The organism is Shewanella marinintestina (assembly GCF_023283845.1).
Classification (GTDB): Bacteria; Pseudomonadota; Gammaproteobacteria; order Enterobacterales; family Shewanellaceae; genus Shewanella; species Shewanella marinintestina.
In genome coordinates this window covers 1-57,671 of sequence record NZ_JAKILC010000001.1, presented here as the reverse complement: position 1 = coordinate 57,671, position 57,671 = coordinate 1, and the positions used below count along the sequence as shown (strand labels likewise).

The window sequence follows — 57,671 nt, the reverse complement described above, 5'->3', positions numbered from 1 at the left end:
CAACTACTGCGCCCAAGCGGTGAATGCCAATATGATCCGTGTTAGCCATGTTGAACAAGCGTTGGCGAACAAAGAAAAGCGTATTTGCCGTGCTAAAGACGACTTTATGCAAAGCTTCGTTAACGGTACAACCTTAATGAGTACCGCTGGCACCACAGTTGGCCAGGTTAACGCGCTCTCTGTTATGTCGACAACAGATTATCAATTTGGCGCACCAAGTCGGATCACTGCCACAACCGCATTTGGCGAAGGCCGCGTATTTGATATTGAACGTAATGTCGAGCTTAGTGGTAGCATTCACTCTAAAGGTGTGATGATCCTAACCGCTTATATTGCATCTATTTTGGGTAAAACGGATAAGATCCCATTGTCTACTCACCTCACCTTTGAGCAATCTTATGGTGGTGTGGACGGTGATAGCGCCACGATGGCAGAACTTTGTGCCATGCTGTCGTCATTTGCCAATGTCGGTTTAAGACAAGATATTGCGATTACCGGCTCAATGAATCAATTTGGTGAAGCGCAACCAATTGGTGGCGTTAACGAGAAAATCGAAGGCTTCTTTGATGTGTGTAAAATCAAAGGTCGTAAAGATACTCAAGGCGTCATCATTCCGCAATCAAACGTACATAACTTAATGTTACGTCAAGATATTGTGGAAGCGGTTGAAAAAGGAAAGTTCCATATCTGGGCCATTAGCCATGTAGATCAAGCAATCGAACTGCTTACCGACACTAAAGTGGGTAATGTTAATGCTAAGGGGCAATACCCTAAAACCAGTATTCTTGGTTTGGCATATGCAAGGCTCAATAGTTTACGAAAGCAAGACAGTAAAGACTAGCGCTTTGATTACGTGTTAACGCATTAAACAAAAAGGCCGAACATGTGTTCGGCCTTTCTAATATGTGTTGTTTGCTTAATTAAGCGAAAACATCTTGTAGTGGTGGTACTACTTGCTTCTTACGGCTTAATACACCATCTAACCAAACTTTGTTGTTTTCTGACTTGCAGTTATAAGCAGATTCAACTTTTGCCAGGTCGTCACTGACGATTAGCATTTCTGAACCTTCTTTCATGATATCAGTCAGTAACAATAGTACGCTGTGACGGTTGCCTTCGGCTTTAAGTGCTGCGATATCAGCTTCTAGTTCAGCTTTAATATCGTCAAACACTGATAAATCGATAACTTCTAGCTGACCGATCCCGACAAGGTTACCGTTCATGTTGAAGTCTTTAAAGTCACGCATAACAAGATCACGTGCTGGTGTACCTTCAACTGCAGATTTTACTTTGAACATATCCATGCCCAACTCTTTGAAATCTGTAACGCCAGCGATTTTAGCTAGTGCTTCTACACACTTAATGTCAGCGGTAGTGCAAGTTGGTGACTTGAAGATAACCGTGTCGCTTAAAATAGCGCAAAGCATAATGCCTGCGATATTTTTTGGGATCTCAACATTGTAGAAATCGTACATCATCTTAATGACGGTGTTACTACAACCTACTGGGCGGATCCAGCACTCGAGTGGTGTTGAAGTTGTTAAGTCACCCAGTTTATGGTGATCAACAATACCAACAATCGTCGCTTCAGCGATGTCATCCGGTGCTTGAGTTAGCTCTGAGTGGTCAACGATATACACTTCTTCGCCAGCATAGCTAAGCTTAAGCTCAGGTGCGTCAAAACCAAATTTTTCTAGAATGAAAGCCGTTTCTGGTGAAATATCACCTAAACGCGTAGCAACTGACTCTTCACCGATCTGGTTTTTTAGGTGTGCAAGTGCGATAGCACCACAAATTGAATCTGAATCTGGGATTTTGTGGCCCACAACATAAACTGGCATAGTAAAGCTCTCCTTTAATTTGCGCCGATTTTATCAAAGTTTTAGCTGATGCGGAAATACCAAAACGTCTAAGATATCGCGCTAAGGCAATAAATTTAGCCTTATATGACTAAGTGGCAGCCGTTTCTTAGCCAGAAACCTAAAAAAGTGTATTACAGCACTGACTATTTAGACAGATTTGCTAAAAGTTGGTTCTGCAAAATATGTCCACCAGCTATAGCCGTAACTGGTAACGTTAAATCACAGAACGGCTAATTTTTGGCTTAAAAAAGGCGATAAATACCGACTTAAGTACCACTTGAACGGTTTTTATAGTATAAGCTTGCCTAAATTTATGTTTATCTACACTGAGCACCATAGCGATGTCTGACAAATTCTTTTTTAAAGGCCGTAAAACGCCAAAGCCTAAGCACGAAAGCTATGGTTACAATACAAAGCGTGAAATAAAAGTGGGCACGACTGAAAACCCGCTTCAACTTGTTGTGCAAACAGCAGAAAGAGAAGCTGAAGTGAACCAGTTACTTGCTGATAACCAGCTGGTGGGCGTGATTACTGTTGATGCTGACCAAGCTGAAAACATCGTGTTACTTGAAGGTTTATTAAATAAGCCTCAAACCACTCGATTTGAAAAAACACCAAACCGTAACGACCCATGTGTTTGCGGAAGCGGTAACAAATATAAGAAGTGCTGCGGATAACTTATTGTTTTAACGCAAAATTTATCAGCCCTAACTGAGTCATCGAAGTTAGGGCTTTTTTATTTGGGCGCCTTTAACAATGGTTGCCCTTTTACGTTTAAGGTCGTTTAGGCTGAAGTAATCAGTTCAAAACCTACAGATTGGCCAGCTTTAGGCTTGTGCAGCGATTGATCCCCCCTTTAATATTACTATTACCAGAATATTACTTATTACCAGAATACGACCTATTAGCAGTTTCGATATATTGCCCGAACATCGCAACACATCCATATAGGCTTAACTGCCCTACCGTATTCTAAACTAACCCAATGTTTTGCTTATGTGCTACGAAGCCCGATGAGTCGTTTTAGCTGTTCAGTTCAATCAAAAACAACCATTAGCAAGCATTACTTTACGCTTTAAGGTAAACAAATAAGACAAAATGAGCAGAAATAATATTAACTACGCCTAATTCATAGCAATCATTGGCAGCAGAATTCGCAGAATTGCTAATTTTTTACATAAATGTAAATAACCGTTAAAAGCGTAGTTTTGAACATGGGCTAGTTTGAAACTTAAATAAATCTTAATAAAATAATTACATATCAACAGCATAGGGAGTGCTGCTCAATTGGCGCACCGACTTTGTGAAGATAAAACTTAAAACGTAATCGAGGTAATACGCGTTTTTCGTCACACACGTTTACATAATCTGCCTGTCACAACTCACCAATTCAATTAACATACAATCAAAATTCTAATTAGATTTGCTCATATTATCTTTAGCAAGCAGTAAAAGATTGTGTATAGAGTGGAGTGCTTCAACAAGAGGACGTGTTTGTGGCTACAAAAAAACAGATCATTTTACCTATAGTCGTTATCGCCGTTGGCGTAGCTGGGTTTATTGGCATGTCAGCAATGAAAAAACCACCAGAAGAGAAAGAAGAATTGGATACTACCCCACTTGTTTCAGTTCAAGCGGTAGAGATCCATCCAATGAGCTTTGCTGTTAGCTCCTACGGTGTTGTCAGTGCCAAATATGAAACAGAACTGGTATCACAAGTAAACGGTGAAATTGTTTATTTATCAGAAGCCTTTGTCAAAGGTGGATTTGTTAAAAAAGGCGATGTTTTAGCTAAAATCGATCCAAGTGATTATGAAGCTGCGCTAATCGATGCCAAAGCTAACATGGCTTCAGCCAGAGCAACCTTAGTGCAAGAAAAAGCATTTGGTAAAGTTGCTGAGGAAGAATGGAAACGTATTGAAAATGGCGTTCCAACAGAACTCAGTTTACGTAAGCCACAGCTGGCGCAAGAAGTTGCCAAGCTTAACTCTTCAGAAGCTGGGCTTAAACGCGCTAATCGTAATTTAGAAAGAACCATTATCAAAGCACCATATGATGCACTCATTGAAGCGCGCAATATCGGCTTAGGATCATACGTGAGTATGGGGACTCCCCTTGGAAAAGTATTAAGTACTGCTCACGCCGAAATACGCTTACCAATCGCCGATAAAGAGCTGCAGTTTTTAGATAGTAAAGGCAAAGGCGCCGAGGTTGTATTAACCGGTGAATTTGCAGGGCAAATGCAGCAATGGCCTGCAACAATCGTGAGAAGTGAAGGCGTTATTGATAATCGTAGCCGAATGACTTATTTAGTGGCTGAAGTTGTTGACCCTTACGGTCTTAAAACGAATAGCAAGGGCTCAAATGGTAGTGAGTTGCGTTATGGCACTTATGTCACCGCAAGTATTGACGGTAGCCATGCAGGACAAGTCGCTGAACTACCAAGGCATCTAGTCATAAATAACCAAGTCGCTATCTTAGATCATGAAGGTAAGCTTAGGTATAAAGACATTACTATTATGCGCCAAATAGGTTCAAAAGTGATTGTGTCTGCTGGCCTTGAAGAAGGCGCGAATGTGATCACTTCTGCGCTTGATTATCCTATTGAAGGCATGCAGCTCGCTTTGCCGCAAGAAGCAACGCTCGATGATGATACGAAAGAGCCGCAAGCCACGCAATTAGCGATGGAAGAGAAGGACTAATTCATGATCGATACTAATAAAGGCATTATCGCTTGGTTTGCCCGTAACAGTGTTGCAGCAAACTTACTGATGATTATCATCTTGTTAGGTGGTCTTCTCACCGCTAATACGATCCGTAAACAGTTTTTCCCCGCAGTTGAAATTAACTGGTTAGAGTTCAATGCGGTCTATCCTGGTGCAGCGCCGCAAGAAGTAGAAGAAGGGATCACGATTAAGATTGAGGAAGCACTTGAAAGTGTTCAAGGTCTTAAACGCGTTATCACTTACTCTAACCGTAATATGTCGTCGGGTTATTTTAGAATTGAAGATTCATACGACCCTCAGGTAGTGCTTGAGGAAGTAAAATCTGAAATTGACTCTATTTCCAGTTTCCCTGATGGGATGGAGCGCCCTAAGGTTGAGCGGATTAAGATCCGTCAAGAAGTGATGTATATGAGTCTTTATGGCGATTTATCCCAGCGCCAACTTAAAGATCTTGGCGAAAAAATTCATGATGAATTGCTACAACTTCCAAAAGTAAACATCACAGATTTTTACGGCGGTCTCGGTTATGAAATCGCTATAGAAGTCAGTAAAGATAGATTACGTGAATTTGGATTAGGGTTTAACGATGTCGCTGAAGCTGTGCGAGGCTATTCGCGCAATATGTCTGCTGGACAAATTCGCGCTGAAAACGGCTACATTAATCTTCGAGTACAAAACCAAGCTTATGTCGGTTATGAGTTTGAAAGCTTACCACTTATTACTCTTGAAGATGGTACTACGCTATTACTGGGTGATGTAGCAACTGTTATCGATGGTTTTGAAGAAGGCATTCAATACTCAAAGTTTAACGGGAAAAACTCAGTTACTTTCTTTATTGGTGCAGCTAACGATCAAAGCCTGACAGATGTTGCTGATGTCGTTAAAGGATACATTGCAGAAAAACAAAAAGTGTTACCACAAGGCGTTAAGTTAGAGCCTTGGGTGGATATGACTTATTACCTTGAGGGTCGCTTAGATCTCATGTTAGACAGCATGAAAAGCGGCGCGGTATTAGTCTTCATATTGTTAGCTCTGTTTTTACGTGTTCGTCTAGCGTTTTGGGTAATGATGGGCTTGCCTGTGTGTTTCCTCGGTACCCTGCTATTCATGCCGCTAGGAATGATAGATGTCACGATCAACGTGATTAGTCTTTTTGCCTTTATCTTAGTGCTGGGTATTGTGGTCGATGATGCCATTGTGATGGGAGAAAGTGCTCACGCAGAATGCGAAGAAAAAGGCCAGACGTTAGATAATGTTATTCGCGGTGTTAAGCGTGTTGCGATGCCTGCAACTTTTGGTGTTCTCACTACCATTGCGGCATTTTTACCGATAACCATGGATGACGGCCCTTCTTCAGCATTTGGCCAAGCCATCGGGTTTGTGGTTATTCTTTGTCTTATCTTCTCATTGATTGAGTCTAAGCTTATCTTGCCGGCTCACTTGGCGAGAATGAAGCAAAAGACCATAGTTAAACCTGGCTCTAAGAATCCTTTAGATTGGCTAAGAAACATCGTTAACTTCTTGCAGGATAAAGTCGATAGCGGTTTAAAGATTTTAATCATTAAGTATTATCGTCCGTCGTTAGAAGTTGCAGTTAAGTATCGCTACACGGTTATTATGGTGTTCATTAGCTTGATTATGGTGTGCGCAGGCCTATATGCCGGTGGTTTAGTGCGCTTTATTGGTCAGCCTAAGATCCCACACGATTTCCCTCGGATCTCATTTGAAATGAACATTGATGCGTCTGAGCGTTCTACCTTGTCGGCAGCTTTGGCCATTGAGAAAGCGCTTAAACAAGTCGATAAGCAAATTGAAGCTGAGTACGGCCAGAATATGATTTCAGATCTTCAGGTTGAGCTTCGCGGTCGAACGGCTGCAGAGATCAGAACAAAACTCGTTGACCCTGAAGTTCGTCCTATCGATACTTTTGCCGTTGCCGAGCTTTGGCGTCAAAACATGCCGTCTATCCCTGGAATGAAGTCTTTCACTATTCAAGACAACTTGTTTGGTGGTGGCCGTGATGACGGTGATATTAGCTTTAGGTTAGAAGGTAAAGATGACGCTCAGCTAGTTGCAGCTGCAAAAGAGTTAAAGGCTAAGTTAAATACCCTAAAAGGTGTTGGCGATGTCAATGATAGTCGTCAATCGAGTGCTAAAGAGATCCAGTTTGAACTAAAACCCCTAGCCCATAGCTTAGGATTAACCCTTGCCAATATCGCTCGTCAGGTGGGTAATAGTTTTTACGGTCTTGAAGCCCAGCGTATTTTGCGCAACGGTGAAGAGATTAAAGTGATGCTGCGTTACCCTGAGGAGCAACGTAACTCCATTGCTCAAGTTTCAGATGTGATGATTAAAACTCCACAAGGCGCTGAAATCCCATTGTCTGAAGTTGCCGCTATTGTGGTGACTGATGGAGTGAATAGTATTCGCCGCGAAAATGGTAACCGTACGATTAATGTGTGGGGCTCGGTTGATGCTGACCAAGCAGAGCCATTTAAACTAGCGAAAGATATTCGCGATAACTTCCTACCTGAGTTATTAGCTAAGTATCCTCGCGTAAAAAGTGAGGTGTCAGGCAATATTCAAGAGCAGCTTGATAGCGCAGATACCCAATTAAGAGACTTCTTAATCTCTATGTTGGTGATCTACAGCCTACTCGCTATTCCACTTAAATCCTATTCACAGCCGATTATGATTATGGCTGTGATCCCATTTGGTGTGATTGGCTCAGTGCTTGGGCATATGTTACTTGGTTTGGACTTAAGTGCCCTTTCGGTGTTTGGTATTATCGCAGCAGCGGGTGTAGTGGTGAATGACTCTTTGGTGATGGTAGATTACATCAATAAATCCAGAGAATCCGGTGTGGCCATGAAGTTGTCGGTACTTGAAGCCGGTTGTCGACGCTTTAGAGCAATCTTACTGACTTCACTAACAACCTTTATTGGCTTAGTGCCGATAATGACGGAAACCAGTATGCAAGCGCAGATGGTGATCCCTATGGCAGTGTCTTTAGCCTTTGGTGTTTTGTTTGCGACTGTAGTGACGTTAGTGTTAATCCCTTGCTTGTACATTATGATTGAAGACATTAAACGCATGATAGGCAGCAAGTCGCGGGTTGAAGAGCCAATAAGCGAACCAGCAACAGTCAGTTAAACAATGGTTCTTACTGAATTGAAAGCCCGGGCTAAGTGCTCGGGCTTTTTTGTTTTGAAAGTATGTATTTTGAAAATGTGAGTTTGAAGCTCAACCTGATAATTTCCCGAAAAGTATTAATAAGCACATGGAAAGGCAATTCGAGGCTGAATCAGCTTTATATAGGTAAAGTTTTGATTAGCATTTAAAGAAAATTGAGTTACTTTTAGCAGAACTCTTTAGGAAATACATAAAGTGCTATGAATCTAGAACACTTAAAATTGTTTGTACGTTTAGCCTCAACCCACAATATTAGTCTTGCGGGGCAAGAGCTAGGGCTTTCGCCAGCGGTTGCAAGTGTACATATTAATAAGTTAGAAGAAAGTCTAGGTGTACGCCTTTTGCACCGTACCACGCGTAAAGTGTCATTAACTGAAGAAGGTGAATCCTTCCTGCCCCATGCACTTGAAGTGCTCGCAACAGCTGAAGCAGCTAGAGCAGCTGTTGGCGCCGGCTTTTCATCACCAAGTGGCACACTGAGAGTCACAGCCCCCGCTTCGTTCGGCCGATTGCATATGGTGGGTGCGATGAAAAGTTTTATGCAGCAATATCCAGATTTGACAGTAGATTTACGCTTTTCAGATACCATTATTGATTTAGTTGATGGCGGTTTTGATGTCGCCATCCGCATTGCTGAACTGAAAGACTCATCGTTAATTGCGCGTAAACTTGCATCTGACAGACGCGTTGTATGCGCCTCGCCAGCTTATATAAAAGAGCACGGCGCCCCGGCTACGCCACAAGAACTTAGCAATCATCAATGTATTAACTTAATGAACTTAGATACCTGGAGTTTTGAAACAGATAAAGGACCTTTTAGTATCAAGACTAAAGGATGTTTTAGAACAGATAATGGTGATGCAATGCGTGATGCGACCATAGACGGTTTGGGTCTATCGGTTAACTCTATTTGGAGTGTGTACCAACAACTGGTAAGCGGTGAATTAGTTGAAGTATTGACAGATTATCCGTTTGCTTCAAACGCCTCTATTTGGGCTATTTACCCAAGTTCTCGCTTAATCGCGCCTAAAGTAAGAGCGTTTATCGACTTCTTTAACCAATACTATGGCCAGCCAGCTTATTGGGAAACAGCGTTAAAAGCTGCCAAGCCGTCGAAATAGAAATAAACATCGAAATAGAAATAAAAATAAACACCAAAATAGACATTTTGGGTCGGCCCAGTGAGCAAACCTTAAGGCTAGCTCTAATTGTCCGCTAACAGGTAACTGCTTAACGCATTTTATTGGTAGCGGACGGTTTATTTATAAGGCTTTTAATCTAAGATTAACAATGGCTAACCTTGTTTGTCGCCAATTGCATTACCAAGAGAAAGTCTGAATGACTCTATCTTCTGCTTGCGATCTAACATCAATGGCTGAGTTTACCTTAGCTAAGAAGCCTGCTTGGCAATCAGGTAATGCGCCTTTTAGTGACACAATATTATTGCCATGGTCACCCCAATAGAAAGTATTAAAATCGAGATGATTGAGTAAGTATTGCTCTTCTTGCAAAATTTGTAGTTCAGTCGGCATGATAAACTCTCCACGCTTAACTTCTTGTTCTAGCACTGTTCCTGGTTGAATGGCTAATGCCATAGGGGCTATCTCATCAGGCTGCATTTGGTTTAACAGATCGGTAGTGGCAGCTATATGCTCATGAGAACGCTCTTTACCACCTAAGCCAAAGATAAAAGATAGCAGGGTTTGTATTCCCGCTTCTTTAGCCATTTGCATGCCTTTTATGGCTTGCTCTGGGCTCATATTCTTTTTGATTTTATTAAGTACCTGACGGTCACCTGACTCTAGACCCGAATATGTCATGGTTAATCCAGCATCTTTTAGTTCTTTAAGTTCGGCTACCGACTTACGTCTAAAGTCATTTAAGCCGCTATACATTGAAACTTTACTGCATTCAGGGAAGGTGCTTCGCAGTTTATCAAATACCTTTAATAGGTAATCAGTTCGTGCCGCCATTACATTGCCATCAATCAGAAATATAGAGTCTACATGTGAATAGTAATGCCTTAATCGTTCTATATCGTTAAATACATCTTCTAACTCTCTAACTTTAAAACGCTTATCATCAAACATACTGCAAAACGTGCAGGTATTAGCGCTGCAGCCTAGGGTGATTTGTATAAGTATGCTTTTCGCCTCTGCCCAAGGGCGATACACTTTTCCTTGGTAATTCATTTTTCAATCTCTCGTTTGTAAATTAAGACACGCTACGACCTTATGGCGCTGCGTCTGCTCTATTGCTCTGTTGATGAATCAACTTCTGCAAACTGAGAATGTTAGTCTAACCACTTCTATAAAATTGATAATGTCCGTTAATAGATAATCATTTTATGCTTATTATTGATAATTGTTTTGCCGGTGAGTTGGGTTTGGAATAACTCGTCGTGGCAATAAAAAGGCCTGCAAACATGCAGGCCTTTTTAGCGAGTATTTAGTTATGAGGCTATTGAATGATTATCAGCTCATTCATAGTTTTGATAACCATCTTTGCAACAGCTTCAAGCTTAGTCGGGTTTCGGCCGTGAATAATTAGACTGTAGTCCTGCTCTGCCAGCAATTTTACGGTTTCTAAGCCAATGCCATCCGTTGCGCCTGTCACGAGTATTGTCTTTTGCATCTTATAAACCTTGGTTATTGGCGATTGATTTGCAATGACAATAATAGCTTTTGTTTTAGCTTTCTAGCGCTTAGGTTAACGAATGAGTTTATAGAAATATTTGATAATAGACTTGAATTGAAGGTTTCTAAAGGTAATTTGAGTGCACTTTTAGAATCGTATTGTTTATTTCGCGCCAAGATAAGTCAGGTAAACAACAGCTACCCTTAGCGTTTTCGCTAACTTTCAAATTAAGAAAGGTAGAGATTTGAATCCTACATAGATAAGGCATAAACCACGAGCTTATGGATACGTTATTAACCGATTAGCATGTAGATACGAAAAAGCCCCTAACATTTCTGCTAAGGGCTTATTCTAAATTTGCCGGAGAGATGGCTAACTTTAACTAATAGGAACCCTCGGGTTCAGTCACTAAACTCTAGATAGCAAAAATCCCGCTATCTAGCGATAACGGGATTTTTTAAATGTGGCGGAGAGATAGGGATTTGAACCCTAGATGGGCTATAAACCCATGCCGGTTTTCAAGACCGGTGCATTCGACCACTCTGCCATCTCTCCGAACGCCGCGAATAATATAGCGCTCTTATAATCTTGTAAAGTGATAATTAAAAAATATTATCACTTTACTGTTATAGAAGACCTACTTGATTATTTCTCGTCCTGATTGATTGCGATACGTGCAGGATCTGGCATTACAATCTCTTCACTCACTTCATTCCAGTTCTTGTAGTTACGTAGTTTAAAGCCGATAAACACGATGAAAGAACAGATCATGATCCCCCAACCAATCGCGACTTCACCACTTGTGGCCCACATAGCAACTAAACTTGAAGCACCAAACGATAAGCTGATCTGAAGGAAGTTCTGTAGACCAGCAGCTTTTGCCGCGTTGTCAGGAAATTCCTGTAATGCACCGTTAACAACAATCGGATAAATACCACCGCTACATGCTGCTAAAACAGAAAATATAGCCAGTAACGGGTAAATAGACAGACCCTGAAGTAAAATAGTCACAACAGCAATAGACATTGCACATGTGCCAAATACTGATAGTAAAAGCTTTAGGGTTTTCTCTGAACCAATTTTACGAATAAGGGTTTTACTCGCGTAACCACCTAAAATAAAGGTAATAGTTTGCGGAATAAAACTCAGTCCAATTGCAGTCGCATCAAAACCATGTTGCTCCATCACGACTGGCCAAAGTGTTAGGTATGAGAAAAACGCACCAGAACACGCGCCAAAGATAACTACGTTACCTAGGTATTTAGTATTTTTAAGAATAGATAAGTAGTTAATCTCTTTCTTATCATGACTAATAGCTTTAGTTTCAGCCGGCACAAACCAAACCGTTAGTAAAATCATGACTGCAGCCATACCGGTTAAAGTAATGAAAATGCTCTGCCATCCTAACGACTGTAAAATAAATGCGCCAAGGATTGGAGCAAGTGCCGGAGATAACGCCACTAGCGGCATAATATTAGAAAAAACACCCTGAGCTTTTGCAGCATCATATTTTTCAATAACGATAGCTTGCCAAATAACGCCGGCAGAACATGCACCTAATGCTTGTATAAAACGTGAAATGTTGAACACTAACATCGAATCACTAACGGCTATTGAGAAACTGGCTGCAGCAAACAATACTAAGCCTAAGATCAGCGAATTACGTTTACCAAAACGCTCAACTAAAGGACCATATAATAACTGCCCTAGCGCTAAGCCAGCTAAAAAGAATGTCAAAGACATTGCGACTTGTGATGGTGATGTTACCATTGTGTCTTCAATTGCTTTGAATGCAGGCAAGTACATGTCAGTGGCAATAAAGCCCAACATGCTCAATACTGCTAGATATGCTAGAAAAATGTAGTATTTTACACTTGTTAGTGAGTTCATAATTCGAAATTCTGATCTTGATTTATTAAAGTCGCGCAGTGTAAACACTTGCTAATGTGCTGTGAAACGTTTATTTTTCACATTAGCTATCAAAAAAAATCACAGCAGGATGTGAACCATGCTTTCAGAACAGTCTCTTCAACTTATCGATATGGTTGCTCGGGTGGGCAGTTTTACAGCCGCAGCCAATAAATTACATAAAGTCCCTTCAGCTGTAAGTTATGCAGTTAAACAAATAGAAGAAGAACTGGGCGTGGTGCTTTTTGTTCGCCACCACAGAAGCGTTAGCTTAACTGCAGCCGGAGAGCACTTCGTTAAACAGTCACGCTCATTACTCACTGATATTGACGCAATGCGTGCAGACACCATACGTGTTGCCAATGGGTGGCAACCCACTCTATCAATTGCGCTCGATAACATCGTACGCGCAGACAAAATAAGTAATTTAATCGCCGATTTTTATCGAACCTTTGACAATGTTGAGCTAATTATTCGCATTGAAGTGTTTAATGGCGTGTGGGAATCAATTGCGACTGGGCGCAGTGACATTGCGATTGGTGCAACAACGGCTATTCCCGTTGGTGGTGATTATCACTTTAGAGACATGGGCGAAATTGAATGGTGTTTTCTCGTCGGTAAAAATCACCCTCTTGCTGATATCGACCGTCCACTCACTGACGATGAGTTAAGACAATACCCCTCTATTTGTTTAGAAGATACCTCTCGAGAGATCCCTAAACGCATGACCTGGTTGTTAGAAAATCAACGTAGATTAGTTGTGCCTGACTGGATCCGCGCCATTAACTGCTTTCGAGAAGGTTTAGGTGTGGGCTATATGCCTGCCCACTTTGCGTTTCCCTTTATTAAAACCGGTGCATTAATTGAAAAGCAGCTTGAAAGGCCCAATAAAACCAGTCCGTGCTGTTTAGCCTGGAACGCTACCAATAAGTCCCCTGCCATGGCTTGGGTACTTGATTATTTGGGCGATAGCGAGAAACTTCATAAAGACTGGTTAGATTAACTACGCTTAACTTAGCTAATTTTGGCGGTTAAGCGCTTTATACCTTGGTTTAGCTGCTGTATGATTCAATAACTTAACGCAAGGTTTACTCCCTTTTATCTAATTTAAGGAACTCCTTGTTAATCTTGTGCTCAAATTATATAGCTTGAATATTTGTCTTCGGAGAAAGAAATGAAAGATATGACACAACAAACCGCGTATAGCAGTACTACCGTTGAGGTAAATAAACTGCTGAAAAATACGTATATGCTGCTCTCTATGACACTTGCATTCTCTGCAGTGTGTGCGGGTTTGGCAATGGCTCTAGCCATCAGCCCTATGATGTCTCTTGGTCTATCTCTTGGTAGCTTAGTGTTATTGTTTGTAACCCTTAAAAAAGCTGATTCTAGTGCTGGGATCTTCTGGGTATTCGCTTTTACAGGTATGCAAGGCGCATCGCTTGGTTACATCCTTAACCACTATGCTGGTATGGCAAACGGTCCACAGCTAATTATGCAAGCGTTAGGCTTAACGTCTGTTATCTTTGTTGCACTTTCTGGCTATGCAGTAACGACTAAGAAAGATTTCTCTTTCATGCGTGGTTTCCTAATCGCTGGTCTTGTGATTATGGTTGTAGGCCTACTGGTTAACTTATTCTTAGGTAACGGCATGGTGTTTATGGCACTCAATGCGGGTATCGCACTGTTAATGACGGGCTTTATTCTTTACGATACAAGCAAAATCGTTAATGGCGGCGAAACTAACTATATTCGCGCAACCATCTCTTTATACTTAGATTTCTTAAACCTTTTCGTTGCCCTACTGCATTTAATGGGCATTGGCGGCGATGACTAATACCAATTAAATTTAATTGAGTTAAAATGGTCCTATTACAGGGCCATTTTTTTTACCATGAGCAAATTTATAATCCAGGTTAACTCTGCCGCATACGGTAACGCAGCAAGTTACAGTGCCTACCGTTTCGCCAAATCCGCATTAGAGAGTGGCCACAGTATTGATAAGATTTTTTTCTATCAAGATGGTGTGTTGAATACCAATTACCTCAATAGTCCAGCCAGCGATGAATTCGACCTAATGCAAGCTTGGATTGAATTGCATAACCAATACGGTACAGTCTTAGTTAATTGTGTTTCCGCTGCACTACGTCGTGGCGTTATGTCCGAGTCTGATGCAAAAGAGAGTGGCCACGGCCACTGGAATATGCAGGCGCCGTTTATTATGGGCGGTCTAGGTGAGTTAGTGATCGGCATAGAATCGGCTGATAGATTAGTCTGCTTTTAACTTTTGAGTTAATCTTTTTGCAAGGCCAAAAGCGTTTATGAAAAAATTGTGTATTGTTTTCAAGCAGCCACCTCATGGTACTGCACATGGCCGAGAAGGCCTTGATTTGTCTTTGCTCAGCGCAAGTTTTGAGCAAGAAGTTAGCTTGTTATTTACTAATGAGGCAGTGTTAACTCTGCTAAAAGACCAAGACCCTGAATCTATTGGAGCTAAAGACTATATTGCGACATTAGGCGCATTACCTTTGTATGACATAGATACAGTCTTGGTGTGTAGCGAATCTATCCAAGAGTTGGGACTGTCAGAACAAGAACTGCGGATTGGCGTAACCTTAAGCGCACCAGAAGAGATTGCTAGCCATTTAAATGCAGTGGATGAGGTTATCGTTTTCTAATGATTTTACACCTAATACAAAGCTCACCTGAGCAAAGTTCTGCATTAAAGACCTGCTTACGTTATGCAACGCAATCGGATTCTATTTTGCTGACAGGTAATTCGGTTAACTGCTTGCTAAAGCAAGCTTGGGCCACACAGTTAAAAGAGTATAATGTGGCAGCATTGCAAGAAGATGTCATTGCTCGTGGACTTACAAGCCTTTTAAAAGACACAAAACAAATCAATTACGATGAGTTTGTCTCTCTCAGTCTTAAATTTAATAAAGTTATTAGTTGGTAAAATGATTGAATTCAACGGAACACAAATCGAAACGGATCACCAAGGCTACCTAAAGTCTGTTAATGACTGGACTCCTGAGCTTGCTCCAATTATTGCCGCAGAAGAAGACATCACTCTCACTGAGGCGCACTGGGAAGTGGTCAACTTTGTCCGAGACTTTTATTTAGAGTTTAAAACCAGTCCAGCTATTAGAGTGTTAGTTAAAGCTATTGGTTTAAAGTTAGGAGCAGATAAAGGTAACTCTAAATACCTCTACACCCTATTCCCAGTCGGACCCGCAAAGCAAGCGACAAAAATCGCAGGTTTACCGAAACCGGCTAAATGTATTTAGACTCACTTTGCCATAATCAAATCTTCAAAAGCCCTGTTAAATTGGGCTTTCCCAAATTTAAACTTCATATAGCCTTTTTTTTCTGCGCTTGATATATGCCAATTAAAGCAAGACCCATAACGCTATAAAACAAGGTTTGTGCTGATAGTTCAATCACTAATGCTGCCTCAGTTAAATGGCTATGTAAAACCACCCCACTCAATGCGTTAATTACCGTTAATACAAACGGATAAAGTAGCAAAAGTAAGCCTGCCGTTTTTATTTTGTAGAGTCTATTGGGATTATCGATAAATCCACTAATAGTAAATAATGCGCTTGCCAAGAAGCCATTCTCAATAAGCATAAGTAACGCGACGATTCTAACTTGCAAAGGTGCGGCCTCTATTGCTTTTGGATAATCTTCGATTAATTCAGTTAAAAAAGTTAATGGACTTAACATGCCCCACAATGGGTAAAGAATTAATGTAAAAGCAAATAGGTACAGAAGCTTAGAGATAATATTCATCGTTCCTCCATTAAACAATATATGAAAGCATGAGCAATGTTCTACAACTAACTCCGTCTTTATTCATCGTTTTTATTGAGTCGTAGAAGTAAGACTAAAGAGATTAAAAAACGTTCAATTTAAAAAGCTACCGCAAACCAGATAGGCTTAGTGCCTGTAATTCTAAAATGTAGCTAAAAAACGTTATACGTTAATACAGAGGCTTTGATGATGGTAACCGTCGACAGACTTGAGCTAGCACACCTGTTTTCGATGAAGAGTGCGAGCGATTTTTAATATCCATTCTATCTCAGATACAAAAAGCCTCCGCTTGATGCGGAGGCTTTAATGATGGTACCCGTGGTTGGGCTTGAACAGGCGCCCCTGATTTCAATGAAGAGTGCGAGGGATTTTAAAAATCCACTTTATCTCAGTTACAAAAAAGCCCCCGCTTAATGCGGAGGCTTTAATGATGGTACCCGTGGCCAGACTTGAACTGGCCCCCCTTTATTGGCGAGGCGTCTGTTATAAAAAACGAATCCCTTGTGCTTTTATCGTCAGCGGCAAAGACACAAAAGCTTTCACAACAAATGGATTACTCAGTAAGTTTGCATCAGAAACAAAAAAGCCCCCGCTTGATGCGGAGGCTTTAATGATGGTACCCGTGGCCAGACTTGAACTGGCACGCTTATTCAGCGAGGGATTTTAAATCCCTTGTGTCTACCGATTCCACCACACGGGCAAACTCTTTGATTTTGATGATACGTAATGTCGGTACCAATACTGCTCACTCTTATCTAAATGCGATTAAGTGAACTCACCAAACTCTTATTCTTTATACTTCTACCAGTAAACTGACTTAGAAGTTATGGAGGCGCGACCCGGAGTCGAACCGAGATCGACGGATTTGCAATCCGCAGCATAGCCATTCTGCCATCGCGCCCTTTTGTTTCCCATTGTTGCTGGGAACGAGGAATACTTTACTCGATTATGAAAATGAGTCAACCGCTTATTTGTTTATTTTATTCAACTGCTTAAAACATATTCTATCAAGACGAAATATGTGCTATTGGTGATTAATTAATAACAGGTAACCACCAGGATCATGATCATCATCGTCATGTTGAATGAACTTTATTTCGATTAATCTTTTTCATTTCCCCTCTTACAAGCTTAGATTCTGGTCTATAGAGGCTTAGTTGTGATGGGTGCCAGCCACTAGTATTGAAGTGCTGTGGTAAGGGCCCTTACTTCTTTCTGTCAGTAAAAAGACAGTTTAGTCACTCTTCATGGTGAAGATCGTATCCGTGGGCTTACTTGAACTGGTAAGCCTGTTTTCAATGAAGAGTGCGAGTTTTATTTAAAATCAATTCTATCTCAGTTACAAAAAAGCCCCCGCTTAATGCGGAGGCTTTAATGATGGTACCCGTGGCCGGGCTTGAACAGGCCCCCTTTATTGGCGAGGCGTCTGTTATAAAAAACGAATCCCTTGTGCTTTTATCGTCAGCGGCAAAGACACAAAAGCTTTCACAACAAATGGATTGCTCAGTAAGTTTGCATCAGAAACAAAAAAGCCCCCGCTTGATGCGGAGGCTTTAATGATGGTACCCGTGGCCAGACTTGAACTGGCACGCTTATTCAGCGAGGGATTTTAAATCCCTTGTGTCTACCGATTCCACCACACGGGCAAACTCTTTGATTTTGATGATACGTAATGTCGGTACCAATACTGCTCACTCTTATCTAAATGCGATTAAGTGAGCTCACCAAACTCTTATTCTTTATACTTCTATCAGTAAACTGACTTAGAAGTTATGGAGGCGCGACCCGGAGTCGAACCGAGATCGACGGATTTGCAATCCGCAGCATAGCCATTCTGCCATCGCGCCCTCTTGATTCCCATGTTGCTAGGAACGAGGCGTACTTTACTTGATTATAAAATTGAGTCAACCGGTTATTTGTTTATTTTATTCAATTGCTTAAAACGCATTCTAAAATGGTAAAATATATTCAATTAGTGGTTATTTTATAGCTTTGAGTCGACCCCGTTTACTTGCGATCTGGTTTTCGTAGTTTTGGGTTAATTAATGACGGCAGTAATAAAGGCGATGACTGATTTTTCCTATTCAGGTAACAGCTAGTGCCTTTCGGTAATGGGTTGTATATTGAATAAGCTTATTACCAACCTGCTCGCTCATATTAAGGTGTAATGCAGAGGCTTTAATAGTGGTACCCGTGGTCGGGCTTGAACTGGCGCGCCTGATTTCAATGAAGAGTGCGAGAGATTTTTAACATCCACTTTATCTCAGAAACAAAAAAGCCCCCGCTTGATGCGGAGGCTTTGATGATGGTACCCGTGGCCAGACTTGAACTGGCACGCTTATTCAGCGAGGGATTTTAAATCCCTTGTGTCTACCGATTCCACCACACGGGCAAACTCTTTGATTTTGATGATACGTATTATCGGTACTAATACTGTCTCCGTTTTCTGGAAACTCACCAAATTCTTATTTGTGGAGGCGCGACCCGGAGTCGAACCGAGATCGACGGATTTGCAATCCGCAGCATAGCCATTCTGCCATCGCGCCACATAATGTAAATTGGAGCGACATATCGGGTTCGAACCGATGACCTATACCTTGGCAAGGTATCGCTCTACCAACTGAGCTAATGTCGCATTTCAATTTAAACTGCATTCAAGTTGTCGCTTCGTTCGCTTCCCCTTGACTACGGAATGGCATTCTACCGATTTAGATGAGAGAGTCAATCGTGATAAAACGAATTTATGACTGTTTGATGCTAAATTCATCAACCCTAGCGGGTTTTAAGCTTTTTGAGGGTTTTCATCCCTAAATTATCTGTTTATTGGGATATTTTGTGTCTAAATTTAATCGTAAGATCTTGGTTAACTATCCTTAGTAAAGCAATCAATATCGTTAACTGTGAGAATTCTATCCGTTAATAGAGTCAGAACTGTGACAGGAGACAAGTGCTTGTTTCTATTTACGTAGAGAAAATACTTTACGCAGATTAAGAGTTCATCAAGTACATATTACTTGAACGTATTTTTTGCTTATCGCTTAACCTTGAAGAACGACGCTATTTCCCAAAAGGTTTCACCCTAACTAGACATCATTGTCACGGCTGATATCAGCAAAAGTAAACCTTAACAACTACCTGCTCTCTTAATTGGATTCCAATAACAAGGATAGGCAGTTGTGCCCCCTTATTTGCAAGAATTTAAGATGTTCAGCCATGAGTTTTCTGCATCATAAAAAAAGCCTCTTTAGATAAAGAGGCTTCTTGAGCAAATACCGCTTAAGGTCAATATACGACTAATTTAACCTACTGGTAATGATTGATAGTTAAGGTTAAGCATTTTTTGCATAACACCTACTACCTGGCAGCTATAACCAAACTCGTTGTCGTACCATACATAAAGGATTGTACGGTTACCTTCTGCAATTGTTGCTTGTGAATCAAGTACACCTGCATAACGAGAACCAACTAAGTCACTTGAAACGATTTCAGTCGAGTCAGTGTAATCAATTTGGTTTTGTAGATCTGACTGTAACGCCATATCTTTTAGGTATTCGTTCATGTCATGCTTATTAGTCTCACCGTTTAGGTTGAGGCTAATAATTGCCATTGAAACGTTCGGAGTCGGAACACGAATTGCGTTACCTGTTAATTTACCTTCAAGTACAGGTAATGCTTTCGATACTGCTTTCGCTGCACCCGTTTCCGTAATTACCATGTTTAATGGCGCACTACGACCGCGACGATCTGCACTGTGGTAGTTATCGATAAGGTTTTGGTCATTGGTGTAGGAGTGAATTGTCTCTACATGGCCATTAACGATACCGTACTTATCGTTTACTGCTTTAAGGATCGGAGTAATAGCGTTTGTAGTACAGCTTGCTGCAGATACAATTTTATCTTCATCAAGAATGTCTGATTCGTTAACACCGTATACTACGTTTTTAATCGCGCCTTTAGCTGGAGCAGTTAAAAGTACTTTACTAGCACCAGGAGACTTAAGGTGCAATCCAAGGCCTGCTTCGTCTTTCCAAATACCCGTGTTATCAACTACTAATGCATTTGAAATTCCAAATTTAGTGTAATCAACTTCATCTGGAGAATTTGCATAAATAACTTGGATATAGGTGCCGTTGGCGATGATTGCATTATTTTCTTCATCGACCTCTACTGAACCGTTGAAAGGTCCATGCACAGAATCACGACGCAATAAGCTTGCGCGCTTTTCTAAATCCCCTTTACGACCACCGCGTAAAACGATAGCACGAAGTCGCAGCTTATTGCTTACACCAGTTCTTTCAATTAGCAGACGTGCAAGTAAACGTCCGATACGGCCGAAACCATAAAGAACAACGTCTCTTGCTTCTTCAGTATCTTCTTGGGTAATTGCATCTGCAAGTTCACGGCTCATATAAGCTTCGATCTGGCTTGCATCTGGATATTCACGCCAGTAATTAACTGCTAGCTTACCGATATCTACTTTGCACTGTTTTACCGCAAGCTTACTTAAAGCCTCGATAAATGGGAAACTTTCACGTAGTCTTAGTTTTTCACCAACATGGCGACGCACTAAACGATGCGATTTAATGATTTCGATTGTAGAAGCATTTAGCAGAGGTTTGCCATAGACGACGACTTCTACACCTTGGTTACGATATAACTTACCAAGTAGAGGCTGCATAGCCTCAGCCATTTCGAAACGTTCTTGCCAACTTTGTAGGTGTTTATCAGCGCTCATTAACAGATCCTTTATCTCACTTTTCTGATTTATATTCAGAAACGTTTGAGTAACAAAAAGAAAAGACCAATAATCTAACGTTATGTAGGGTGTCTTTCCCCGTTTGGTCAGCGACATTGTAATGAAAAGTTAGCTTTCAAGCTAGTCAGAAATTTTCGATAACGATGTAATTTTATTAGAAAAAATCAAGCTCGGAGCCTGTTTTGAATAGAAATTTTGTAATGATTACATCATTTTTAGTAATTCCCGCTTTTTTGGGCCTTTTAGGCTGTGAAGACCCGTCAAATACTCAGACGATTTGTAACAAAAATCCTGAACTTTGTGCCGATTTGCATAAAGATAGTTGGTGTAGATTTGAAAAAGGCGACTTAATTCGAAATCGTTTCAAGTTAAAAAATACCCTCGAGCCTACAGGCAAGCTAATATTTGACCAGTTAGTACACTTAGAACAGTACAATAAATGTGTTGAGTTGGCTGCGGGGGTGCAACATATATTACATCCAGAAAGAACCAATGATAGAGCAAGGGCCTTTGGCTTGAGTTCGCAAACATTGGCTGAGCTACAACAAACAACTAAAGGTAGCCTTGATCCTCACCTCGCCTTCTATCACTGGTCTAGGTTTAACGACAAACAAGCAGAAGCTGCATTATTCGCAGCAGAAAAAGCTGGTGAAATAGTCGATATTGATTTAAAAGCTGAATTGGCAACTTACTACTTGCGAATTCAACCAGCGAAATCGAAAAGACTATATGCAGAAGTGTTGTCTCTAAGTAATAGTGATAACTTTCAGCCTGACTGGTTATTAGCCTTAGCGACGCTCTATCGAAATGAGAACAATCAACAGATTAACTACTTACTATCTAAAACCAATATAATACTGACCCAAGCAAAATACTCTGAAAAGCAAATGTTAGCTTTAATCAATGGCAATAAGGATTTACAGATAAAACTAGACCAGGACGCAACCGAGCTTGCTCTACAGTTAAAATCTGGAAATTATCAGCAAAGTAAGCTAAAAATGTTGCTGGAACAAAAAACCTATTAAGCATGCTTTACCTGATTAACGTAAGCCAGTATTTTTTGCTCGGCAATAAATTTGCCAACCTGTAAAGTTTTTTGTACATTTTGATAATAAATGCTTAAAATCGCGATACGTGTAAAAAAATTACTTAAATTATGGCCGTGAAAGCGCTTTTATCAGCGATATAACTTGACGACGCCTGTCAGTTTGGTAATTTTACTACCAGATTCTATTTATACATTTACCTGAGGGATATGAGATGACTATCCGAGTTGCAATTAACGGCTATGGCCGTATCGGCCGCAATGTTCTACGTGCTCTTTACGAAAGCGAAAAGAACTATCCTATTAAGATTGTTGCACTTAATGATTTAGGTGACGCTTCAATCAATGCTCATTTAACTAAGTATGACTCTGTTCACGGCCGTTTCAATGCAAAAGTTGAACATGCTGATGACGCTATTTTTGTTAACGAAGATAAGATCCTAACTTTCCAAGAACGTGATCCTTCAAAGTTACCTTGGAAAGAGCTAGAAGTAGATATCGTATTCGAATGTACTGGTATCTTCACATCTAAAGAATCTGTTCAGTCACACCTAGATGCAGGCGCTAAGAAAGTTATTATTTCTGCACCAGGTAAAAATGTTGATGCCACCATCGTTTACGGTGTTAACAATGAACTTATCACTAGCGATATGACAGTGATTTCAAATGCATCATGTACTACTAACTGTTTAGCACCATTTGCTAAGCCGCTAAATGATGAAATTGGTATTGAATCTGGTCTTATGACGACTATTCACGCTTATACCAACGATCAGCGTTTATCTGATGTGTACCACACTGATCTACGTCGCGCGCGTGCAGCTGCGATGTCTATGATCCCTACTCAAACAGGCGCTGCAGCTGCAGTTGGCCTTGTAGTTCCTGAACTGGCTGGTAAATTTGACGGTCTTGCAGTGCGTGTACCTACAGTTAACGTTTCTTTAGTCGACTTGTCTTTTGTTGCGGCTCGCGACACCACAGTTGAAGAGATCAATGCCATTATCGAAAAAGCAGCATCAGTTGCGCCATTGAGCGAAGTACTAGCTGTAAACCACGAACCATTGGTATCTATCGACTTTAACCACAATGCATTCTCTTCTAACTTCGACGCTACACAAACACGTGTTAATGGTCGTTTAGTTAAGGTTATGGCTTGGTACGATAACGAGTGGGGCTTCAGTAACCGCATGCTAGATAATGCTGTTGCACTAATGAACGCAAAGTAATGTATTAGCACTCAAGCAAAAGCCCAGCAATTGCTGGGCTTTTTTGTCTCCTAAAGTTACTTATAACAATGGAACTATTTTAGGCTAGTGATTCATATTCAGCACAATTACGCCCGCTTTTCTTCGTTTTATCCATCAAAATAACTGCATGATTCATTAACTTTCAGCACAAGCGCTTAGATCTTTAGTATATAAAGCCCTTAGGCTCACTGAAACGTCGCTGTTTCCTATATCAGTAGGTATCTTTACCATTGAAATACAGTTTCAAAAAGGCAAAACTCTACGACACCGACTCGATCAAAACAGCTTTGTTTGGTAAAGCTACCTCGATTCTTCTAACTATTTCTATAATTGTTTGATCGCCAATATGATGACCAAACGTATCATTAATACTGTTAAATCTATCTACATCGAATAACATAAACGTCATACCGCTACTTGGTTTACCAAACTGCACAGCACACCTTTTATCCGCTATAAATCTAACCACAAATGCAACCCCCCTTGTTTATTCGTATAACGATGTAGAAACTCATTAGAGCCAATGAACACTGTTGAAAATAGGATAGTCCATGCTTTTGAATGATATGGATTGTATATCTAACCAACATTACACCGGCTTAATCCTTTAAGCTGAAAGTTTATTGCATGGCTATCGCTTCATCTAAGGTCTCTAAATTTTGGGTAATATAACTCAGTAAGATCACTCGCTGTGCTTTATTCATTTGAGTAGATAGTACTGAGCGATGCAGTTCTAGCGACTCTGATTTGTGACTGAGTAATGCTAGGGAAGATATTTGGTCTGGATTTAGATAACGGCTAAGTAAAACTCTGTTGGTCAACTTTATAGAAGCTTGAACATTCTCGCTAAGAATAGAAACCACATCGCTAGATATTACTTGCGATGCGATGCCCTTATCTTGTAGGTGTTGCTGCCTAGTTACTTGCATGAATTCCCCCTTTAAATCCGACTGATGCCAATTAACTTAAGGAGGTAAAGATTAACAATTTAACACTGTACTAATGCTAACAGTTGCTCGCTATTATTCAGCGCTTACAATTGATGGTAAGCATTTTAGGCTAATTTTAGAATGGTTAACTTCGCTTAATTCTAACGACCTTAAATATATCCATTTCAAAACCAGCTATACCCTGTTTATCTGGATAATAGGTAATGTTGACCCGAGCACCGGATAAACTTTTGTATTTTTTGGTACGTCTAAAGGTGAAAGGTGTATCGCAGTTGTCGATCATGACTGTATGAATGACCCAGTCTTCCTTAATTCTTTGTGTATGAGAGCAAACTTTAACATCTTCGGAATGAACGAGTTTGTCGTGTTTTACTAACATTTTATCTACCGTGGATTTCACACCTTACTCCATAGCAAAAAACTAATGTCTAAAAGTAGCACAAACAGGCTTTTGAGTAAAAAAATAGTCTAAAATTACTGACAAAGATTTGTATTCGGAAGTAGTTGATAACGAGTGTTTGCCTAGGAAGATTTTGACCCATTCTTTGAGGTTTAAAGGCGGTATAGCGTTTTTAAAGCTAATTCGAAAGTTGGATAAATATATTTATTAACGGTGAGAAGTAATAGCAAACGAGATGTTACGTAAATACGGTTAAAAAAAGCGCAATGCCTCTGGCATTACGCTTTCACATTGATTAAAGACGACTTACTCAGCTTTCCAGCCTAATGTCTTTTCAATAGATTCGATCATTGCACCAGCGATATCGATACCGGTTGCAGATTCGATACCTTCTAGTCCAGGAGAAGAGTTGATCTCCAATAATAATGGACCACGGCTAGAACGAATAATATCAACACCAGCGACACGTAGCCCCATTGTTTTAGCGGCTTTAATAGCCAACTGTCTTTCAGCAGCAGTAACTGAAACAATAGAAGCACTACCACCCATATGGATATTTGCTCTAAACTCACCAGGAGCCGCTGTACGTTCGATTGACGCAACAACCTTGCCGTCAATAACAAAACAACGTAAATCCTTACCTTGGGCTTCTTTAATGAACTCTTGCACTAGTAAGTTAACGCGCAAAGATTTAAATGCATTAATTACACTTTCTGCTGCTTTCGTTGTTTCTGCTAGAACAACCCCTTTACCTTGAGTCCCCTCAAGAAGCTTAACGATTAGTGGAGCGCCGCCAACCATATCGATAAGATCTTTAGTATCAACTGGTGAGTTTGCAAAACCACTTGTTGGAATATCAAGGTTGTTCTTTTGCAGTAGTTGCAATGAGAACAATTTATCTCTTGAACGCGTAATGGCATCAGAGGTATTCAACGCCATGATATTCAAACTTTCAAAGTGACGTGTTAACGCACAACCGTAGAACGTCATGCTTGGTCTAATACGTGGAATAACCGCATCCACATCATTTAAAACACGTCCACCACGGTAATGAACTTCAGGCTGTGAAGCATCTAACTTCAGGTAGCACTGCTTGATATTCAAGAATACCATTTCATGACCGCGTTGCTCGCCGGCTTCAATAAGACGCTGGTTACTGTAAAGGTCTGGGTTACTTGCTAGTAATCCAATCTTAAGGCCGCTCTTTTTAGCTGACTTTACGCCGTATAGCTGTTCTACTTCAGAATCTTCTTGCACACCTAAACAGAATGATTCAGAAGGGTCTACTAAGGTTTTGTTGCTCATGGCTTCACGACCAAGAAGCATACGATACCCCATGCTATCGCGGTTAGTTAGAGTTAACTCTACTTCCCAAGCATGACCACCTAGTTGGATCACAGATGCGATGACATAACGCTTCTCTGACTCGCCATTAGAACTCTTAACATTGCGGCGATCAATTACCTTACTTTCGCAGCGAAGGATGATCTTGCGACTGTTTTGTATCGGATGAAGCTCGAATGAAACCCACGGCTCGCCTTCTCTTTTAAAAGGGCGGATATTGACAGCATGGATTGATGATGTTCTGGCGCCAGAGTCAACTCTAGCTTTAATTGCTGGGACACCAAGAGATGGAAAAGCACACCACTCTTCACTTCCGATAATAAACTTATTGTCGCTCATTACAATTCTTCCAGTTAAGTTAAATTAAGGAGCGCGAAAGTACTCCTTTTTTCAGCAGATGCAAACTAATTTTTAGTTATTTTCTACATACGGATAAGATTTTTATAAAAATCTTGAAAATTGAGACATTCATCGCGATTTTATAGACGTATAAACGTCTGATGTCACTGCGAAAAACATTAAATATACAGGGTATCAAAATCAGTAAATCAAGGGTAGCTTCTATAAGTAAAAACTAGCCATGTAAATTTGTATTAAAAACACTCATTTTTCTATAAGAAAACTGACAACTTTTAATCACCAAGGGATACTATTACCTTGATAATCTAAAAACTCCCCGCTTTGCGCGTCACTTAATTCACCTATTACCATAGCCATACCTTGTACTGAAGCAGCCGGAGCTATCAATGCGTTTGGCCCGCCCATTTCTGTTCGTACCCAGCCAGGGTGTAGTGCTACACATTTAATTCCATCAGCATGTAAATCAATGGCTAAACTTTTAACGACAGAATTTAAAGCTGCTTTAGAAGAACGATAGTAATAACCCCCACCGCTACTGTTGTCTGCCATGCTTCCCACTTTCGATGAAATAAAAGCTAATACACATTCATGGCTGCGTTTTAATCTGCTGAATAAAGCTTGGGTGATCATTAGCGGTGCTAGCGTGTTGACCTCAAGTACCGAGCGCCACTCTTCTAAATCTATTGAACCAAAACTAAGCCCTTTAGGCCCATAATGTCCGGCATTGTTAATCAAAAGATCAATTGGTTGGTTTGGTAGCCTTTTAAGCAGTAATTCGATACCTTCAGGTTTGCTAACATCTAGCTCGTAAACGTTAAGTCGTCCAAATTCGTCTTTTAATAAACTGAGTTCTGGAGCAATATCCGGCTGTCGACAACACGCCGATACTTGCCAGCCTTGTTTTAAATAATGTTCGACAAAACTTAGCCCTATGCCACGATTTGCTCCGGTAATAACAAGATGTTTTGCCAAGTATTTGTCTCCCTTAATTCTCGTTATTGCTTGCATTTATCATTCTAGCTCAGCACTAATTGGCTTGCTGATTATTTGATAGCAACAAACTGAAAGTTAGATTAAATATAAGTATAAACAGGAGTTTGTTATACATTTATGATTAAACACAAATCAACCCATTTAAACTTCTTCATTATGAGTTCTATCAATAGAGTTATAACTCGCCAACAAATGACCTTGTTATCTTGCTATACCACCTGGAACACTTCACTGATTTTGAGCAAATGTACTAAGTTAATACATAGAATCCGGTCTAACATTGCGACAAGTTTACGATGGTTCGAGCATGCATTTTCAAAGGCTCAAGCACTAGTTTATTAGTCGCTATTGGGTGACACCTTTCGACTTTCAGTGATTTGATTGAAATTTATAGGAGGTTTTCATGTTACTTACATGTAACTCAGCCGTTTATTGTTGTTAAAGAAAGTGGCTTAGTTAAGTCGTAATCCATTTGTTTCAAATGGTACAAATTTTTTAAATCTCTTTCAATCACTTAGACTTTAATGCCGCAATCTAAGCGCAACAAGCAGGACCATGTGCCTAATCTATTCAGTATTTCTGTTACAAATAACAAAGAATACAAGACTGATACAAAGTGTTGTCACTTAAGTATAAGGGATCCTACTAAGATGCTTTATAATATTGTTTAATTTATTTAATAGCTTAATGACGAAAATTTCTTCAAGTTTGCATCTATAAAAGGAACTATTGCTAATGATGGTCGAGCAAGCAATCGCGGCTGTACTCAATAGGACAGACTTTAACAAGGTCAACCGAGTACAATCTCTTTGGTCTGGCTACGGTGAAATCGCCCGTTATGAATTTGTAACATCTAGCAAAACAGGCTCGTCGAATTACAATTCTTTTATCGTTAAGCAGATCTCTCCTCCTACTATTATCAATCACCCTAAAGGTTGGGCAAACAGCACTTCTCATCAAAGAAAATTAAATTCTTATAAAGTAGAGACTGAATTTTATAAAGTCTGGGCAAAATTGTGTGATTCACGCTGTAAGGTCGCTAATTTTATCGGTGATATATCTTTTGAAAACGCGGGTGTCCAGAGCCATTTAATTCTGATGGAAGATTTAGATGCCTTGGGATACTCAATGCGAGCGGATGCATTAACACTTGAACAAACAAGATTGACCCTGCGTTGGTTAGCGAATTTTCATGCAAAATTCGTAAGCCTTAATGACCAAGTAAAACCTTGTGGTCTTTGGCCAATCGGTAGCTATTGGTTCTTAGCTACTCGTTACGATGAGTGGTTAGCTATGGAGCCAAATAAATTGAAATATAGTGCATTATTTATAGATAACATATTGAATAACTGTAAATATAAAACACTTATTCATGGCGATGCTAAAGTTGCTAACTTTTGCTATACCACTAACTTTAGTGATGTAGCTGCAGTAGATTTTCAGTATGTTGGCTATAGCTGTGGTGTTAAGGATGTCATCTATCTTCTTGGAAGCTGCTTGGACGAAGAATCGCTATCGCATAATTTCACATCCTTAGTGAATTATTATTTCCGCCAGTTTTCGCAAGCATTAGCTAAAAATCAGCCTAAAGTTGACGCAGAAACTATTATTGCAGAATGGAGCAGTCTTATAGATTTTGCATGGGCTGACTTTGAAAGGTTTCTTGCTGGGTGGTCTCCAAACCATATAAAGCGAAATAGCTTTAGTCATAAAATAACAAGTCGGGCACTTGCAAAGCTGTAAAAATTAGCTCTGCTAGTTAAGTATCAATTGACATAATTTTTAGTATTATTCATAGCCTATCATCACTAGGCGTTCATGTCTTCAACCAAATGACAAGCTGAAAGAAAGTAAGAATTTCGACAACAATTCTAACCATCATTAACTATTTGTATTCTCTCTTTTCAGTAAATTAAAGGATTTTATAAATAGACACTTCTTTAATGACAAAGGGGAATCACAGGCTTGCAAACTAATGTAATTATTTTAAACCCGCTCTGATTATTCAGCCTCTTTTAATTCTAACTGCACTAACGTTCTCTGATCACTGAGTAAACTATCAATAGCCTGGTCAAAAGTATCAATTTGATTCGCTGCCATATACTCTTTTAATTGCATAACCAAATCATTGCTGATCTCTATATGAGATTTCTTTTTACGTTTTTTTATTTGAGATAGTTCCTTTCGAACCATACGCCAACCATAGTCACTAAAATAGCGGTTTAGAAGTCTATTACTTTCGGCCAATGCTTTAGTTAAATCAGCAACACCTTTGCGTTGTTGGTTTAAAGCGGATAAGCTTTCACTTAATTTGATGTAGTGTGAATTACGTTCTTCTAACTCTAAATCAACAAACCACTCAGCCCTAACATTAAAATCAGCCAAAGAAATCAACCTGTAGATTAGAGGGAGTGCAAAAACTATTTCGTCAGCTTCGAGAAGTTTAAGTCTTCTGCCTGCTTTTGGCTTTTCATTATGAAAGACCCATAAATGGTAAGTATCAACACAGCCTTCAGTCTGTAGGCTTTTATCGTTACTTTTCTTAGGAGAACTTGTGGACATCTTCTAACTCATTTTAATATGGTATAACCATATATTAACTTAGAAACAGTTAATAATGGAATATAAGTACCTAAAATTTAATATTTTTTTATTTTACAGTATCATTCACTAAAAATGGTATAACCATACTAAAATGGATTTTAGCTGATAACGGTAATAATTTCTATTAAGTGTCATGATGATATTAATTTTGAAACATTTAATATTAGAGATTACTTAATCATGGTGCGAAGTAGAAAATCGCTGCTGCAAGATTATCAATATCGGCCGGACGAAAGTGCCAGTTAAACTCGGCGTAAAACTTAATCATCTTTCTTATTAATTTGTGCCAAGTTCATTTTCCTTTTCAAAACGACGATCCACATAGAGTTACACTCTATCGGATTAGCATTAGAAAGCACTAATGTGATGGGTCAGTATTAGAACTCCCCTACTACAGTAGATTTTACAACTGGAGAACTGAAAAAAATCGCTGCGTTGTCCATTTATTCTTCTAATGGTTAAACCTACTAAATCTAACATTATGCTTTTAGACTACCGCTAAAAACACACATGAGTATACTGATACAGTAACGCTTTCAAAATTACCACATTAACATGGTATAACCATACTTAAAAAATACAGGTTGATAGCGGTAATGCATATGATTTATAAAAAACAATCACCAATCAGGTGTGCCATATCTGTTCAAAATTCAAGCAATAATCCATCCCTTAAAAATAACCCTAACAAAAAATGGTATAACCATACTATAAATCTAGTAACAGTGTACAGCTAACTATATCCAATGGCGAATCTAATACATTCTTTGGTTTTAGACTTTAACTATATGGATGGTTAATATTTGTGCAAAGCACGGGGCATCATTAACCTATAAACTGGAGTTATGGTCAATAACTATACACAATAGAGTTTTAAAATTCACTACCAGTGATAATGACGATTATCACTGGTAGAAAATAGCGATTTTAGGTAAAATATCGCTCGATTTAGCTTGTTTATCCACCAGCATAGCTTGTTGATGTAGGCGTTGATATTGTTATTAAACTGCTGTCAGCTGCAGATCTGGAGCAAACTAGTCTAATTTGTATGTTTATTATTCATGTTGAAAGTTCGCTAAAAGGGCCAAACTCTGATGAAATCCGCTATAACATCTTTCCAAAATCAGGTTTTTAGCCGAGGTTCGCCCGCTTCTACAAGCGATGAAAAGTTCTTTCAAGAACAACAACTACCAGTTTCTATTTTAGATGACTATAAAAGTGCAGCTGAAGAAACCCAATACGAGATCTCTGAAAACACTAAAAGAGTGTACTCTTCTAGTTTCTCAATATTTCAGTCCTACTGCGAGCAACATGGTTTAAGCCACTTACCTGCTGACCCTAGAAGTATCATTTCCTTTATCGGTCATCAAAAAGAATTGTACCAAGAAAAAAATGGCCACCAGCTGTCTAAACAAACAATCAATACCCGTTTAGCTGCGATTCGATTCTTTCATATCCAAGCAGGTTATCATTCTCCAACTGAACACCCTTTAGTTGTTCGAGTGATGCGAGGCTTAATGCGAAATCAATATCGACAGATCTCTGACTATGATCAGCAACCTATTACTTATGATGAATTAGAAATGTTGTTGTTGGTCATCGATCAGCAACCACAGCAACTCACCCGCCTAAGAGATAAAGCAATTTTACAACTTGGTATGCAAGGTGGATTTCGCCGTTCAGAATTAGCAGAGGTAAAAGTCGAACACTTAAGTTTTTTAAGGGATAAATTAAAAGTCAGACTGCCCTACTCCAAAAGCAATCAGCAAGGACAAAGGGAATGGAAAGATCTTCCTAAGGACGAAACTTTTTCAGCCTATGAAATTGTAAAGCAATGGATCGATACCACAGGGATCACGCAAGGACACCTTTTCAGATCTTTGAGTCGTGATGGTAATAACCTAAGAGATTACCAGTTGCTAAAACCGAAAGTGGGTAAAGGCTTTCTGCGCGGTGATGATATTTATCAAATGATCAAAAAGTATTGCGATAAAGCCGGACTTAACTCTAAGTTTTACGGTGCGCATAGTTTACGTAGTGGTTGTGTGACTCAGCTGCATGAAAATGATAAAGATCATTTGTACATAATGGGCAGAACCGGTCACACCGACCCACGTTCTCTTCGCCACTACTTGAAACCTAAAGACTAGAATTTGAATCTTAGCGATATACTTATGTTTAGTTTTCGCTTAGCCATTTTATGACAATTCAATTTACAGTAGCGCAAACATTCAGAGTAACAAGAGTTTAAACATGAGAGTTTTGTGTTTAGAGGTTAGCTATAAATTGATGATGATTATTCTAAGCTTAAACATGACATAAATGCTTCAAACTTATGTTAATCAAGAATTAAGCTAATAAAATTAGATCGTCAGGCAAACATTATAAGCTCTAAAGCTTAAGTCATAAATATCAGTGCTAAAAGATAAGTTGTAATCACTAATTAGTTATTTTTATTTTTTATATCGCTAACTACTTATGCGCTTAAGTAATAATTCCTTGGACCTTATTGACATAAATCTATTCCTATTTAACAACTTCGTTAACTGATTTAAAACTGTAGTTTTATAACCTTGTGATAATGTATCTTAACTAGTTATAATATATGCCTCTTTCCATATTAGTAACTTTGTTGTAAAAGCTTCCATATTAAATGGGTATAAAAATTTAAAAATTCACCTTGCAATAAATATAAAAGATACATTATTTAGAGAAGTAGGCGCTCCACTAAGTATCATAGCATCAAGGTCACAAGTATCAAAACGGTGAGTATAGTTATTATTAAACAATAGCTTACGCACTGGCTTATCTCAGATTTCCGTTGGGAACTGTGTTTCCCCATACTCTATACAAACTGCTATAAACCAGCTATAAAATCGACTATCTAATCATTGTCGTTAAGTTAATCTAAGGTCTTTATATTCTATAATTTATTAATACTTAAATGCTTAAATGCTTAAATGCTTATGCGCACGTAAATTATATTTTGTAAATCTAGACATATAAAAAAGCCTGCTATAATACAGGCCTTTTCATTACTCGTTGAGTTTAAATAGATTAAATTAACACATGAGTCTATTTTATTAGGCGCTATCTGATCATAATCTATTCAGATACGCTTCTACACTTGCCTGCTCTCGTTGCTTCAATGCGACACAGTTATTAACGCTTTCTTCAAGTTTAGCCAAGGTGCGGCCATACTCGGGTGTGGTTGCTAACTTAGGCTTAAAGAAATTTTCTGTTTTAATCAATGCATCAGCCTCACAACCAGAACCTGTGTAGTAAGGAATATTAGCAACAGCAAATGGCGGAAGTTTATCTTTAATTTCAGCATAGTTAGCATAAACCCAATTTCTGAATCGTTGCTTGCGTTCTTTGCTATAGTCTTGGCCTGCTAAGATATATCGTAGATCTGGTGCTTTTATGTTATCCGTTAGCGTGTAGGCCAGAACATCAGACTGCAACTCCTCTGTGGGCGCATAACCGAGTGCCATCATTAAACGAGTACGTTTCAATGGATCTTTGGTGGTTTCAAAAACCTGTTTAGCTTGATTGAGTAACCTACTATCGCCATTGTAGATAGCAATCGTCAAATAAGTGCCAATTAAATAAGGATCAACCTTATCGCTTCCAGATAAATAGGTTTTCGCTTCTTTTGTCGCAGTCGCTATCGTTGCTCTATCTTCTGCTTCAAATGCCAGTAATTGAACTAGTGTTGGTCTTAACTTGCTAACAGCAGTGTTTTCGCCTGCCTTTACTTCTAGACCATACTTATCTATGGCACTCTGAGCACGGGCTGCAATAAATTTCGCCCATTTTTGCTTATTACTTTCATCGATAAACGTCCCCTTTTGTGATTGTGAGTAACCCAGCGCAGTTGAAACGACCTCAGGATGTGGATCATCAATAAACTCGCCCAGTATATTTAATAACTCACCGCCGCTGACGAAGCCTGCATCTAATAAGGCATCAGCCGCTGAAACTAACGCCTTTCTTTCACGCACTGATAGCTTTGATTTTGCGTTGTTAAGCAGCTGAGTCATTTGAATTTCATCTAGTAACCAGCGGTAATAACCCATCGCATCGGCATCGGGATAAACCCATTCTGGTGCAAAAGCCAGTTCGAAAGTTTGGCTGTCCTTCTCAAGTAATACAGTTGTTTGCTTTACTGTATTACCTTTACCGTACTTAATTGAAACGGGTACAGTCCAACGCTGCGCTGGCGCGTCTGTACCAGCAGTGACAAAACGTTGTTGGTTTAAGGTGAGTCGTTTACCATCAACAGACACATTAATCAGGGGATAAGAAGATTGTTCGATAAAGGTACTTAACACTTCTCCGACATCTTTACCTGACGCCTTACTTAGCGCGTTCCATAGATCATCTGCTTCGGTATTTTTATATGCATGATCTTTTATATATTGGCGAATACCTTTGTTAAAAGCGTCAACCCCAATATAATTTTCAACCATATCAAGTACCGCTTCACCTTTGTTATAAGCAAGTCCAAGACCATCCATGATGTCGGCCTCTGTTTTAATCGGTTTACGAATAGGCTTAGTTGATACTCTAGAATCTAGTGCCATCACATAGTTCTTTGACAATGATAGGTTAGATTCAAATTCCGGGTGCGTTTGATGGGTGACTTTTGCCGCCATCCAACTTGCAAAGGCTTCGTTCAACCATAGGTCATTCCACCACTGCATTGTCACTAAGTTACCGTACCATTGATGAGCAAGCTCATGACCAATAATTGATACCGCACGCTCTTTGCTGTTTTGGCTAGCTGTAGCTTCATCGAGAAGGAGAATATCTTCTCTATAAGTAATTAAACCGGCATTTTCCATCGCACCAAATGGAAACTCAGGTACAGCCACTGTATCAAGTTTGGCATAGGGGTAATCCACACCGAAGTACTCCTCAAGCGCACTTAATACAATTGGCATTTGTTTCGCAGCATATTGCGCTAGCTCTATTTTGCCTTTAGTGGTGATGACTCTGCCTGGTACTTTCATTCCAGACACAGGGATCTCTTCAAACTGACCGACTGCGAAAGCCACCAAATAACTTGATAGTGGTTTCGTTTCAGCAAAAACATGGGTTGTCATATTGTCTGCAGTCGTTGTTTTTTGTTTCTGGGGTATTGCTATATACCTTGTCTGTTTTAGGCGCTGTGATCGTTACTTGAAATGGAATTTTATATTCCGGCTCATCAAAAACAGGAAACGCACGACGAGCATCACTCATTTCAAACTGAGTAAATAGATACGGTAAACCGCCATCCATTGTTTTATAGAGGCCTACAGATTGCCTGTTATAAGGCGCTTCGAAGTCCATCGACAAAGTATATTGGCCTGGAGTAATTTCATGAGCACAGTTAAATAATACAATTCCAGTTTCTAATTGCTTAGATGTCATGCTGCAGTCTTTCGCACCTGCTAATTGAATATTACTCGGTAAATACGCCACACCATTAAGCTGTAACTGTTGAGTCGCGCTCAGTACTTCAAGCTTAATTGAAGTGTTACCGAAAAAATCATCCTTATTAGGATCTAAAGTCAGTGCTACGCTTTGAGAAATGGGTTTTGCGACTTTGCTGAGTACATATTCATTTGCCTGCGCTTGATAGCTAGCTGCACATGCCAGCGACACGAGAGTCGCGGTGACTATTCGATACATATCGATTTCCTGTTGTCTTGTGATCCGTATAATCCGCAGCCAGACATGAGTCTAGTGCTGGTTAACCCTTTAGCTTTGTTGTTTTCAGATATGAGTACACACTAAAACCCAAAGAGGATATGGATGCTTAAGATAACAAAACATTAACAGCAGTGGCAGCGTATACTGATTTAGGCATCGTCGTTGTTGTAACAATTGATGAACAAGGTAAAACTAAGTAGCAGAGGATTGCTGTAGATATATACCGTAAAGGATGCGCTTCAAATAGATAGACAACTTAAATAGCGCACAGAATACCAGACTTAAATGAAAGACTAGACTTAGAGATTAGACTAATAGGCTAAAATAAAGGTTATAACTGAACATCAAAATGGGCATGGACTGTAACCATGAATTCTTACGCCACTAATCGGATGATCAAACTCTAATCTGGTGGCATGCAGCATCAACCTTTGGGCCAATTGATAAGTTGCCTGAGTGCCATATAAGTCACAACCTATAATAGGGTGCCCCATATATTGGCAGTGAATTCTAAGTTGATGAGTACGCCCTGTTTCTGGCGTTAACTCTACCCTTGTTAATGCCAATTCATTACGATTATCTGGAGAATCTAAGTTAACGGCTTCCAATAAGCTTACTCCTTGCAATGAGTCCACTTGCAATGAGCAGTCCGTAGCGATTGAAAGCGTTTCATTACCAATAACCTCAAATAACGAATGGGCAGGCTTACCCTCTAGTTCGCATATCTTCATCATTGGGAAATTAGGCTTGTCTTTAGCGATTGCTGCCGATATTCGACCATGTTCTTGGTTAACTGTGCCAGCTAACAAAGCGGTGTAACGCTTAAGTACATTGCGCTCACTAAACTGCTTACACAAAAGTGCATTAATCGTTTTATTGAGTGCGATAAGCATGATGCCTGAAGTACCTAAATCTAACCTGTGCACCAGCGAACAACCAGGAAAGTCTTTCACGAGACGATGATGAACTGAATCGAGATTTGCCGGATGTTTACCGGATAATGACAATAAACCTGAAGGCTTGTTTATGAGTAATAAATGCTCATCTTGATAAAGAATTGTGATCTCTTCAGAACACGGAGGAGCGATAAAATCATCGGCAGGATTTTTCATTTTACCTTGGGACCATAGACAAACTGCAGGAGGTGCATGATACCGCAGTTTGTGATTACCAACGAGCATTGCCGCTGATGTTTGTGACTGTTCTTTACTGAATGAAATACATTGCTCAAATAATAGTGTTCAAATCTTAACGCGCAAATAAAATGAAGCGAGTGAGTATGGATAATACGCAAGCAAACCGCATAAACTCGCGTAGCCCTGCTAACTCTCATAGTATTAACGATCATTCTATCCAATGTCATGCGATTAACTTTTATACTTCTAGTTATGACCCTGAGTCGTATACTGAGTCCCATACAGTATCAAATTGCTAGCTATCGTTTGATTACATGGCCAATCCACACTTTTAATCAATCCTCATAAAACTGACTCGCTAGGATTTCTGAGTTCTTTTAAAGGATTTACCCATACTCACTTTCTTGCATAATAAGTCATTTAGCAAAATATAATCCCGAGATATTTTTAACAAAAGTGAGTTCATAGTCATAAAGGTGAATAAAGACAGGCTTAAATATAACGTATCTTCAGCACTATTTTTCTAAGCTTGGTTTTAAAATATCAGTGCATAGAGCAATGAAACAAACACTGCAAGTAAATTGCTTAAGTCGACAAACTTAGGATTCTTATCGCTCGTGATGGCACAATCCTGACCTTAAAATATTTGAATACTCTATAAACTAACGCCTAAGAATAATCAGTGTCATTTGCAGATGGAATAGAATTGGAGCACTAGAACGGAATCATTAAAGATAAGATAAACCTAACTAGATTGAACCACGAGCAATGATGTTGTGAGTTTAGCTTGTTGGTATAAAAATGGATCTGGAGATGAAGAGGATGTAGAAGTAGAATAGAAAGTGCCCATCCTTGCACACTTTCTAGGAGCAAATTTTTACTTTAAATAGTTCTAAACAACTAACTAAATAGCTCGATTTTAGAAATCGATTCTAAAACCGATGCTCGCGATAGTGTCGTCAAAATCAGAGTATTGTTTTACATCAAACTGACCAATTTCAGTGTGTACACGCGTCGACTTAGATAGACGATATTCAGCACCTAAGGCCCATTGTGATACTTCCGGCACTTCTGTAGCTGCTGCGCCTAACTTGTCGTAAACACGGTTAGCAATAACACCTGTTCCAGAATCATCTTGGCCGTATTGCGCTTTTAGCGTTAGCTTATCAATTTGATATTTAGCGCTAATGATAAAGCCATCGCCATCACGTTGCTGCCAGTTATCTTTATTAGGGTTCACAACTTCAGAGCTTTGGTACATAGAACCAAGCATTAAGTTGTTATATTTATACTGCGCAACCAGACGCACACCTTTGATGTCTTCAACGCCATCTGTGTATGCCGCAGCTAAATAAACATCACCGGTTTTAAATAGCTTATCACCATAAGTTAGTGCGACTTGGTAATTGCCATTATCACGGCGAACGTCATCTTCAGCATAATAGTTGTCTTCTAGGATATAGCTGGCGCCAAACTGTAGCTTATTCCATTTTACCGTTTTGTACTCAAGTGAATCGCCCCAGCGCTTGTCGCCAGCAAATAAGCGATCATGCTTCATCGAGTACATATCCATTGCATCAGATGTGCCTTTTGCCATCTTAAATACTGGATCGATACGACCTGCCGCAAGTTGACCAGCACTCGAGTGCTTGATCCCTAGGTAAGTTGGTCGTGCTGAGAAAGGATTGTTGTTCTTACCTTCGCTAGCGCCGTTAACACCCACTTCAATTTGATAAAATACGGTGAAATCTTCGTTTAAGGCTGCATTGCCCTTTACACCTAAGCGGCTCCAGTTGTTTTCTAGAATCGTGCCGCTTTTACCGCTATGGGTTGCACTTCCACTATCAGAATGTGTTACTGAGTAATCGATACGGCCATAAAAATCATACGCGTCAGCCATAACACTTGGAGAAGCAAGTACCGCTGCTGCAATTAAGGTTAATTTTACTGTTTTCATCATTTTGTCTCTTAATCTAATTATAAATTTTTAACTGCGGTGCCTGTATTCGCAGGCACCGTCACAAACAACAGGATTATTTACTGTGTTTAACAATCACGCCGTCTTGGCGCATTTGCGTGTATAAAATTTCGGCTTGCGCTAAGTAGTTATCCCAAGCATTTGAGCGCTTAGTAAAACCAGTAGCGGCATAGCTACCTGTGTCACCAGTAGCTGGAAGGTCGTCGATTAAGAATAATGAACCGCCTTGCTGTAAGTGGCTATTTAAGGCATCAATCATCACATTAAAGCCAATGCGAGCAGGCTCTACGTAGTTGATAGATTCATACTTAGATTGACGATAGAATTTCTTTTGTGACGCATCTTTTATCTGTGCTTTTTCATCAGCAAAGATTTCGTCGTAATGAGCTTTAGTAATTTGCTTAGTTTGGCTATCGACGACGATACGTAGCATTGCTGTCACACCCGTCCAGTTACCTTTAGCATCAACTAGCTTTTCAGCATGTTGATAAAAACGCTCATGGGTACCCTCGCCATTGATTTGTGCGTGGATCTTTGCCGTTAACGGCACCATAGACTGTTGGATACTGTTAGATGCGCCCGCAATGACATCGATACCGGCATACTTCAAACGGTTTGGTTCTTTTAATTTATTGCCAAGAGTTGGGTCGAAATCAGGATTAAGTTCAAAAGTTAATTTATCTTGTTCAACCATTAACTTTTCCATGGTCAAAGCTGACTGCACCCATGCGGTGCCCTTTTTCTTACCCATAGAGAAGTTGTACTCAGACATACGCTTAGGCACGTCTTGGTATAAACGGGTGTAATAATTAGGACGGCCGCTTTCATTAAATTCAGCAAAAATAACGTTATTGGTGTTATTCAACTCAGTAACAATCGCTACGCTACCCATGTGGCCTTGGCGGAAACGCGCTTCTTGGTAATAATAATCACCCTTTAGCAAGCCAAGCTGTGGCTGAATTGACCACTTAAGCTTGAAATCTTCATCAGCAGAATCATCTTTTGCGCCTACAGCAACAAACTCAGGCTTGCTACCGTTTGCACGTGGCAAACTATTAATCGCTTCCAAAATGCCATTTGATGAGTAAGTTGCACCAGATACTGCGTCAATACCTTCATGACCGTTGTTCGCTAGCACCTTAGGTAGTAGTCGCTCAGCATTTAGGTAGAGAGATTCGGTTTCTTTGTGTGACTTGGTCTTAACGTCAACGATATGACCATTTTTGACTTCAACTGTTAGCGTAATGACACTTTTCTTACCTTTAGCAGATACGTCATGGATACCATCTGCGTACTTACCTGCAGGTACTGAACTTGCACAACCCACTAAGGTCATAGTGCCCACTAATACTGCGGTGCTAAGTAATGATTTTTTGAATAATATTAAGCTTTTCATTGTGAATGCCTTCAAGAGTTATATCGTTGAGGGCAAGAATAAGAGTTTTAAATTAACTAACAATTGCGGAAAACCGCAATTGAATACATGCAATACGATTAATTTGATCCAGGTAACATTAAGCTGCTGAGTCAATAATATTTAAGTTCAATCTGTGTTACTCATAATATATCCACCGCATAACCAAGTAGTCTACATGAATAAATCAATTGTCTTTTTAACTCTGTTATCTATAACTGGCTGTGTCAAAGCTGAGCAGATTAACCAGCCTATAGCACCAGACTTCAATATCATAAAAGTCGCAACTAATGGTGAACCATATCGCTGTGAAGGTAATGCAATTATCACTCATGACCAATCAAAAACTAATTTAACGACTTTAAAGTACTTTGGAACATCCATTAGTATCGATGTTTATGATAAGGATAATAAAAATATTGAAGAGGCACTTTGCCATGCATTAAATGTGGTTCAAAAATACCACTACTTAGCGTCCAATTATAGTACTTACCCTCATGTGACTAATATAAAAAGCATCAATAACAATCCGGATAAAACCCATCAAATAGATCCAAAATTAACCGATTTGTTAGCTGCTAGTATCGAGTGGCATGATAAAACCAATGGCTACTTTAATATCGCCTTATCCCCGGTAATCGATCTTTGGCGAGGTTATCGGGCGCAATGTAAAGGTGAGAGAAAGGAGCAAGATAAATGCCAAATCCCATCAGATGCTGAGCTTAACAATGTTGCTAACTTAACGAGCATTCACGATATCTCTCTCAATACTGAGCTCAATACGGTCAAGCTTAAACCCGGTATGAGCATTGACCTTGGTGGTATTGCTAAAGGCTGGATGGCAGAAATGGTCTATCTGCAATTGAAAGAAGATGGCGTTAATAACTTTATGATCAACGCTGGTGGTAACATTCGACATTATGGCGTGCACCCAGAAGGACGAAACTTCACCACTGCAATTGAAAACCCAATATGCAAAAAATATAATAACCAACTACCGCAATGTCAGAATTTTGAAGATTTATATCATGAAGTTATAACTGGACAAGATATAACTGTTGTTTCAAGTGGTAATTATTTGCGCTATTACCGTGTTAACGGTAAAGAGTACCATCATATTATTAACCCAAAAACTTTAAAACCAAAAACAACTGGCGTTTCCGCGACATTAGTTATGCAGAACAATCAAATTTATGCTGACATTATTTCGACAGCGTTATTTTTAATGCCAATAGATGAAGCGTTAGTTTATGCAGATAACAACCCTGACTTTGAGGCCGTTTGGTTTTTAAACTATGTGGGAGATAAAACTGAGTCAAAAGGTTTCAATAATTATAGACTTGAACAGCCTTAAAACGGCAAGCATTGTTATTAGTCACTCTGGTGTAGGTCATTATGAGAATTCTGGCCTAGTTTTATAGCATTTACATTATGTGACTTTTATTATTTCAGTACATAAAGCCTTGTTAATAACGTCAACATAAAATAAAAGTATAATAATTAATAGAATATGGTACTAGAAGGTGGTAATAAAATCGGGAATATTGCTTTATAATTATAACGAATCCCCGTCTTAGCTTATCTAACGGTTTTCCGCATACATAAGTAAACTGTGATAAACCTCAATTTACTTATGAGTTTTTCATCAGGCTTTTCGACAATAGCGCATAATAGATAAGCGATGTGCTTTTGAAGATAACCATGTTTAGAAAACTCCCTAAGATAGTCAGTAGCATTTGCTTGTTAGCTTGCAGTTATTCATATGCTGATGTGCAACAACCAATTCGAATCGGTGTACTTGCTTTCACTGAACCTGAAAAGGTCGAGCAACGCTGGCGGCCAACCATTGAAAAGCTAGAGCTTGATCTTCAGCGATCATTTGAGCTTGTTGCATTGCCACCGAGTGAACTCGAACATGATGTATCCTTGGGAAAATTTGATTTTCTGATCACTAATGCCCTCACTGCTGTCAGTTATAAAAAGGATTATGGCACCAGCAGCATCCTGACACTTATCCCATTAAATAAGAGTAACCCCACCGAGGCGGTAGGTTCAGCGCTTATTACCCGCCAAGGCACCCAGATAAGCAACTTTAATGACTTAAGGGTTTTAAATGCAGTGTCGAGTGATCCCAATGCATTTGGTGGTTTTCAAATCTATGCCGGTGAGATGGCGCAAAACGGGTTGAATCCCTTTAAAGACTTTAACAGCCTCAAGTTTGCTGGTTTTCCACAACAAAAATTATTGCAACAAGTGTTAGATGGCACGGCTGACATAGCTATTTTACCCACCTGTGTCCTTGAAAATGCAATCGCAGCCGGCAATATCCCAAAGGACAGCTTGCAAGTTGTACTGACTCAGCCAAACTCTGGTTTTAAATGTCAGAGTTCAAGCCAATTATACCCATACTATTCCTTGTCAAAGTTAGGTAAAACTGACCACCAGCTAGCAACTAAGGTAATACGTTCACTGTTATCGATTGAGCCTGCATCAAACGCTGCAATCACTGGCCGCTATCAAGCCTGGTCAGCAACGGTTAACGACAGCGAGGTATTCAAACTACTAAAACAGTTGCAGCAATGGCCTTTTGTGACCAATTGGACCTCAATATTTAAGAGTGCCCTCCCCGTAGGCATCGCCATTACGCTGATATTACTTTTAGGCTTTATCCATCATTTAAGGGTAAAACGATTAGTGGTGCTGCGCACACGCGACTTGCAAGCCGAAATTGCGCAACACAAACAAACTGAGCAAGCGTTATTAGAGCAAACCAAACAATTTTATCGTGCCCAAAGAGTGTTATTGACCGGCGAAATGGCATCCGGGATCGCCCATGAGCTAAACCAGCCTTTGGCAGGGATCCGTTATCTGACTCAAGGGTGTATCTATCGCTTATCTGACAACCAAACCGAGCTTAAGGAAGCGATGACGAAGGCCCTACAACAAGTTGATAGAGCGCAATCAACCATTAAGCGCTTTAGATACTTTTGTCAGCAACCAAGCGTAATGACGCTATGCAGCCTGAATCAAATTTTAGACGAGACCTTGAGCTTAATGTCAGCAGAGTTTCAACGAATGAACCTAACGCCTGTGCTTACCACAGAGGTTATTCAGCTAACTGCCGATGCGAGTTTGTTGCAGCAAGTTTTTGTCAATATTATCCGTAATGCGCTGGATGCCATGGAGAACTGCACTGAACCAAGTCTAGCCATCACTCTGAAGATGAAACATAACCAAGTGCATATTAATTTTACAGACAGCGGTAGCGGCTTGAGTGAGGCTGCTCTGGAGCGATTGTTTTTCCCTTTCGAAACCTCCAAAGAGCATGGTTTAGGGCTAGGTATGATTATTTGCAAAAGAATTATCGAAGAGCACCACGGCGAGATAAAAGCGATGAATAACATACAGCCCCAAGTAATGACTGAAAATACTCAGTTTGCCGGGCTAACCATTAGTATTGTTTTGCCACTTAAGGAGCAAACACATGAGTAATCTCTATTTAGTTGATGATGATCAAGACGTATTAGATTCATTAACTTGGATGCTCAATGGTTTAGGTTTCCAACCTCAAGGCTTTTTATCAGCTGATGAATTTCTAACAGCTGTCGATTTACAGCAAAGTGCTATCGCCATTTTAGATGTTCAAATGCCTGGCATGGATGGCAGTGCTTTGTTATCTCACATGGTACAAGCAAACAGCCCTATTGCTGTGATCATGCTTAGCGGTCACGGTAATATTGCAATGGCTGTTCAGGCTATTCAAAAAGGTGCGCTCGACTTTCTCGAAAAGCCTGTTGATGGCGATAAGCTGGTTATTTCACTGGAGAAGGCTGCTTCTATTAGCGAACAAAATATGCAGCGTTCCGTCGCTAAACAGGCTTTAACAACAAAGCTTGATACCTTAACGCCTAGAGAGCATGAAGTGATGGAGAAAGTATTAGAAGGAAAGCTTAATAAAGTGATTGCAGCCGAGTTAAATATTGCTCAGCGCACGTTAGAGCTACACAGGCAAAAAGTGATGCAAAAAATGGACGTGAGTAACGTCGCAGAGCTTGCTTTTTTGATGGGTAAAAATATCAGTTAAGCTATTCGGCTGCCGGGCGCTCGCCCGCTTGTCGCCCAGGTCGCACAAAACTCCCAACCTTTATCTTTACACATTAGCCCTCTTTTATAGCGGCTTTTCCTCGCATAAAGCGCTCGGTGTACATGATGCTGAGCTGCCGGTATTGCAGTGAGTGGCGTAAACAAAATAGCGACTGATTGAGACTGGATCATCTCTTGCTGACTGTTAGTACTTTGCGTTTGGTTAAAGTGATAAAGGTTTGTCGCTAAGTCAGCGTCATCGACGGAGCCAGTAATCAAGGGCGCAGTTATTAATGGAGCTGTAATTAATGGAACAGCAATGAAGAACACCGTAAGCAAAGGCGCAGCAGTTAGTGCATCGGGTAACCTTGCAGCAAGAGTGCGTTGGAGAGAAGGTCTCGAGTCATGACGACTATTCTTAGTCGCTGAGGGCGGATTGAGTATATTCAGTTCGCCCCAAGATAAGCCTACATTCCATTGCAGCATTGCACTCCTTAACATTTTAATTTAATCGTGAGTCTGTAATCATCTTAGCGTAAATAATTACAAACTCAACAACTTGCAAGGTAGGAGTTCATTCCGCTCTGAAATACTGGATTGGCGGATCCCAAGTTAAGTTTTATAAATATTTAGTCGCTTGCAGCAGCGATTGCTCCAATTGCGCCGCTAACCTAGTGATATTCTCAGGATCGCGATTATTACGACTGCGGCCATGTAGAGATGACTCCACAAATAGCGCAAACCAAGCTTCAAGTACCGCACCATTGTCAGGTTCACCTGCCGCGGCTATCGCTAAGCTTGCGACTTCAGCCGTACCAAGCTGAAAGTCACGGGCGCCTTTTCTTAATGCGTAACTGGCGGTCGTTTCAGGCGAAAATGAAAACAGCGGCAAATGGTGTAAATATTCACTCTTTCTAAACATCTTAATCGCTTCACGCCAACTACCATCTAGCAAAATAAACAATGGTGTTTTATCAGCTCCTATGTGCCCCGCTGTAACATCAGTAACCACCGGTTGCCCTTCTCTGGCGTACTCAGCGGGAAAGATAACAAAGGGCTGATATTTTGGATCGTTAATGATAGAAAGCATCTTACGATTAGGTTCGCTGCGTGACCAAATAAAAGCGTGGGTATCAGGTATAACATCAGCAATAAGCCTACCACTATTGCTTGGTTTAAGGACTTCGTCGTCGTACATAATCAACATAAAAGCCAATTTGCTGCCCACTGATTGACGCAGTTTACAGGTACACAGGTGTTCCGCTAGTAAACATAACTGACAGCGAACCACATTTTTACCTCTAGCAGTAAACGGCCTGGATGAAATAGCTTTACGATAATCATATAAATGGTGTATTGCGTGCTTTTGTAAATTCATTGGAGCTTAACCTAGTGGCACTGTTTTCAACGAGGAAAACCTTATAAAGAAAAAGCCTACACATGGCAGGCTTTTCTCAATGACTCAAACAAACTTAGAGTATACGTCTTAATAAAAAGTCTGCTTTAAGTCGTTTTATCCGTTTCATAATCTTGCGTACTGGTGCTGGATAATTATGTAATGTTTCTATTTGGCTGTAATGGAACAAACGCTCAGTATGTTCAAGAATATGCGCTTGTTCTTGTTCAAACTTCTCTTTCCAACATTCGCTATCATCTTGAACAAGTAATCCATTTTCTAAATCCAATGCCCAAGCTCTTGGATTCAAGTTACTACCAGTGATTAAGTGACGTTTGCCATCAGCACTTATTCCTTTTAAATGGAAGCTATTGCGACCATCTTTCCAAAGGTGAATGTTTAACTGACCGTTTTCAATCGCCCACTGTTGACGCTTGGCAAATTTTCGCAGTGATTGCTCATACATGTATGGTAAAGCACCAATGGTTGAAAACTCTTCTTCAGGCGGAATATAGAAGTCATTAGAGGTTTTATCACCAACAACAATATCGATTCTTTTGCCTTTACGAAGGTGTTTCGCTAACGCTCTTACTAAAATGTAAGGTGGGTTAAAGTAAGGCGTGCAGATGAACAGCGCGTCTTCAGACTCTTCAACCAGTGCAACAATCACCTTGTTTAACTTGTTCTTCTTACGGCCCAAGCCAACTAACGGTGTAACACGGTTACCAATTTTGGTTTGACTAAACTCGTATTCAGCTTTAGATAGACGATGTTTAAGACTACTTACTTCAGCTTTAGACGGTAAATGCTCAGTTTCTTTTGGCTGAGTCAGCGAGCTAACAGCAACATCGCTAGCGATATATGTCTGGATCATTTCACGCATACTTCGCGCAAGTTCAGCAGACTCCAACACGTGATAGCGATCAAAGCGATATTTATCGTCTTGATGAAGGTAGATATTATTGATACTCGCGCCACTGAAAACAACGGCGTCATCAATGACAAAACCTTTTAAGTGCAGCACCCCCATAAACTCTCGGGATTTTACCGGTACACCTAAAATATCAATTTTATGTTCAGCGGCTTCGTTTACTTTACGATACATAAAGTAATTGCCACTATCACCTTTATGGCCAATGAGCCCGCGACGAGCGCGATGAAAATCAACCAGCACCTTAACGTCAAGTTGTGGATTAGCCTGCTTAGCAGCAATTAACGCCGCCAGTATTTCTCTACCGGCTTCGTCATCCTCTAAATAAAGCGCTGCGATATAAATAGAATGCGTTGCATTTGCAATTCGAGATAACAATTCAGCTTTTAGCGCTTTGGGCGTTAGTAGCCACGAAAGCGAATCTGGTTGTAGCGGTATGCCACCTAGCTTACTCAGCAAGGCTCTCTCCTTAATAGTGCTGACCATCTTTATAATATGTGCTCGGTTCTAGCTGCCTAAACATAACTACGACATGCTTCGCGTTGGGATAAGCCTCTAATACGGCTGCGCGAATAACCTTTTCTGCACGATGGTGTGTTTTGGGATCTTTGGGAAACCATAATACTTCGACTTGAGCAATATCATTAACGATTACGCCGTTTCGATAATTGCGATTTCCAGTCCAGTCGAGAATAAAAGATTCCACTTTTGCCTGACAAATGTCGGCTAATGCCCCGAGTAAATTTCTACTCAGCGTTGCGACAGCCATTTCTGGAATTCCGCTAACTCTTATATGTGGCATTAAAGATCCTCCTAGATAAGGGCATAGAAATTACCGATTTAACCGCCTTTGGGCAAGGCTTTTCTCTCAATAACGGTCTCTAGCGCTCGATTTAGCTGGCTTCTTGCGCGGTTAGGCATTTATTTAGTCATATCGGTAGCGCTAAAACGCCTGTATTTTTTGTGATCTAGCCCCTACTGTTTGTTCAAGCTATCACTGAACTCGGGGCGGTAGTTTGTTAATATGAGCGACTATTTTTACGTCCGTGGAACCATTAATGAATTTTAAGACGTTGCTAACCTTAGCTGCAGTGCTTCTTGGCGCTTGGGCCATCTTTCATTTTAAAGCACAGTTAGGCATATTTGTTGTGCCATTGTTTTTTGGACTAGTATTATTTGTCACCTTGCGTCTTTATCGCCTTATGGAAAAAGACGACTCAATTGATCCTCGAGACTAACAACACTAATCCGCAAGAGCACAAGCCTTAATCGCTTAAGCTCTTTTATTAAGGAACAATTAAACATACTAGCAAGGAACGGCTTTTGAACATCAGTTTAAACATTCGCGCCATCACAGCAAGCATCGCACTATTAGTGGCGCCTCTACCCATAATGGCCAACGATTATTTAACCAATCTCATTGGCATAATAAAACCAGAGACTTCACAAACGGCGGTCATTGTTAGTCCTTTATCCGCCCCCAAATCTAGCTTTCGGAATAACCCTAAACAGCTATTTATTCCAGCAAGTACTATGAAAGTATTAACTGCTGTCGCTTCGACAGCAGCACTTGGTAAAGACTTTCGATTTAAAACGCAGATAGATGCCTTTGTTGGCATAAGTAACCAACGAATTGAAGGAGACGTGTTCATTCGATTTGATGGCGACCCAACATTAACTAGCGACAATTTAAACGCGCTTTTAAAAGATTTAAAAGCAAGAGGCTTAAATCATATTGATGGAAACCTTTATCTTGTTGGTGAACAACAAGAATCAATGCAAGCTCCGGGCTGGGTTTGGGATGATTTAGGGATTTGTTACGCTGCACCAGTATCGCGCTATGTGATTAATCAAAACTGTATTAAAGCCACTCTTTCCCCTACTCTTGCTGATGAACGTAGTGAACTTACAGTTAGCCAGTTTGAGCCAGTTACGATCACTAACAGTGCAGTGTTTGATAAGCTTGGCTCACAAGATTTTTGTGAGCTTGATTTACAAAGGCAAGCCAACAACCAATATATTCTGTCCGGATGTTTTGCAGGTACCAAACCATTAAATCTTGCAATTGCGATCTCTGATCCTGCGCGCTATGCACAAGAAACATTGCAAAGACTGCTTAATAACAATGGCATCTCCCTCAAGGGGGATATTTTACTAACAAGCAAGAGGCCAACAAATACCCTGTTAATCGCAGAGCATAGATCTAAGCCTTTATCTGAATTGCTAAGTAAGATGCTATTAAAATCTGACAATTTAATTGCAGACAGTTTATTAAAGCGATTAGGCCAATATGAATACGGCGTAGCTGGGTCATTTACAAATGGCAGTAAAGCGATGCAAACTATTCTCGGCGCGTTAGGAGTTGATCTTAGTACTGCAAATATTATTGATGGCTCTGGCCTATCACGCTACAACCTTCTAAGTGCAGAACAATTAATGCAGGTTTTATTACTGATAAAAAAAGATCCAAAGTTTCAGTATTTAATCGATAGTCTTCCTGTTGCGGGCAAAACAGGCACTCTAGAATACCGTCGCGACTATCGGCGCGCACCATTAAAAGGAAATGTTCTAGCAAAAACAGGCTCTATGATGGGCGTATCTAACCTAGCAGGTTACATCAAACAAGACGGCAAACTAACTCAAGCCTTTGTGGTATTAGAAAATGGTTATAGTCCTGCTGTTAAAGAGGCTGAAATAAGGCCATTTAACGTATTGTTACTACAATCTATAATTGAAAATAGTGCGCCGTAATTAAAACGATACAGAGTTAAGTTGTCAATAAAAACGCCACTCTAGGAGTGGCGTTTTTGATCGTTTTCTACACCAAATTAAGCTTTACTCAATTAGAATAGGCTTTCGTCCATCTGCATAATTGATAAATCGCCGTGTGCAACTTGCGATAAATGGAAATCAGCTTTTGCTAATAGCTTATCAAGATAGAAACGACTTAACTGTGTTTTTTGTAGCGTAAAGTTAGCATCTTCATGATCATTCGCCGCATCCACCATGGCTAACCAGAAGCAACCATAAAGGGTGTAACCAAACGCATCTAAGAAGTCGACGGCACAGGAGTTAATTAAACCCGGCTGCTTCAGCTTATTATCGTTCACATGATTAGCGACCTGAATTAAGTTTTCTAGTAAAGCTAACACTTTCGCTTTGTCGCTATCAGTGACATGGTTGTAACCATTAATATTATCGACTTGCTCAGCAACAAACTCATTCAGCGCCGCAACATTATCACCAGTCACTTTACGACCTAGGAAATCAATTGCCTGAATACCGTTAGTGCCCTCATAAATCTGGGCAATACGGGTATCACGTACAAGCTGCTCAATACCGGTTTCACGAATATAACCATGGCCACCAAATACTTGTTGCGCCATGATTGCTGCATCTAAGCCACGATCACTTAAAAAGGCTTTAGATACTGGCGTTAACAAACCGACGTAACGACTTGCTTTAGCTTTTGCATCACTATTATCTGAGTACTTTGCTAAATCTAACTGTTGACCTGTATAAACTGAAAGTGCTCGGCCAGCTTCAGTTAAAGTGCGGATGGTTAATAGCATACGACGTACGTCGCCATGAACAATAATCGGATCGGCAGCGGCCCCTGTAGGTGACCCTCCAGCTGCAACACCTTGAATACGCTCTTTAGCATAATCAGCCGCCATTTGATAAGCCGCTTGTGACGTCCCAAGCCCCTGAATACCAATCGCCAAACGTTCGTAGTTCATCATGGTAAACATACATACAAGCCCTCGATTAGGCTTGCCAATGAGATAACCTTCAGCATCGTCAAAATTCATCACACAGGTTGCAGAGCCCTTAAGACCCATTTTGTGTTCAATTGAGCCAACAGTGACACCATTTGCTTCGCCTAGGCTGTTATCGTCATTTACCTTAATCTTAGGGACTAAGAATAGTGAAATACCACTGGTATTAGGTAATTTAGCCAGCACTAGGTGGATCACGTTCTCGGTTAAGTCATGGTCGCCACCAGTAATAAAGATTTTACTGCCAGTAATGTTATAGCTACCATCGTTGTTAGGCACAGCTTTAGTACGAATATTACGTAAGTCAGAACCTGCTTGTGGCTCTGTCATATCCATCGCCCCAGACCACTCGCCGCTGTATAGCATAGGTAAATATTGCTGTTTAATTTCTTCAGTGCCATGAGCATGAATAGCCAGTGCCGCACCAGCGGTTAATGAGCCGTAAAGCGTAAAGGCATTACAAGCACTGTAAGCCATTTCATCTACCAATACGCCAAGCATCTTAGGCATGCCCATGCCTCCGAGCTCAGGATCGCCACAAAGACCAACCCAACCACCTTCCGCGTATTGGTCGTATACCGCTTTATAGCCATCAGGTGTGATCACCTTATCAGCTTCGTGACGTACGCCTTGCTCATCGCCGCTTCGGTTTATAGGATGAATCAATTCACGGCTTATTTTGTCAGCTTCATCTAAAATAGCTGCTGCTGTATCCATATCCACTGAGTCAGCCATTGCTGGCATTTCAGACCAAGTTTTAGGTGCGTTAAACACTTTTTCAAGTAGGAAGCGCATCTCTGCTAATGGGGCGTTATATGGGTTCATAAAGCTCTCTTAAACGATGGATTTAAACAGTTGTTTCAAATCTACCAGAAGTCGCTGTAAATAACACCCCTTTAACGTTAAATCTTTTAGCCAACCGACACCCTCCCCCCAACGATTAATTCCACTCCTTATGCATAGCTTTGTAAATATGCGCACTTCCCTAATCCCATTGCTACACGCTTATAAAGCAACACATAGGTTAAGCTCACGCCTATTTAGAAGCAAAACATCGTTAACTATTGCAATCCCTTGGCAGTCATTGACTAACATTAATTATCGGTTTCGACTATTTCGATAAATAGTTACTCATTGTAATGGGGAAAAAATGATTACTGCATATTGCTTCGCACACCAACAAGTCACTACGACATTAGTCAATATCAACGAACCCTTACCTGAAACGACCATATGGCTAGATATCACAAGGCCTACTGAAAGTGAGAGACAATGGTTAGCAGGCTTTTCTACGGAAGCCGTACCCGATAGGGAAGATAAGAATGAGATTGAGGCTTCTTCCCGTTTTTATCAGAATAAAGATGGTTTACACATAAATTCCCTATTCAGCCAAAAGTCCGAACAGAGCTTAGATTCTGTTAATATTTATTTTAATCTCAGAGCCCATTTTCTGATAAGTATGCGTGACGATGATGAGCATTTAATAAACTCTTTTTTAAGTTTCCTACAGAAAACGCCTCCGGCCAACATGTTGCCACAACAATTGTTCATCCAGCTTTTCAAAGTAAAAGTTGCCCATTTGGCGGATCTCACAGAAGAGATCTATAGTGCTTTAGAAAATGTCGGTCATGAGGTATTCGATAATGAAAAAATCGATGACGTGTTTAAACTCATCACAATAAAAGAAGACAAGAATGGCAAAGTTCGTTTAAACCTGCTCGATACGCAGCGCACACTAAACTACATGCTGCGGGATTATCACGATCAGTTGCCTAGCAATGCACTGAATGACATAAGCAATATGCTGTCGGACATCGACTCATTAATAACCCATAGCCAGTTTCTATTTGAAAAACTGAACTTTCTTATGGATTCAGCCATGGGCTTTACTGGTTTACAACAAAATAAAATCAGCAAAATTTTCTCTGTTGCAGCCGTCGTATTTCTTCCTGCAACGTTAATAGCAAGTACATACGGTATGAACTTTACCAATATACCTGAAGTGCATTGGCAATATGGCTACCCATGGTCCATAGCCCTCATGTTTGCCAGCGCAGCCGCTACCTTCTGGTTTTTCAAAATAAAGCGATGGCTGTAGTTGGCTAGTTGGCATTGAAGCTAATTGAGTTTAACGCTAAAAATGTTTTTGGACAGGAATGCGTTAGAGTTTAAGCTGTGAAAATGACTCTTGGCATTAGGAAAGCTATGGCAATCAGATAAGTGGCAACGCCTTGCTAACGGACGCAAAATTGTTGGCTAAAATTAGCGAAGAATGAGCACAAGCCAACTGTTTTGCGTCCACTTTGAGCGACTTGTTATATGCCGATTACAGCTGAGGTTACCAGAATGTATGTTACTGGACTACCAAAAACAAACAGAACAGCTATTAAATTAATTATATAGTTTAAAGACTTAGGTAAATTTCTATAAGCTTTTAACGTGTGACGATAACTTTTTATATGTTTAAAGGAGTAATAGTTAAATATTGAGGCTAAGACGATACTTGCAATTGGTAATGAATATTTAAAGTTACCAGAATAAGGAGCTTCTACACCCATTTTAAATAGTACAATTGTTGATATTGACCACAAATAAAAGGTTGAACCAAATATTACTAGAAAGGCAGCCTTCTCATGATTTTTAGAGCTACTTTTCCAGTGCATAATTGAGTTACACAACCCAATATGTATCATCCTTAATATCAAATTTACTCCAATCCTCTAAAGGCATATAACGAATGATATGGACTCCCCTTACCAATTGGCCACTATGTGCCATATTGAAAGTGCAAACATTCAATCAAGGAGAGTCCATATGTCCTTAATTAAAGCAATTGGCATCGATTTAGCCAAATTAGTTTTTAGTATTCATGGTGTTGACGAATACGGTAAAACTAAACTAAAGCAAACAGTTAAAAGAAACAAGCTGTTAGAGAAAATCGCTAACATTCCACCCTGTATTATCGGGATGGAAGCTTGTTCTGGCGCTCACTACTGGGCAAGAGAGTTTACAAAATACGGCCACGACGTACGTATCATGGCATCTAAATTCGTTATTCCTTATCGCCAAAGTGAAAAGAATGACGCCAATGATGCTGAAGCCATTTGTGAGGCAGTGACTAGACCAAAAACACGCTTTGTTTGTATTAAAAGCGAAGAGCAACAAGCCGTTTTATGCCTACACCGCATTCGACAAGGCCAAATCAAAGACCGTACGGCGATGATAAACCGATTACGTGGCTTACTATCCGAGTTTGGTATTATTATGCCTAAAGGTCGTTATCCTGCTCAAAAGCATATTGTTGAAATTCTCGAGGATGCTGAGAACGGTTTGCCTGATTTAGCCCGCGAACTACTCCATGATTTATGGCTGAGCATAAAACAACAAAACCAAGACATATTAAAGTCTGACCGAAAGCTCTATGCCCTTGCTAACCAGATGAAAGACGCTAAGCGGTTAATGACCATACCAGGTATTGGCGAAGTTACCGCAACAGCAGTAGTCGCGACAGTCAGTGATGCAAAACACTTCTCAACTAGCCGCCAATTTGCAGCTTGGATAGGTTTGGTGCCGAAGCAGTATTCCACTGGCGGAAAGCCAACACTAGGTCGAATAAGTAAACGCGGTGAGAAGCATATCCGCACCTCGCTAATCCATGGTGCTCGCGCTGTCATCGCAAACTGTGCCAATAAAATGGATAGAACTAGTTTATGGATTAAAGCCCTTATCGAGCGAAGAGGTTTCAAAAGAGCTGTCATTGCTTTGGCAGCTAAAAATGCACGGTTAATTTGGTCATTATTGCAATCAGGACAAGAGTACCAAGTTAACTATGTAAAAACGTAAAAAGGATTAACCCAAACGGTTAACCCCACCGAGTCGACGCATTAGCAATTGACGATAACACGGTCAGACCGAGAGCGATTGAATCTGGTTAGTTGGGAAGTACATCTTTCTTGAAAGAGAAAGTAATACTGTTTAACGAATGAGATCTTTGCTCAAGCGCAAATCATCAGGGCGATAGCCAAAAGCTGTTTAGGCAGCAAGCTAATCAAACGCCGAATGTAGAGCTGCTGTCAGATCCACTGTTGTTGTGTGATTACTATTGCTTGACAAAGGGGAGTCCATGTAGCCCAGCTAATGGGCAAATAATTGTTGGCTAAAGTAGGCGATACAGGAGCAAACAGCCAACTGTTATTTGTCCTGTTAAGCGCATTGTTATACGGAACTAGCTACTTGACTTCATGTTTTTACTTGAACGAAGAAGTGAGTGTAATTCTGACTCAATAAAATAAAGAGCTTCGCCCGCTTTTCCATCTTTACTAGAAATCATATCGTCACCAACAACCTTAAGTTGGCTCAGCAGGCTTTCTATTTTAGAAGTGCTAAAAGCTATTCCAGGCTCGTCCCAACCTGATACCTCTATAAAAGCAATGTCGGCGTCCGATGATAAAGTTTTACTATATGCCAATTTGAATTCCTTATAACGCGTCATTAAGAGGCAATAAAATAGTTGGTTAAAATAAGCGACGAAGGAGCAAAAACCAACTGTTTTTTGTCCTGCTTTAATGACTTGTATGGATAATAAACCCACCTAATTTACAAATGATTCCCTGTTTCGGGTAATGTGAGACCCAGGCTTTAGCTGCAACTAAAGCTTTCCTTGTCGTAGTTCGATTGAATGATGGCTCCTCAGTTGAGAGACCGATAACAAGAACGAACGCGACAAAGGACTCCAAGCAAAATACTCGAATAGTCTACTGGGCCTCGAACCCGCATTTGCAAGCAAGAGTTAGCTTATTATGAATTCAAAAACTAATCAAAACATTAACGTAGGTGTAGATACTGGCAAGTTTCAGCTGGATATTTATATCCGTCCAGTAGGTCATTTTTTTAGCGTAACTAATGATGATAAAGGGATAAAAGAAGCCGTTAAACAACTAAAGAAGTATCAACTCGAACGCATTGTGATTGAAGCGACGGGTCGGTTAGAAATGCCTTTTATAATGGCCTGCGCTGAATCAAAACTACCATTTGTCATTGCTAACCCAATTCATGTTAAACGCTTTGCAGGTGCTATTGGTCAGCGAGCAAAAACAGACAAGTTAGACGCTCAACTTATTGCTCATTATGGTGAAGCTATTAAGCCTCCCTTATCAACCTTAAAGCCAGGAATAATGCGCTCTATGAGCGATTTAGTCGCAAGACGTAACCAATTATTAGTCATGCAGACTATGGAGAAAAATCGTCTTCAAATTCTTCCTAAAGAACTCGCTATGACAATAAAGCCTGTCTTAACTGCGTTCAAGATTCAGATTGAAAAGATAGAGGCAAAGATTGTTAAACTCATAGAGTCATGTCCAGACTACCAAGCTAAAAACACTATTCTCCAGAGCATGAAAGGGATCGGGAAAATAGCCGCAGCTTCTATTATTAGTAATCTCCCTGAACTGGGTTACATCAATAGTAAACAGGCTAGTGCTTTGGTAGGCGTTGCCCCGATGAATAAAGAAAGTGGGCGGTTTAAAGGGATGCGAAAAATTCGGGGAGGAAGGCATCAAGTTAGAACAGTTCTATACATGGCTATGATGTCTGCAATTCAGTCTAACCCTATTTTTAAGAAACTTATCAGCGATTGGTGGCTGCAGGAAAACCAAAGAAAGTGGCGATAATTGCCTGCGTTAGAAAGATGGTTGTAACGTTAAATTCGATGCTAAGAGATGGTGTAATGTGGGAAGAGCCAAAAGCTCAAAGTTAGCTATTGACACCATAGTCTCTTGTTATGTGTTGTTAACTCTGATGTAAGTTGCTATTTTTTCTAATAAAACTTCAGCTTCCGTATTTTTAGCATTGACCACATAGCCAGACCAAATATCCCACTCTAAACCAATAATTGATTGATTAAATGTAAAGTCTTGGAATGTTTCTTCAAGACCATTAACTAATGCAGTGTGTGGAATTAATTTGAACTCAGCTACAACAGATTTAGTTATTTTCGCGTAATCTTTTAAGGCTACTTGGTCAAAATCAAATGTTAGCCTACTGCTGAAATCTCGTTGATTATCCACCTAATTTTCCCTAAACACATAACGCCCACATCAACTGCCGGAGGCTACTGGCGCTTTTTTGCGGGTTTATGCAAAAAAAGTGACAGTGCCCGGAGGTCAGATTGCATGTGCTTGTTAGGTGCTTTCTGCAATTTCAATTTCCCAGCCATCGGACCTCCCGTTGAAAGGCTTAGCAATGGCATCTACAACTTCTTGAATACGGATAATTTCATTGTAATCAGGAGCCATTTTAGATAATACATAGACTGTCCATGATGGCCAGAACTCTTTATTTTCTTCAGTTTTAGTCTCTCCCTCTTCAAGCTCTCCTTCATCGAAATATACCTCTGTAGAGAAACCTGCTTTGATGAGTTCCTTCTCTATATTGTAAGAAGATTCTTCATCAGGGGAATCTACAAAGAACTCGAAATCTCGAAGTCTGGACATATCAAAACCTGAAGCAGCAAGGTTTTGCAGTATGTTTCCATCGACATCATCTGGATATTCTTCCATAGCTTTCTCGGTATGCTAACTATAGCGATGTTGGAAATCGCCGCACCTAACGCCGCAATAAGCGGTGAGTAATTGTAGGCTAAAATGTGTAGCGAAGCGCAACCGAGCCAACTGTTACGAATCTGACTTTATTGCCTTGTTAGGGTTACTTACAGATCAAGTTCATTCATAACACCCAACACTCCAAAAAAAGCAGCAACAGGAACGATAGCAACGGTATCGATTGCTACAGCTCCTGGTGTAACTACAATTTTACCAGCTTTAGATAGTCCTGATTCAGGTGTTTCAACCAAAACGTAGTGCTCATCTTCAAGCTTTTGAAAAGGATAGTTCCCTTCAACTTTATATCTTTTACCTCTTAAGTTAAAAGTTAAATCGATATTTCCATATTCATCTTGTGGGAAACCCAACTCTCGAAGCGTTTGCTTATCCGACGTATTGTGTGTGATTAATTCCAGTTTACCACTGACATTATTTTCTTTATCTAGTTTGAAGCTTTCATACCTAGGATAAAATTCAATAGTACGACTTATTTCAAGTGATTTAATTAATAAGTCACTTGCCTCAAATACATAGCTATAATTTTGACCTGTTACAAGCAACAGAGCATTTTCTTGCGTGGCATAAAAGCCAGTAACTCTCTCTTCATAACTTGGGGCTTGCCACACTTGTGATGTGCATCCAGACATAATTAATGTAAATAAAATGAGTAATCTGATTTTCATGCGGAACTCTCCTTGTAACCCTAACGCTTAAAACAAAGGTTATTTATAACACCTCGCGAAGCGAAGATAAATAATCCTTTGATTTTACTAGTTATCTGGCAGTCAGAGCCTTAGCTCGCTTTGACTGCGAAT

Annotated in this window: 46 protein-coding genes, 8 tRNA genes and 3 pseudogenes (1 of these 57 running past the window's edge); 23 read left to right on the top strand and 34 right to left on the bottom strand. The window is 40.1% G+C overall.

What is annotated here, in order from left to right; genetic code table 11:
• Window positions 1-841 carry the 3' end of an ATP-binding protein gene (locus L2747_RS00280; RefSeq protein WP_248997136.1) on the top strand. The gene continues 1,547 nt to the left of window position 1, outside the view, so 841 of the gene's 2,388 nt are visible here — the last part of the coding sequence; its start codon lies off the left edge, out of view; it ends in the stop codon at window positions 839-841.
• A 79-nt stretch (window positions 842-920) separates the two neighbouring features.
• Here the strand turns inward: L2747_RS00280 and L2747_RS00275 are convergent, their stop codons facing one another.
• Entirely contained in the window at window positions 921-1,841 is a 921-nt protein-coding gene (locus L2747_RS00275; RefSeq protein WP_248997135.1) for a manganese-dependent inorganic pyrophosphatase, read from the bottom strand.
• Window positions 1,842-2,203: 362 nt separating this feature from the next.
• Here L2747_RS00275 and L2747_RS00270 point away from each other — a divergent pair, with 362 nt between their 5' ends.
• From L2747_RS00270 to L2747_RS00255, 4 genes are all read left to right on the top strand, one after another.
• Window positions 2,204-2,539 carry a PBPRA1643 family SWIM/SEC-C metal-binding motif protein gene (locus L2747_RS00270; protein WP_248997134.1) on the top strand — a complete coding sequence of 112 codons (336 nt, stop codon included), beginning with the start codon at window positions 2,204-2,206 and terminating at the stop codon, window positions 2,537-2,539.
• Window positions 2,540-3,358: 819 nt separating this feature from the next.
• Window positions 3,359-4,564: an efflux RND transporter periplasmic adaptor subunit gene (locus tag L2747_RS00265; protein ID WP_248997133.1), complete on the top strand. Its 1,206-nt coding sequence runs from the start codon at window positions 3,359-3,361 to the stop codon at window positions 4,562-4,564.
• Between the two features lie 3 nt (window positions 4,565-4,567).
• On the top strand, window positions 4,568-7,741 hold the full coding sequence (locus L2747_RS00260) for an efflux RND transporter permease subunit (RefSeq protein WP_248997132.1): 3,174 nt from the start codon (window positions 4,568-4,570) through the stop codon (window positions 7,739-7,741).
• A gap of 239 nt (window positions 7,742-7,980) precedes the next feature.
• Entirely contained in the window at window positions 7,981-8,901 is a 921-nt protein-coding gene (locus tag L2747_RS00255; RefSeq protein WP_248997131.1) for a LysR family transcriptional regulator, read from the top strand.
• 198 nt (window positions 8,902-9,099) lie between these two features.
• On the opposite strand, the gene L2747_RS00250 is transcribed toward L2747_RS00255, so the two are convergent.
• The 4 genes from L2747_RS00250 to punC form a co-directional block, all read right to left on the bottom strand.
• Complete coding sequence (locus L2747_RS00250; protein WP_248997130.1) at window positions 9,100-9,972, bottom strand: B12-binding domain-containing radical SAM protein; 873 nt, start codon at window positions 9,970-9,972, stop codon at window positions 9,100-9,102.
• A gap of 268 nt (window positions 9,973-10,240) precedes the next feature.
• Window positions 10,241-10,414: an SDR family NAD(P)-dependent oxidoreductase gene (locus L2747_RS00245; RefSeq protein WP_283107098.1), complete on the bottom strand. Its 174-nt coding sequence runs from the start codon at window positions 10,412-10,414 to the stop codon at window positions 10,241-10,243.
• 467 nt (window positions 10,415-10,881) lie between these two features.
• A tRNA-Ser gene (locus L2747_RS00240) sits at window positions 10,882-10,972 on the bottom strand.
• A 90-nt stretch (window positions 10,973-11,062) separates the two neighbouring features.
• Window positions 11,063-12,307, bottom strand: a complete 1,245-nt coding sequence (gene punC / locus L2747_RS00235) for a purine nucleoside transporter PunC (RefSeq protein WP_248997129.1) — start codon at window positions 12,305-12,307, stop codon at window positions 11,063-11,065.
• 118 nt (window positions 12,308-12,425) lie between these two features.
• Here punC and punR point away from each other — a divergent pair, with 118 nt between their 5' ends.
• From punR to L2747_RS00205, 6 genes are all read left to right on the top strand, one after another.
• Window positions 12,426-13,328: a DNA-binding transcriptional activator PunR gene (punR, locus tag L2747_RS00230; protein ID WP_220760514.1), complete on the top strand. Its 903-nt coding sequence runs from the start codon at window positions 12,426-12,428 to the stop codon at window positions 13,326-13,328.
• 180 nt (window positions 13,329-13,508) lie between these two features.
• Window positions 13,509-14,162, top strand: coding sequence for a Bax inhibitor-1/YccA family protein (locus L2747_RS00225; RefSeq protein WP_248997493.1), 654 nt, complete (start codon window positions 13,509-13,511; stop codon window positions 14,160-14,162).
• 57 nt (window positions 14,163-14,219) lie between these two features.
• A complete protein-coding gene (gene tusD / locus L2747_RS00220; RefSeq protein ID WP_248997128.1) occupies window positions 14,220-14,609 on the top strand; it encodes a sulfurtransferase complex subunit TusD in 390 nt (129 codons plus the stop codon).
• Between the two features lie 37 nt (window positions 14,610-14,646).
• A complete protein-coding gene (gene tusC, locus L2747_RS00215; RefSeq protein ID WP_248997127.1) occupies window positions 14,647-15,003 on the top strand; it encodes a sulfurtransferase complex subunit TusC in 357 nt (118 codons plus the stop codon).
• Window positions 15,003-15,284 carry a sulfurtransferase complex subunit TusB gene (tusB, locus tag L2747_RS00210; protein WP_248997126.1) on the top strand — a complete coding sequence of 94 codons (282 nt, stop codon included), beginning with the start codon at window positions 15,003-15,005 and terminating at the stop codon, window positions 15,282-15,284. The genes tusC and tusB overlap by 1 nt, the downstream gene beginning before the upstream one ends.
• Before the next feature lies 1 nt (window position 15,285).
• Window positions 15,286-15,615, top strand: coding sequence for a TusE/DsrC/DsvC family sulfur relay protein (locus tag L2747_RS00205; protein WP_248997125.1), 330 nt, complete (start codon window positions 15,286-15,288; stop codon window positions 15,613-15,615).
• A 64-nt stretch (window positions 15,616-15,679) separates the two neighbouring features.
• Here L2747_RS00205 and L2747_RS00200 read toward each other — a convergent pair whose 3' ends face one another.
• The 9 genes from L2747_RS00200 to L2747_RS00160 form a co-directional block, all read right to left on the bottom strand.
• Window positions 15,680-16,120, bottom strand: a complete 441-nt coding sequence (locus tag L2747_RS00200) for a hypothetical protein (RefSeq protein WP_248997124.1) — start codon at window positions 16,118-16,120, stop codon at window positions 15,680-15,682.
• A 635-nt stretch (window positions 16,121-16,755) separates the two neighbouring features.
• Window positions 16,756-16,841: transfer RNA gene (locus L2747_RS00195), tRNA-Leu, on the bottom strand.
• Between the two features lie 127 nt (window positions 16,842-16,968).
• Window positions 16,969-17,042: transfer RNA gene (locus tag L2747_RS00190), tRNA-Cys, on the bottom strand.
• A 659-nt stretch (window positions 17,043-17,701) separates the two neighbouring features.
• A tRNA-Leu gene (locus tag L2747_RS00185) sits at window positions 17,702-17,787 on the bottom strand.
• Window positions 17,788-17,914: 127 nt separating this feature from the next.
• Window positions 17,915-17,988: transfer RNA gene (locus tag L2747_RS00180), tRNA-Cys, on the bottom strand.
• 459 nt (window positions 17,989-18,447) lie between these two features.
• A tRNA-Leu gene (locus L2747_RS00175) sits at window positions 18,448-18,533 on the bottom strand.
• 80 nt (window positions 18,534-18,613) lie between these two features.
• Window positions 18,614-18,687, bottom strand: a tRNA-Cys gene (locus L2747_RS00170).
• 13 nt (window positions 18,688-18,700) lie between these two features.
• Window positions 18,701-18,776: transfer RNA gene (locus L2747_RS00165), tRNA-Gly, on the bottom strand.
• A 663-nt stretch (window positions 18,777-19,439) separates the two neighbouring features.
• On the bottom strand, window positions 19,440-20,876 hold the full coding sequence (locus L2747_RS00160) for a glyceraldehyde-3-phosphate dehydrogenase (protein ID WP_248997123.1): 1,437 nt from the start codon (window positions 20,874-20,876) through the stop codon (window positions 19,440-19,442).
• Window positions 20,877-21,079: 203 nt separating this feature from the next.
• On the opposite strand from L2747_RS00160, the gene L2747_RS00155 reads away from it, so the two are divergent.
• Both L2747_RS00155 and gap read left to right on the top strand, forming a co-directional pair.
• The gene (locus L2747_RS00155; protein ID WP_346347771.1) at window positions 21,080-21,922 is read left to right on the top strand and encodes a DUF2989 domain-containing protein; all 843 of its coding nucleotides are present in this window, start codon (window positions 21,080-21,082) and stop codon (window positions 21,920-21,922) included.
• A 235-nt stretch (window positions 21,923-22,157) separates the two neighbouring features.
• Entirely contained in the window at window positions 22,158-23,168 is a 1,011-nt protein-coding gene (gap, locus tag L2747_RS00150; protein ID WP_248997122.1) for a type I glyceraldehyde-3-phosphate dehydrogenase, read from the top strand.
• Window positions 23,169-23,448: 280 nt separating this feature from the next.
• Here the strand turns inward: gap and L2747_RS21515 are convergent, their stop codons facing one another.
• The 6 genes and pseudogenes from L2747_RS21515 to L2747_RS00125 form a co-directional block, all read right to left on the bottom strand.
• Window positions 23,449-23,598, bottom strand: coding sequence for a diguanylate cyclase domain-containing protein (locus tag L2747_RS21515; protein ID WP_428848502.1), 150 nt, complete (start codon window positions 23,596-23,598; stop codon window positions 23,449-23,451).
• Between the two features lie 211 nt (window positions 23,599-23,809).
• Window positions 23,810-24,118 (bottom strand): hypothetical protein, encoded by a 309-nt coding sequence (locus L2747_RS00145; RefSeq protein ID WP_248997121.1) that lies wholly within the window; start codon window positions 24,116-24,118, stop codon window positions 23,810-23,812.
• Between the two features lie 145 nt (window positions 24,119-24,263).
• The gene (locus L2747_RS00140; protein WP_248997120.1) at window positions 24,264-24,539 is read right to left on the bottom strand and encodes a hypothetical protein; all 276 of its coding nucleotides are present in this window, start codon (window positions 24,537-24,539) and stop codon (window positions 24,264-24,266) included.
• A gap of 306 nt (window positions 24,540-24,845) precedes the next feature.
• Window positions 24,846-25,796, bottom strand: coding sequence for a 30S ribosomal protein S6--L-glutamate ligase (gene rimK, locus L2747_RS00135; protein ID WP_248997491.1), 951 nt, complete (start codon window positions 25,794-25,796; stop codon window positions 24,846-24,848).
• 21 nt (window positions 25,797-25,817) lie between these two features.
• Window positions 25,818-26,222: pseudogene (locus L2747_RS00130) on the bottom strand (ATP-dependent zinc protease family protein); the annotation flags it as partial.
• 297 nt (window positions 26,223-26,519) lie between these two features.
• Window positions 26,520-27,215 carry an SDR family oxidoreductase gene (locus L2747_RS00125; protein WP_248997119.1) on the bottom strand — a complete coding sequence of 232 codons (696 nt, stop codon included), beginning with the start codon at window positions 27,213-27,215 and terminating at the stop codon, window positions 26,520-26,522.
• Between the two features lie 756 nt (window positions 27,216-27,971).
• Here L2747_RS00125 and L2747_RS00120 point away from each other — a divergent pair.
• Window positions 27,972-28,979: a protein kinase family protein gene (locus L2747_RS00120; RefSeq protein WP_248997118.1), complete on the top strand. Its 1,008-nt coding sequence runs from the start codon at window positions 27,972-27,974 to the stop codon at window positions 28,977-28,979.
• 258 nt (window positions 28,980-29,237) lie between these two features.
• On the opposite strand, the gene L2747_RS00115 is transcribed toward L2747_RS00120, so the two are convergent.
• Window positions 29,238-29,798, bottom strand: a complete 561-nt coding sequence (locus L2747_RS00115; protein ID WP_248997117.1) for a hypothetical protein — start codon at window positions 29,796-29,798, stop codon at window positions 29,238-29,240.
• Between the two features lie 1,136 nt (window positions 29,799-30,934).
• On the opposite strand from L2747_RS00115, the gene L2747_RS00110 reads away from it, so the two are divergent.
• Window positions 30,935-31,990 carry a tyrosine-type recombinase/integrase gene (locus L2747_RS00110; protein ID WP_248997116.1) on the top strand — a complete coding sequence of 352 codons (1,056 nt, stop codon included), beginning with the start codon at window positions 30,935-30,937 and terminating at the stop codon, window positions 31,988-31,990.
• Between the two features lie 948 nt (window positions 31,991-32,938).
• On the opposite strand, the pseudogene L2747_RS00105 reads toward L2747_RS00110, so the two are convergent.
• From L2747_RS00105 to L2747_RS00090, 4 genes and pseudogenes are all read right to left on the bottom strand, one after another.
• Window positions 32,939-35,519 (bottom strand): annotated as a pseudogene (locus L2747_RS00105) (M1 family metallopeptidase).
• Between the two features lie 365 nt (window positions 35,520-35,884).
• Window positions 35,885-36,652, bottom strand: coding sequence for an RluA family pseudouridine synthase (locus L2747_RS00100; RefSeq protein ID WP_248997115.1), 768 nt, complete (start codon window positions 36,650-36,652; stop codon window positions 35,885-35,887).
• 943 nt (window positions 36,653-37,595) lie between these two features.
• Entirely contained in the window at window positions 37,596-38,636 is a 1,041-nt protein-coding gene (locus L2747_RS00095) for a porin (RefSeq protein ID WP_248997114.1), read from the bottom strand.
• Window positions 38,637-38,709: 73 nt separating this feature from the next.
• Window positions 38,710-40,050: an FMN-binding protein gene (locus L2747_RS00090; RefSeq protein WP_248997113.1), complete on the bottom strand. Its 1,341-nt coding sequence runs from the start codon at window positions 40,048-40,050 to the stop codon at window positions 38,710-38,712.
• Window positions 40,051-40,246: 196 nt separating this feature from the next.
• Here L2747_RS00090 and L2747_RS00085 point away from each other — a divergent pair, with 196 nt between their 5' ends.
• The 3 genes from L2747_RS00085 to L2747_RS00075 all read left to right on the top strand — a co-directional run bounded on the left by L2747_RS00085 (window position 40,247) and on the right by L2747_RS00075 (window position 44,152).
• Window positions 40,247-41,422 (top strand): FAD:protein FMN transferase, encoded by a 1,176-nt coding sequence (locus L2747_RS00085; protein ID WP_248997112.1) that lies wholly within the window; start codon window positions 40,247-40,249, stop codon window positions 41,420-41,422.
• Window positions 41,423-41,769: 347 nt separating this feature from the next.
• Window positions 41,770-43,560, top strand: a complete 1,791-nt coding sequence (locus L2747_RS00080; RefSeq protein WP_248997111.1) for a sensor histidine kinase — start codon at window positions 41,770-41,772, stop codon at window positions 43,558-43,560.
• Entirely contained in the window at window positions 43,553-44,152 is a 600-nt protein-coding gene (locus tag L2747_RS00075) for a response regulator transcription factor (RefSeq protein ID WP_248997110.1), read from the top strand. Before L2747_RS00080 ends, L2747_RS00075 begins: the two co-directional genes overlap by 8 nt.
• Here L2747_RS00075 and L2747_RS00070 read toward each other — a convergent pair.
• The 4 genes from L2747_RS00070 to L2747_RS00055 form a co-directional block, all read right to left on the bottom strand.
• Entirely contained in the window at window positions 44,149-44,637 is a 489-nt protein-coding gene (locus L2747_RS00070) for a hypothetical protein (RefSeq protein ID WP_248997109.1), read from the bottom strand. The genes L2747_RS00075 and L2747_RS00070 overlap by 4 nt on opposite strands.
• A 133-nt stretch (window positions 44,638-44,770) precedes the next feature.
• Window positions 44,771-45,529, bottom strand: coding sequence for a tRNA-uridine aminocarboxypropyltransferase (locus tag L2747_RS00065; protein ID WP_248997108.1), 759 nt, complete (start codon window positions 45,527-45,529; stop codon window positions 44,771-44,773).
• Window positions 45,530-45,623: 94 nt separating this feature from the next.
• Window positions 45,624-46,937: a CDP-diacylglycerol--serine O-phosphatidyltransferase gene (gene pssA / locus L2747_RS00060; RefSeq protein ID WP_248997107.1), complete on the bottom strand. Its 1,314-nt coding sequence runs from the start codon at window positions 46,935-46,937 to the stop codon at window positions 45,624-45,626.
• Window positions 46,938-46,947: 10 nt separating this feature from the next.
• Window positions 46,948-47,280: a DUF1904 family protein gene (locus tag L2747_RS00055; RefSeq protein WP_248997106.1), complete on the bottom strand. Its 333-nt coding sequence runs from the start codon at window positions 47,278-47,280 to the stop codon at window positions 46,948-46,950.
• Between the two features lie 256 nt (window positions 47,281-47,536).
• Here L2747_RS00055 and L2747_RS00050 point away from each other — a divergent pair, with 256 nt between their 5' ends.
• Entirely contained in the window at window positions 47,537-47,716 is a 180-nt protein-coding gene (locus L2747_RS00050) for a hypothetical protein (protein ID WP_248997105.1), read from the top strand.
• 85 nt (window positions 47,717-47,801) lie between these two features.
• Window positions 47,802-49,229: a D-alanyl-D-alanine carboxypeptidase/D-alanyl-D-alanine endopeptidase gene (dacB, locus tag L2747_RS00045; RefSeq protein ID WP_248997104.1), complete on the top strand. Its 1,428-nt coding sequence runs from the start codon at window positions 47,802-47,804 to the stop codon at window positions 49,227-49,229.
• A 92-nt stretch (window positions 49,230-49,321) separates the two neighbouring features.
• On the opposite strand, the gene L2747_RS00040 is transcribed toward dacB, so the two are convergent.
• Window positions 49,322-51,082 (bottom strand): acyl-CoA dehydrogenase family protein, encoded by a 1,761-nt coding sequence (locus tag L2747_RS00040; RefSeq protein ID WP_248997103.1) that lies wholly within the window; start codon window positions 51,080-51,082, stop codon window positions 49,322-49,324.
• Window positions 51,083-51,407: 325 nt separating this feature from the next.
• On the opposite strand from L2747_RS00040, the gene L2747_RS00035 reads away from it, so the two are divergent.
• Window positions 51,408-52,355 (top strand): magnesium and cobalt transport protein CorA, encoded by a 948-nt coding sequence (locus L2747_RS00035; RefSeq protein ID WP_248997102.1) that lies wholly within the window; start codon window positions 51,408-51,410, stop codon window positions 52,353-52,355.
• 716 nt (window positions 52,356-53,071) lie between these two features.
• Entirely contained in the window at window positions 53,072-54,100 is a 1,029-nt protein-coding gene (locus L2747_RS00030; RefSeq protein ID WP_248997101.1) for an IS110-like element ISSpi2 family transposase, read from the top strand.
• A 382-nt stretch (window positions 54,101-54,482) separates the two neighbouring features.
• Here the strand turns inward: L2747_RS00030 and L2747_RS00025 are convergent, their stop codons facing one another.
• Window positions 54,483-54,725 (bottom strand): hypothetical protein, encoded by a 243-nt coding sequence (locus tag L2747_RS00025; RefSeq protein WP_248997100.1) that lies wholly within the window; start codon window positions 54,723-54,725, stop codon window positions 54,483-54,485.
• Between the two features lie 331 nt (window positions 54,726-55,056).
• On the opposite strand from L2747_RS00025, the pseudogene L2747_RS00020 reads away from it, so the two are divergent.
• Window positions 55,057-56,012: pseudogene (locus L2747_RS00020) on the top strand (IS110 family RNA-guided transposase).
• Window positions 56,013-56,034: 22 nt separating this feature from the next.
• Here the strand turns inward: L2747_RS00020 and L2747_RS00015 are convergent.
• The 3 genes from L2747_RS00015 to L2747_RS00005 form a co-directional block, all read right to left on the bottom strand.
• Entirely contained in the window at window positions 56,035-56,322 is a 288-nt protein-coding gene (locus L2747_RS00015; RefSeq protein WP_248997099.1) for a hypothetical protein, read from the bottom strand.
• A gap of 114 nt (window positions 56,323-56,436) precedes the next feature.
• Window positions 56,437-56,814, bottom strand: a complete 378-nt coding sequence (locus L2747_RS00010) for a ribonuclease E inhibitor RraB (RefSeq protein ID WP_248997098.1) — start codon at window positions 56,812-56,814, stop codon at window positions 56,437-56,439.
• A gap of 149 nt (window positions 56,815-56,963) precedes the next feature.
• Complete coding sequence (locus L2747_RS00005; RefSeq protein WP_248997097.1) at window positions 56,964-57,539, bottom strand: hypothetical protein; 576 nt, start codon at window positions 57,537-57,539, stop codon at window positions 56,964-56,966.
• Window positions 57,540-57,671: the final 132 nt, after the last annotated feature.

Coding starts and splice junctions, on each gene's coding strand:
- L2747_RS00275 (WP_248997135.1), bottom strand. CDS start 1,841: ATGCCAGTTTATGTTGTGGGCCACAAAATCCCAGATTCAGATTCAATT.
- L2747_RS00270 (WP_248997134.1), top strand. CDS start 2,204: ATGTCTGACAAATTCTTTTTTAAAGGCCGTAAAACGCCAAAGCCTAAG.
- L2747_RS00260 (WP_248997132.1), top strand. CDS start 4,568: ATGATCGATACTAATAAAGGCATTATCGCTTGGTTTGCCCGTAACAGT.
- L2747_RS00255 (WP_248997131.1), top strand. CDS start 7,981: ATGAATCTAGAACACTTAAAATTGTTTGTACGTTTAGCCTCAACCCAC.
- L2747_RS00250 (WP_248997130.1), bottom strand. CDS start 9,972: ATGAATTACCAAGGAAAAGTGTATCGCCCTTGGGCAGAGGCGAAAAGC.
- L2747_RS00245 (WP_283107098.1), bottom strand. CDS start 10,414: ATGCAAAAGACAATACTCGTGACAGGCGCAACGGATGGCATTGGCTTA.
- punC (WP_248997129.1), bottom strand. CDS start 12,307: ATGAACTCACTAACAAGTGTAAAATACTACATTTTTCTAGCATATCTA.
- punR (WP_220760514.1), top strand. CDS start 12,426: ATGCTTTCAGAACAGTCTCTTCAACTTATCGATATGGTTGCTCGGGTG.
- L2747_RS00225 (WP_248997493.1), top strand. CDS start 13,509: ATGACACAACAAACCGCGTATAGCAGTACTACCGTTGAGGTAAATAAA.
- tusD (WP_248997128.1), top strand. CDS start 14,220: ATGAGCAAATTTATAATCCAGGTTAACTCTGCCGCATACGGTAACGCA.
- tusC (WP_248997127.1), top strand. CDS start 14,647: ATGAAAAAATTGTGTATTGTTTTCAAGCAGCCACCTCATGGTACTGCA.
- tusB (WP_248997126.1), top strand. CDS start 15,003: ATGATTTTACACCTAATACAAAGCTCACCTGAGCAAAGTTCTGCATTA.
- L2747_RS00205 (WP_248997125.1), top strand. CDS start 15,286: ATGATTGAATTCAACGGAACACAAATCGAAACGGATCACCAAGGCTAC.
- L2747_RS00200 (WP_248997124.1), bottom strand. CDS start 16,120: ATGAATATTATCTCTAAGCTTCTGTACCTATTTGCTTTTACATTAATT.
- L2747_RS00160 (WP_248997123.1), bottom strand. CDS start 20,876: ATGAGCGCTGATAAACACCTACAAAGTTGGCAAGAACGTTTCGAAATG.
- gap (WP_248997122.1), top strand. CDS start 22,158: ATGACTATCCGAGTTGCAATTAACGGCTATGGCCGTATCGGCCGCAAT.
- L2747_RS21515 (WP_428848502.1), bottom strand. CDS start 23,598: ATGACGTTTATGTTATTCGATGTAGATAGATTTAACAGTATTAATGAT.
- L2747_RS00145 (WP_248997121.1), bottom strand. CDS start 24,118: ATGCAAGTAACTAGGCAGCAACACCTACAAGATAAGGGCATCGCATCG.
- L2747_RS00120 (WP_248997118.1), top strand. CDS start 27,972: ATGATGGTCGAGCAAGCAATCGCGGCTGTACTCAATAGGACAGACTTT.
- L2747_RS00115 (WP_248997117.1), bottom strand. CDS start 29,798: ATGTCCACAAGTTCTCCTAAGAAAAGTAACGATAAAAGCCTACAGACT.
- L2747_RS00110 (WP_248997116.1), top strand. CDS start 30,935: ATGAAATCCGCTATAACATCTTTCCAAAATCAGGTTTTTAGCCGAGGT.
- L2747_RS00100 (WP_248997115.1), bottom strand. CDS start 36,652: ATGAAAAATCCTGCCGATGATTTTATCGCTCCTCCGTGTTCTGAAGAG.
- L2747_RS00095 (WP_248997114.1), bottom strand. CDS start 38,636: ATGATGAAAACAGTAAAATTAACCTTAATTGCAGCAGCGGTACTTGCT.
- L2747_RS00090 (WP_248997113.1), bottom strand. CDS start 40,050: ATGAAAAGCTTAATATTATTCAAAAAATCATTACTTAGCACCGCAGTA.
- L2747_RS00085 (WP_248997112.1), top strand. CDS start 40,247: ATGAATAAATCAATTGTCTTTTTAACTCTGTTATCTATAACTGGCTGT.
- L2747_RS00080 (WP_248997111.1), top strand. CDS start 41,770: ATGTTTAGAAAACTCCCTAAGATAGTCAGTAGCATTTGCTTGTTAGCT.
- L2747_RS00075 (WP_248997110.1), top strand. CDS start 43,553: ATGAGTAATCTCTATTTAGTTGATGATGATCAAGACGTATTAGATTCA.
- L2747_RS00070 (WP_248997109.1), bottom strand. CDS start 44,637: ATGCTGCAATGGAATGTAGGCTTATCTTGGGGCGAACTGAATATACTC.
- L2747_RS00065 (WP_248997108.1), bottom strand. CDS start 45,529: ATGAATTTACAAAAGCACGCAATACACCATTTATATGATTATCGTAAA.
- L2747_RS00055 (WP_248997106.1), bottom strand. CDS start 47,280: ATGCCACATATAAGAGTTAGCGGAATTCCAGAAATGGCTGTCGCAACG.
- L2747_RS00050 (WP_248997105.1), top strand. CDS start 47,537: ATGAATTTTAAGACGTTGCTAACCTTAGCTGCAGTGCTTCTTGGCGCT.
- L2747_RS00040 (WP_248997103.1), bottom strand. CDS start 51,082: ATGAACCCATATAACGCCCCATTAGCAGAGATGCGCTTCCTACTTGAA.
- L2747_RS00035 (WP_248997102.1), top strand. CDS start 51,408: ATGATTACTGCATATTGCTTCGCACACCAACAAGTCACTACGACATTA.
- L2747_RS00030 (WP_248997101.1), top strand. CDS start 53,072: ATGTCCTTAATTAAAGCAATTGGCATCGATTTAGCCAAATTAGTTTTT.
- L2747_RS00010 (WP_248997098.1), bottom strand. CDS start 56,814: ATGGAAGAATATCCAGATGATGTCGATGGAAACATACTGCAAAACCTT.
- L2747_RS00005 (WP_248997097.1), bottom strand. CDS start 57,539: ATGAAAATCAGATTACTCATTTTATTTACATTAATTATGTCTGGATGC.